General features: G+C 70.2%; 41 protein-coding genes, 1 tRNA gene and 1 pseudogene. 25 read left to right on the top strand and 18 right to left on the bottom strand.

Going from position 1 to position 44,759, the window contains the following annotated elements; all coding sequences use genetic code 11:
* Positions 1-364 precede the first annotated feature (364 nt).
* The 5 genes from GZ998_RS06880 to GZ998_RS06860 all read left to right on the top strand — a co-directional run bounded on the left by GZ998_RS06880 (position 365) and on the right by GZ998_RS06860 (position 3,698).
* Positions 365-1,027, top strand: a complete 663-nt coding sequence (locus GZ998_RS06880; RefSeq protein WP_162679059.1) for a DUF417 family protein — start codon at positions 365-367, stop codon at positions 1,025-1,027.
* Positions 1,028-1,164: 137 nt separating this feature from the next.
* The gene (locus tag GZ998_RS06875; protein ID WP_162679058.1) at positions 1,165-1,635 is read left to right on the top strand and encodes a transcriptional accessory protein; all 471 of its coding nucleotides are present in this window, start codon (positions 1,165-1,167) and stop codon (positions 1,633-1,635) included.
* Positions 1,636-1,738: 103 nt separating this feature from the next.
* Positions 1,739-2,536, top strand: coding sequence for an HAD-IIB family hydrolase (locus tag GZ998_RS06870; protein ID WP_162679057.1), 798 nt, complete (start codon positions 1,739-1,741; stop codon positions 2,534-2,536).
* Positions 2,533-3,027: a hypothetical protein gene (locus GZ998_RS06865; protein WP_202616214.1), complete on the top strand. Its 495-nt coding sequence runs from the start codon at positions 2,533-2,535 to the stop codon at positions 3,025-3,027. The genes GZ998_RS06870 and GZ998_RS06865 overlap by 4 nt, the downstream gene beginning before the upstream one ends.
* Positions 3,027-3,698 carry an HAD family phosphatase gene (locus tag GZ998_RS06860; RefSeq protein WP_161925085.1) on the top strand — a complete coding sequence of 224 codons (672 nt, stop codon included), beginning with the start codon at positions 3,027-3,029 and terminating at the stop codon, positions 3,696-3,698. The genes GZ998_RS06865 and GZ998_RS06860 overlap by 1 nt, the downstream gene beginning before the upstream one ends.
* Positions 3,699-3,728: 30 nt before the next feature.
* Here the strand turns inward: GZ998_RS06860 and GZ998_RS06855 are convergent, their stop codons facing one another.
* From GZ998_RS06855 to GZ998_RS06845, 3 genes are all read right to left on the bottom strand, one after another.
* Positions 3,729-4,178, bottom strand: coding sequence for an N-acetyltransferase (locus GZ998_RS06855; protein ID WP_161925084.1), 450 nt, complete (start codon positions 4,176-4,178; stop codon positions 3,729-3,731).
* A 96-nt stretch (positions 4,179-4,274) separates the two neighbouring features.
* Positions 4,275-5,729, bottom strand: a complete 1,455-nt coding sequence (locus tag GZ998_RS06850; protein ID WP_219109423.1) for a serpin family protein — start codon at positions 5,727-5,729, stop codon at positions 4,275-4,277.
* A 106-nt stretch (positions 5,730-5,835) separates the two neighbouring features.
* The gene (locus GZ998_RS06845; RefSeq protein WP_219109422.1) at positions 5,836-7,122 is read right to left on the bottom strand and encodes a methyltransferase domain-containing protein; all 1,287 of its coding nucleotides are present in this window, start codon (positions 7,120-7,122) and stop codon (positions 5,836-5,838) included.
* Between the two features lie 197 nt (positions 7,123-7,319).
* Between GZ998_RS06845 and ispF the strand changes: the two genes are divergently transcribed.
* From ispF to GZ998_RS13095, 7 genes are all read left to right on the top strand, one after another.
* Positions 7,320-7,922: a 2-C-methyl-D-erythritol 2,4-cyclodiphosphate synthase gene (gene ispF, locus GZ998_RS06840; protein ID WP_161925081.1), complete on the top strand. Its 603-nt coding sequence runs from the start codon at positions 7,320-7,322 to the stop codon at positions 7,920-7,922.
* 83 nt (positions 7,923-8,005) lie between these two features.
* Positions 8,006-9,541: a cysteine--tRNA ligase gene (gene cysS, locus GZ998_RS06835; protein WP_219109421.1), complete on the top strand. Its 1,536-nt coding sequence runs from the start codon at positions 8,006-8,008 to the stop codon at positions 9,539-9,541.
* 97 nt (positions 9,542-9,638) lie between these two features.
* A complete protein-coding gene (rlmB, locus tag GZ998_RS06830; RefSeq protein ID WP_161925079.1) occupies positions 9,639-10,634 on the top strand; it encodes a 23S rRNA (guanosine(2251)-2'-O)-methyltransferase RlmB in 996 nt (331 codons plus the stop codon).
* A gap of 153 nt (positions 10,635-10,787) precedes the next feature.
* Positions 10,788-12,029, top strand: coding sequence for a hypothetical protein (locus tag GZ998_RS06825; protein WP_219109420.1), 1,242 nt, complete (start codon positions 10,788-10,790; stop codon positions 12,027-12,029).
* A 149-nt stretch (positions 12,030-12,178) separates the two neighbouring features.
* Positions 12,179-12,541, top strand: coding sequence for a hypothetical protein (locus tag GZ998_RS06820; RefSeq protein ID WP_219109419.1), 363 nt, complete (start codon positions 12,179-12,181; stop codon positions 12,539-12,541).
* A 14-nt stretch (positions 12,542-12,555) separates the two neighbouring features.
* Positions 12,556-12,765: a hypothetical protein gene (locus GZ998_RS06815; RefSeq protein WP_219109418.1), complete on the top strand. Its 210-nt coding sequence runs from the start codon at positions 12,556-12,558 to the stop codon at positions 12,763-12,765.
* Positions 12,766-13,149: 384 nt separating this feature from the next.
* On the top strand, positions 13,150-13,281 hold the full coding sequence (locus tag GZ998_RS13095) for a hypothetical protein (protein WP_257505426.1): 132 nt from the start codon (positions 13,150-13,152) through the stop codon (positions 13,279-13,281).
* A gap of 235 nt (positions 13,282-13,516) precedes the next feature.
* Here GZ998_RS13095 and GZ998_RS06810 read toward each other — a convergent pair whose 3' ends face one another.
* The 3 genes from GZ998_RS06810 to GZ998_RS06800 form a co-directional block, all read right to left on the bottom strand.
* Entirely contained in the window at positions 13,517-14,086 is a 570-nt protein-coding gene (locus GZ998_RS06810; protein WP_219109417.1) for a hypothetical protein, read from the bottom strand.
* Between the two features lie 64 nt (positions 14,087-14,150).
* Complete coding sequence (locus GZ998_RS06805; protein WP_161925074.1) at positions 14,151-15,524, bottom strand: DUF4032 domain-containing protein; 1,374 nt, start codon at positions 15,522-15,524, stop codon at positions 14,151-14,153.
* A 261-nt stretch (positions 15,525-15,785) separates the two neighbouring features.
* Positions 15,786-16,913, bottom strand: coding sequence for an ABC transporter ATP-binding protein (locus GZ998_RS06800; protein WP_161925073.1), 1,128 nt, complete (start codon positions 16,911-16,913; stop codon positions 15,786-15,788).
* A gap of 226 nt (positions 16,914-17,139) precedes the next feature.
* On the opposite strand from GZ998_RS06800, the gene GZ998_RS06795 reads away from it, so the two are divergent.
* From GZ998_RS06795 to GZ998_RS06780, 4 genes are all read left to right on the top strand, one after another.
* Positions 17,140-19,134, top strand: coding sequence for a serine/threonine-protein kinase (locus GZ998_RS06795; protein WP_219109416.1), 1,995 nt, complete (start codon positions 17,140-17,142; stop codon positions 19,132-19,134).
* Positions 19,135-19,331: 197 nt separating this feature from the next.
* On the top strand, positions 19,332-20,174 hold the full coding sequence (locus GZ998_RS13090; RefSeq protein WP_219109415.1) for a thioredoxin domain-containing protein: 843 nt from the start codon (positions 19,332-19,334) through the stop codon (positions 20,172-20,174).
* Positions 20,175-20,281: 107 nt separating this feature from the next.
* Positions 20,282-20,357 (top strand) — tRNA-Thr (locus GZ998_RS06785).
* 129 nt (positions 20,358-20,486) lie between these two features.
* The gene (locus tag GZ998_RS06780; RefSeq protein WP_161925010.1) at positions 20,487-21,260 is read left to right on the top strand and encodes a Rossmann-like domain-containing protein; all 774 of its coding nucleotides are present in this window, start codon (positions 20,487-20,489) and stop codon (positions 21,258-21,260) included.
* A 17-nt stretch (positions 21,261-21,277) separates the two neighbouring features.
* Here GZ998_RS06780 and GZ998_RS06775 read toward each other — a convergent pair whose 3' ends face one another.
* Positions 21,278-21,955 (bottom strand): uracil-DNA glycosylase, encoded by a 678-nt coding sequence (locus GZ998_RS06775; protein WP_162679047.1) that lies wholly within the window; start codon positions 21,953-21,955, stop codon positions 21,278-21,280.
* 85 nt (positions 21,956-22,040) lie between these two features.
* Between GZ998_RS06775 and GZ998_RS06770 the strand changes: the two genes are divergently transcribed.
* From GZ998_RS06770 to GZ998_RS06760, 3 genes are all read left to right on the top strand, one after another.
* Positions 22,041-22,643, top strand: a complete 603-nt coding sequence (locus tag GZ998_RS06770; protein ID WP_162679046.1) for a LytR C-terminal domain-containing protein — start codon at positions 22,041-22,043, stop codon at positions 22,641-22,643.
* Positions 22,644-22,984: 341 nt separating this feature from the next.
* Positions 22,985-24,610, top strand: coding sequence for a chaperonin GroEL (groL, locus tag GZ998_RS06765; protein WP_219109414.1), 1,626 nt, complete (start codon positions 22,985-22,987; stop codon positions 24,608-24,610).
* Between the two features lie 230 nt (positions 24,611-24,840).
* Entirely contained in the window at positions 24,841-25,230 is a 390-nt protein-coding gene (locus tag GZ998_RS06760) for a hypothetical protein (RefSeq protein ID WP_219109413.1), read from the top strand.
* Positions 25,231-25,379: 149 nt separating this feature from the next.
* On the opposite strand, the gene GZ998_RS06755 is transcribed toward GZ998_RS06760, so the two are convergent.
* The gene (locus tag GZ998_RS06755) at positions 25,380-25,685 is read right to left on the bottom strand and encodes a WXG100 family type VII secretion target (RefSeq protein WP_161925006.1); all 306 of its coding nucleotides are present in this window, start codon (positions 25,683-25,685) and stop codon (positions 25,380-25,382) included.
* Between the two features lie 839 nt (positions 25,686-26,524).
* Here GZ998_RS06755 and GZ998_RS13085 point away from each other — a divergent pair.
* Positions 26,525-26,950: an endonuclease domain-containing protein gene (locus GZ998_RS13085; protein ID WP_257505419.1), complete on the top strand. Its 426-nt coding sequence runs from the start codon at positions 26,525-26,527 to the stop codon at positions 26,948-26,950.
* A 133-nt stretch (positions 26,951-27,083) separates the two neighbouring features.
* Here the strand turns inward: GZ998_RS13085 and GZ998_RS06745 are convergent, their stop codons facing one another.
* From GZ998_RS06745 to GZ998_RS06730, 4 genes are all read right to left on the bottom strand, one after another.
* Positions 27,084-28,367: a hypothetical protein gene (locus GZ998_RS06745; protein WP_374939178.1), complete on the bottom strand. Its 1,284-nt coding sequence runs from the start codon at positions 28,365-28,367 to the stop codon at positions 27,084-27,086.
* Positions 28,368-28,555: 188 nt separating this feature from the next.
* A complete protein-coding gene (locus tag GZ998_RS06740) occupies positions 28,556-30,130 on the bottom strand; it encodes a sensor histidine kinase (RefSeq protein WP_374939179.1) in 1,575 nt (524 codons plus the stop codon).
* Between the two features lie 62 nt (positions 30,131-30,192).
* Positions 30,193-30,939: a response regulator transcription factor gene (locus GZ998_RS06735; RefSeq protein ID WP_161924999.1), complete on the bottom strand. Its 747-nt coding sequence runs from the start codon at positions 30,937-30,939 to the stop codon at positions 30,193-30,195.
* A 254-nt stretch (positions 30,940-31,193) separates the two neighbouring features.
* On the bottom strand, positions 31,194-31,787 hold the full coding sequence (locus tag GZ998_RS06730; protein WP_161924998.1) for an NYN domain-containing protein: 594 nt from the start codon (positions 31,785-31,787) through the stop codon (positions 31,194-31,196).
* A 138-nt stretch (positions 31,788-31,925) separates the two neighbouring features.
* Between GZ998_RS06730 and GZ998_RS06725 the strand changes: the two genes are divergently transcribed.
* Both GZ998_RS06725 and cydC read left to right on the top strand, forming a co-directional pair.
* A complete protein-coding gene (locus GZ998_RS06725) occupies positions 31,926-33,761 on the top strand; it encodes an ABC transporter ATP-binding protein (RefSeq protein WP_219109412.1) in 1,836 nt (611 codons plus the stop codon).
* Complete coding sequence (cydC, locus tag GZ998_RS06720; RefSeq protein WP_162679040.1) at positions 33,758-35,599, top strand: thiol reductant ABC exporter subunit CydC; 1,842 nt, start codon at positions 33,758-33,760, stop codon at positions 35,597-35,599. Before GZ998_RS06725 ends, cydC begins: the two co-directional genes overlap by 4 nt.
* A gap of 19 nt (positions 35,600-35,618) precedes the next feature.
* On the opposite strand, the gene GZ998_RS06715 is transcribed toward cydC, so the two are convergent.
* Positions 35,619-36,536, bottom strand: coding sequence for a cation diffusion facilitator family transporter (locus tag GZ998_RS06715; RefSeq protein ID WP_161924995.1), 918 nt, complete (start codon positions 36,534-36,536; stop codon positions 35,619-35,621).
* A gap of 75 nt (positions 36,537-36,611) precedes the next feature.
* On the bottom strand, positions 36,612-36,926 hold the full coding sequence (locus GZ998_RS06710; RefSeq protein ID WP_161924994.1) for a YtxH domain-containing protein: 315 nt from the start codon (positions 36,924-36,926) through the stop codon (positions 36,612-36,614).
* Between the two features lie 183 nt (positions 36,927-37,109).
* Here GZ998_RS06710 and GZ998_RS06705 point away from each other — a divergent pair, with 183 nt between their 5' ends.
* On the top strand, positions 37,110-37,976 hold the full coding sequence (locus GZ998_RS06705) for a VIT family protein (RefSeq protein WP_219109411.1): 867 nt from the start codon (positions 37,110-37,112) through the stop codon (positions 37,974-37,976).
* A gap of 32 nt (positions 37,977-38,008) precedes the next feature.
* On the opposite strand, the gene GZ998_RS06700 is transcribed toward GZ998_RS06705, so the two are convergent.
* The 4 genes from GZ998_RS06700 to GZ998_RS06685 form a co-directional block, all read right to left on the bottom strand.
* Positions 38,009-39,148: an App1 family protein gene (locus tag GZ998_RS06700; protein WP_161924992.1), complete on the bottom strand. Its 1,140-nt coding sequence runs from the start codon at positions 39,146-39,148 to the stop codon at positions 38,009-38,011.
* A 9-nt stretch (positions 39,149-39,157) separates the two neighbouring features.
* Positions 39,158-40,507: a glycosyltransferase 87 family protein gene (locus tag GZ998_RS06695; RefSeq protein WP_219109410.1), complete on the bottom strand. Its 1,350-nt coding sequence runs from the start codon at positions 40,505-40,507 to the stop codon at positions 39,158-39,160.
* Between the two features lie 39 nt (positions 40,508-40,546).
* The gene (locus GZ998_RS06690) at positions 40,547-41,911 is read right to left on the bottom strand and encodes an MFS transporter (RefSeq protein ID WP_161924990.1); all 1,365 of its coding nucleotides are present in this window, start codon (positions 41,909-41,911) and stop codon (positions 40,547-40,549) included.
* 63 nt (positions 41,912-41,974) lie between these two features.
* Positions 41,975-43,285 carry a hypothetical protein gene (locus GZ998_RS06685; protein ID WP_219109409.1) on the bottom strand — a complete coding sequence of 437 codons (1,311 nt, stop codon included), beginning with the start codon at positions 43,283-43,285 and terminating at the stop codon, positions 41,975-41,977.
* Between the two features lie 163 nt (positions 43,286-43,448).
* Between GZ998_RS06685 and GZ998_RS06680 the strand changes: the two genes are divergently transcribed.
* Together GZ998_RS06680 and GZ998_RS06675 are read left to right on the top strand one after the other, a co-directional pair.
* On the top strand, positions 43,449-44,297 hold the full coding sequence (locus tag GZ998_RS06680) for a PP2C family serine/threonine-protein phosphatase (RefSeq protein WP_162679035.1): 849 nt from the start codon (positions 43,449-43,451) through the stop codon (positions 44,295-44,297).
* A pseudogene (locus tag GZ998_RS06675) lies at positions 44,294-44,759 on the top strand (hypothetical protein); the annotation flags it as partial. The gene GZ998_RS06680 and the pseudogene GZ998_RS06675, both read left to right, overlap by 4 nt.

Genomic DNA, 44,759 nt, shown 5'->3' with positions numbered 1-44,759 from the left:
GTCGAGGTCGGTCGAAGTTGCACACTTCGGCCGACCTCGACGTCTTGTGCGTGACGGGGTGGGGCGGTGCTGAGTCCCGGTGCCGGGGTTGCTCCGGTCTGATAGCGCTGCTGGACTACGCCACCGGCCGGGACGGACCGTCGCCCGGGCCCGCGAGGGCCTGAGGCTGGCCGAGCGCCGCTGCCGCCACCCTGTGCCTGCATGACAAGGGGGAATATGGTGGCGTAGACCACAGCGGTGCGACGTCGCGCATATTGCGTCATCGTGTGCGGCACCTTAGCCTTAGGTCCGCCTAAGGACGCGGATGCTCACAAGTAGGCCCGTGTCTTTCGTGAGACAATTCGACGACAGAAAGAGTTGCGCCATGACTGCTGGAACTGCCGCCGGTACCGGTCTTATCGAATCCTTTGCGCGACGTGTCACCGCCCTGGACCGCTTGGCTATGACGCTGCTTCGCGTCGGCGTCATCATCGTCTTTGTGTGGATCGGCGCATTGAAGTGGTTCAAGTACGAGGCGGACGGAATCATCCCGTTCGTCGCTAACTCTCCCTTCATGCGGTGGATGATCGGTGACCCCGACGGCTACAAGGCCCACATGAACGCCGAGGGCGTGCTCAATGCGACCAACCGTGCCTGGCACGAGGCCAACGCGACCTACCCGGTGGCCATCTTCGTCGGTGTCACGATCGTCGGCATCGGCCTGCTGCTGGCGGCGCACTGGATACGCCCCGAGCTGGGGATGCTTGGCGCGCTGGGGGTCATTGGATTCTCCTTCATCACGTTGTCGTTCCTGGTTACCACGCCGGAGACATGGGTGTCCGCACCTGCTGAGGGGGTGGCCGACGCCGACCTCGGCTTCCCCTACCTGTCGGCGCGCGGGCGCCTGGTGGTCAAGGACTGCATCCAGATGGGGGCCGGCTTCGTGCTCCTGGTCGACTCGGCCCGGGCCACCCTCAGGCGTCGTGAGGCCAGTAGGGCCCGGGCGGAGTCGGATGATGTCCGGCTCCGGGACGAGGTCGCGGCCTGACACGCACGCCCGCGCAAACGCACCGGAAGCCATTGACGCGCTGGAAACTGGCAAGTGACTTTGGTGACTGTGCCCTGATTTCAGTTGGGTCGCGTGACCGAGTTGTAAGTGGTTGGTGATCCGATTACCGTGGCGGCGTGATTGTTTGGACTGGTGGTGGTGTCCTGGCGCTGCTGTTCTGGGGTCTTGGTGTGGGAGCCGGTTCCGCGGTGGCCTCGGCCCTGGGAGGCAGTGACTCGACCCAGACGATGTGCATCGGGATCGCTTGCCTGTTCTTCGGCTTCGCTAGCTACTTGGTGGGTAAGTGGTTCAATATCACCCGGCCCAGTCGGCAGGCGGAACAGCGCCTTGCCGACTACCAGCAGGAGTTGTTGGGTCGGGTGCAGGCCGGCGCCTTCCAAGCCGCACCGGGCGTGCCGGCTCCGCGCAGCGTAGAGGAGGCCCAGCAGCAGGTTGGCTCCCTGGTGGAACGGGAGCGCGCCCGCCTCCAGCGTGGCCTGCGCAACCGTCACACCATGTTCTGGATTCCGATGCAGTACTGGGGCATGCTCCAGGTCATCGGCGGCGGCGTAATGATCGTGGTGGCGATTACTCGCGTCGCCTCCTGAAACGAGGATTCAAGCAGCTTCTGCTGCCGGTGTTTCTACGCGCTTTGGGGGTGCAGTCAGTAAGCTGTAACCCAGCACATACCTCGGCCCGGCAGGAGAAGCAGTGCGCCAACTCATCGCTACCGACCTGGACGGCACGGTCCTGTTTGACCGGCGCGTCAGCTCCGCGGACCTGGACGCCATGCAGCGCTGGCGGGATGCCGGCAACCTGCTGGTGGTGGACACCGGCAAGTCCGTCTTCGCGACCCGTCACACCCTGACGCCCCTGGGCCTGGAGTTCGACTACGCCGTCACCTTCACTGGCGCCGTCCTGATCGACGGCGAATACCGGGTCCTGTCCGCCCGCTACCTGCCCGACGGCGTCGCGCACGAGATTGCCAGCTTCCTGCAGGGCATCGACGGGCTCACCGTCTTCGGCACCACCATGGAGGCCGACCACATCCTGTCCGATACCTACCATGAGACCTCCCCGATCCTGGAGATCTTCCGGCCCATGGCGGTGGAGGAGATGCCGGGTCACCGGTTCATCGGCGTGCCCATGCGGGTACGCGACGACGCCGTGCGGGAGCGCATCGTCGCCGACCTCACCGCCCGCTGGCCGGATCAGATCGAGGTGGTCCGCAATCAGGAGTTCCTCGACGTCATCCCCGCCGGTGCCACCAAGGGTGCCGGCCTGAGCGACCTGGTTGACTCACTCACCAGCGCCGACGGGCCGCTGGCCGGCGAGCGGATCGAGACCTGGAGCGTCGGCGATTCCTGGAACGACATCTCCATGCACGCGGTTGCCGACCACGCCATCTGCCTGCCCTGGTCCCCGCCCGACGTCGTCGCCGCCTGCGAGCGCTCGGTGGGCTCCATGGCCGAGCTCATCGACGAGCTGCTTGAGGGGGCAGCGCGATGAGCGGCGTCGGCGGGCGGGTACGCGACTGGTTCAACGGGGGAGACCCGGACGGGCGGGCCAAGCTCCGCGCCTGGGCGCGTGGCCACGACGGCCGCTCCGAGGGCTACACCTACGGCATGATGGGGCCCGCCATCGGGCTATCCGTCCTGGCAGCCCTGCTTTACGGACCGACTCAGGGCTACGGCAGCATTGTGGCGCTGGTGCTGGCGATCTTCCTGCTGCTGGGCAGACAGATGATCGAGCGGCAGGTCGCACGGGACGCATCCGATCTACGTGAGGCGGAGCGCCAGTACGGGCGTACCCGCAATCCCGAGTACCTGGAGTTCACCCGGCTGCGCGCCGGCGGCCTGCTGGAGGACAACAAGATGCTCACCGCGGACACGCGCGCCTGGCTGACTAGGCGCATCGAGTGGGCGCAGGCTGAGCAGGACAAGCGGGCCAAGCGGGATCGACGCAAGGGCCGCGGTCGGCGCAGCTCTGGAGGCGAGTAGTGAACCACGTCGGCCGCTACGTGCGCGGCGTCCTGTGGGACATGGATGGCACGCTCATCAACTCTCAGCACTTCTGGGATGACGCCTTCCGCCGCCGCTGCGAGGCCGCCGGCGGTACCGTCACCGAAGCGCAGGTGGCCGCCCTGGAGGGAGCCTCGATTCGCCGTACTCGTGAGCTGATTGCTGCTACTGGGGCGGCTTCCGATCCTGACGACCCGGCGGCCGAGGCGATTTTCGCCGCCATGGCTGCCGACGTGGAGGCCGCCGTCAAGGCCTCCCCGCCGCTGGTCCCGGGTGCCCGGGAGATCACCCAGACGCTGCTAGAGGTCGGGTTGGCGCAGGTGATCGTCACCCAGTCCCCGCGCCCCATCGTCGAGGCGGTCGCCCACGCGCTCGGGGACGTGTTCGCCGGCCTGATAACTGGCGACGACGGCCTGCCCGGCAAGCCCGACCAGGCGCCCTACGCCGCCGGCATGCGCCTGCTGGGGCTGAGCGCGGACCAGTGCGTCGTCGTCGAGGACTCCGCCACCGGCGCCGCCTCTGCCCGCGCCAACGACCTGCGGGTGATCCAGATCGGCGGGCACAAGCACTTCCCGGCCGATCCCGGGCTCGTCGTCGTCCCGGACCTGAAGGCCGTCACGCCGCACCTGCTGCTGTGGGCCGAGCCCTGAGCGCCGCCGCGCCCCGGACCGACCGCGGGGTCACTCCCCGGAGAAGCGGTACACGTTCGTCTCGCGCAGCTTGAAACCGGCCCGGCGGTACAGGCGGTTGGCCGCCTCCCGGGAGGGACGCGAGGTGAGGTCGACGGTGCGGGCACCCAGTGACTGGGCGTACTCGACCGCCGCCTCCACCAGTGCCTGGCCGGCACCGTGGCCACGGGCATCGCCGTCGACGACGACGTCCTCCACCCAGGCGCGCAGACCGGTGGGGATGGTGAAGGTCGCCAGGGTCAGCATCCCCAGAATGGGGGTGGTGCCGTCTGCGAGCGGGGCGTCGGGGCGGAAGGCGAACAGGTACACGCCGGGCTGGTCGACCAGGGCCTCGCACTGCGCGGCGGTCAGGGCCGGGGCGCTGCGGGAGAGCTGGGGGATGAGGCGCTCCATTGCCTCGACCAGCTCGGGGGTGGACTGGGTGACGACGTCGACGCTCACGGGTACTCCTTACAGTCGTGGGAGGGGCTGCCGGGTAAGAGCGTAACCGTTCGGGTGGCCCTCGGGAGGCGCACGGCGGCGTGGTCCGGGTGGGAATTACCCGGTGGTCGCGGTCGGGTCCATGATGACGCCCTCGATCAGCACCAGGCCGGTCAACTGGTCGAGGATGCGGACCACGAACGGGTGGTCGACGATAAAGCTGACTGGGTTGTCTTCTTCGTCGGGTACGGCACTTTCGGTTATGGACACTTCGGTTAGGGCTCCAGCGACGGTGCCTTCTTCTTTGACCATGAGGCGGACCTGCTGGACCGCCTGGTCAACCTCCAGGTTCTCTCCGATGTGCTCCAGAGAGTCCAGTGTTATGCCCTGGGCCGTGAGGAAGGCGAGCAGATTCACGGGGCCGGGCGCTAGGTCGAAGGTGGGCAGGGCCAGCCGGACCTCGGCCATACGCTGCTGTCCATACGCGTTGGCGTCAAGCGCCGCCGAGGCCTCGGCCCAGGTGCCCTCGGGCAGGTCAGATGGGTTGGTGCCGACCTCGGGCAGGAACACGTCCATTACGGTGCGGCCGCTGCCCTCGGCGTACTGCAGGCGCACGGCCTGCCAGCCCTGGCCCTGCGCATAGGGGAGGCGGAGCTTGTCGCGCATGAGCCGGGCAGTGACTACCGTGCCGTCGGAAAGGGTGAAGTCCTCGTCGGCGGTGTCATTCGCGTCGAAGGGCCAGGCCCACCCGGCGGCGAATAGCAGGGCGTTTTGCAGGACGAGCCGCGTGTCCTCGGTGATCTCAATGCCGGAGGACCTGATCAGCCCGCCAGTGTGTCTCTGCGCCCACGCGTCAAGGGCCGCTTTGGCATCGCTTAGGGCGGCGTGCTCGGTGGTGGCGTCGTACCACTCGCGGGCGGCGTCCAGGTAGGCCTGGTCCACCGCCGGGTTGTCCCCGACCAGCAGCACCCGGTTGGCGATGTGCAGCAACGGAATCTCCGGGATCGCTTTGGGGTTGTAGTTCTCCAGCTGTGCCTCAGTGGGCTCGTAGATCAGCAGGCTGTTCTGCAGCGCCGACCAGGTCTGGTCACGGGCGTCATCCGCAGCGGCGCCCGAGCCATCGGCCGATGATGCCACTCCGAGCAGCTCCTCCACACCGTCGGCGGGAGCGTCGGAGCCCGCGTACAGCAGGGCTATGGTCAGGGCGGTTCCGACCGGGCAGGTCAAGGCGTTGGCCGCGGGGTTCTCACCCAGGCGGAAGCGCAATAGGGATTCGCTCAGGGCGGCGCAGGCGGCCGCGGCCTCCGCTGCCACGGGGGCGTCCTCCAGCGAGATCTCGCGGTGGACGGCGTCGGTGTCGTAGGCCTGTGCCCGCGCGGAGCCGCCGAACACTCCGCACCCGCCGAGGGCCACCAGCGCGGCGATGGCGGGCGGGAGCGCCAGCGCCCGGCGGCGGGACAGGCCGCGAGTCCCGCGTCTCCGGGGCAGACTGCCCGGGGCCGTGGGGGCCGCGGGGCAGGTAGACGCGGAGGGAGTGGATGAAGAGGGACCGGGTGCGCCGTTGCTCGCCATGCGTCGAGGCTAGGTGACGTGGCGGCGCCGATCTATGGGCCGTCGTGCCCAGAACCGCCATATCAACCGGTCTCGATGCGTCACTAGTGCCGGTTTGGGTGTGTCACTAGTGCCGGTTTGGGTGTGTCATTCGGTCTCGGCGGAGGTCTACTAGGACCTCGGCGTGGTCGGTGTGGGGGAACATGTCGAACAGGCGCGCCCGCCCCGCCCGCAGCGACGGCATTCGCTCCAGGTCGCTCGCCAGGCTGACGGGGTTGCACGAGGAGTACAGCACCCGCTCCACCCCCGAGGCCTCGATGCGCGCGGCCAGCTCCGCGCCAATGCCACGCCGCGGCGGGTTGACCACCAGCAGGTCCGGCACGGCCCCGGCCCCCGGGTCCAGCACGGAGGCGTCGCCCGCCTCAATGCGCACGGCGCCCTCCGGCAGCCGCATGAGTCGGGCCGCGGCTCGGGCGCCGTCGATCGCCGACGCCGACACCTCCACGCCCAGCACGCGCCGGCCCGGCCCGGCCAGCGTCAGGGCGAATCCGCCGACGCCGCAGAACAGGTCCCACACCAGACGCTCCCTTCCCACCGCCGCGCCGGGTGCGGCATCGGCCCAGTCGCGGGCGGTCGCATACAACTGCTCGGCGATGGCGGTGTTGGTCTGGAAGAAGGAGCGCGTGGGCACGAACAGCGGTAGCTCCCGCATGCGCCTGCGGGCCATGCCCTCCTGGACGCCCCCTACTGCGGCGCCGGGCGGCTCCGGCAGCTGTAGCCGCATGAGCAGGCGGTCCTCCTCGGTGAGCACGATCTCCTCCGGGCCCTCAATGATCGCCTGGTGCACCGGCTGAATGTTGGCGCTGAGCACCGCCAGCGTCGGCAGCCGCCGCTGCAGGTCGGGCAGGGCGGCTCGCAGGGCGGCGACGTGGCGGCGGCTGCGTAGCACGAAGCGCACCATCAGGTCCCCGTCCGGGGAGGCCGTCACCAGCAAGTACTTGAGCTCACCGCGCCTGGCTGAGACGTCGTAGGGCGTCAACCCGAGCTCCGTGATTGTGTGCGCGAGCACCGGCAGCGCAGCCGCGACCTGGGGCACGTGCAGGGGGCAGGAGCGCAGGTCGACGCCGCGTCCGCCCGGCCCGAGGATGCCCAGCAGCGGCTCCGCCGCCGTCCCGGAGACCACCATCTTGGCCTTGTTGCGGAATCGTTCCGGCGCGCTCGCCGCCGGCTCCTCCCACGCCCGCGGCGGCACGGGGTTCGCGCCGTCGGCCAGTAGCCGGGTGACACGCGCCTGCTTGCGTGCCAGCTGTGCGGTCAGCGGTGCTGACAGGTGCGGGCAGGACCGGCAGGTGCCGACGTCGTGCAGCGCGCACAGCGACGCCGCCATCCCCGGTGCGGTGGGGAGGTCGCTCATGTGCGTGCCTGCGCAAACCACAGGTGGCATTGTCTGATCCCGGCCCGCCCCCGCGTCAAGGCGGCTGGCAGGCGCAGCCGCTCAGGGTGCCTGGACGGCCCTGAATGGCGTCACGGCATACGTGATCCGGCGATCCGACGCGCGGGGGAACAGGAGGATGCATGGGTAACGGGCGGGTATACGGCAGACTGTCGCGCATGAGTGATGAACCTGAGACCGATGCCAGCACGCAGCGCACTGCCCGCCACTCCGCCGGCACCGCCACATTCACCGAGGCCGATGCTGCCGCCTATCGCGCGCAGATCGCCCAGTGGACGCCCCGCACGGGCATCGGCACCGATGTACACGCCTTCGCCGACGCCGATTCCGGCACCGAGCTGAACCTGGCGTGCCTGAACTGGCCGGACGAGGTTGGCCTGGAGGGGCACTCCGACGGTGACGTGGTGGCCCACGCCTGCTGCGACGCCCTGCTGTCTGCCGCTGGTCTGGGCGATCTCGGCACCAACTTCGGCACCGACGACCCCCAGTGGAAGGACGCCGCCGGGGCGGCGCTGCTGACCGAGACCGCGGGGCGGGTGCGTGAAGCCGGATTCGAGATCGGGAATGTCGCCGTCCAGCTGATCGGCGCGCGCCCCCGCGTGGCCGACCGGCTTCAGGAGGCGACCGCGGCGTTGAGCGAGGCCGTCGGCGCTAATGTCGCCTTCTCCGCAACCACGACCGACGGCCTGGGCTTCCTCGGCCGTAAGGAGGGTCTGGCGGCCGTCGCCACCGCCCTGGTCTGGCCGGTGCCGCAGCCGTGACAGTAGCCGCCCGGGCGGTGCCGCAGCCGTGGCGGTTGCCGCCCGGGCGGTGCCGGGCTTGCCGCACCCGCTAGGCTGCGGGGGTGAGCACCTCCGTGAATGATGCGCGTCCCGCGCTGAACCTGCGCCTGTATGACACGGCGGCCCGCGCTGTTGTGCCCCTGGCGCCAACTGTCACCCCCGGCACGGTGACGATCTACCTGTGTGGTGCCACGGTCCAGGGCTCCCCGCACATCGGCCACATGCGCAGCGCCATCGCCTTCGACGTGCTGCGCCGCTGGCTGACCCGCTGCGGGCAGGACGTCGTACTGATCCGCAACGTAACCGACATCGATGACAAGATTCTGACCAAGTCCGCGGCGGCCGACCCGCCGGTGCCCTGGTGGGCGTGGGCGCAGCGCTATGAGCGCGAGTTCGACGCGGCCTACCGCGCCCTCGGCGTGCAGGCCCCCACCTACGAGCCGAGGGCCACCGGTCACATCCCGGCGATGATCGACCTGGTGCGCAGGCTGCTGGAGGCCGGGCACGCCTACACCGGCGAGTCGGGCAACGTCTACTTCGACGTGCGCTCCCTGCCGGATTACGGCTCGCTGACCAACCAGAACGTGGACGACCTGGCCACCACCGAGGACGACTCGCAGCTCGACGCCGAGGTGGAGGCGGACAAGCACGACCCGCGTGACTTCGCCCTGTGGAAGGCTGCCAAGCCGAGCGAGCCCGCGGACGCCTCCTGGGACGCGCCCTGGGGCAGGGGCCGTCCCGGCTGGCACCTGGAGTGCTCGGCCATGGCCCGGCGCTACCTCGGGGAGTCCTTCGACATTCACGGCGGCGGCATCGACCTGCGCTTCCCGCACCATGAGAACGAGCAGGCCCAGTCCCACGGCGCGGGCTGGGGCTTCGCCCGCCACTGGGTGCACAACGCCTGGGTGACCATTAAGGGCGAGAAGATGAGCAAGTCCCTGGGCAACTCGCTGGTGGTCTCCGAGCTGCTGAGGTCCTACGACCCGGCGGTGCTGCGCCTGGCGCTGGGGACCGTCCACCACCGCTCCACCGTGGAGTTCTCCGCGGAGACCCTGGCCGACGCCGCCTCCCTGTGGGAGCGGCTGTCCGGGGCGGTTCTACGGGCGCTTGAGGTCACTGCGCCGGCCGACGGCGGCACTAGCCCGGTTGATGCTGGTGCCGCGGTGCTCAGGGCCCGGTCCCTGCCTGCGCAGTACGTCGGCGCCATGGACGATGACCTGAACCTCGCGGGCGCGATGGCGGTGGTTCACGCCACCCTCAAGCGGCTCAACACCGCCCTGGCCGCCCCCGTCACTGACACCGACGCCGTCGCGGCGGCCGCCCTGGATCTACGCGCCCAGCTGGATGTGCTTGGCCTCGACCCGCTCGCGGAACCGTGGCGCGCTCGGGTGATCGGCGCGGGGAGCGGTGCGGACGACGCCGCCATGCGTGCCCTGGACCGACTGGTCACGGGGCTGCTGGAGCAGCGCGCCCAGGCCCGCGCCGCCAAGGACTGGGCGCGGGCGGACGCGCTGCGTGAGGAGCTGGCCGCCGCCGGGGTCGTCGTCGAGGACGGCGCCGCGGGCTCGGGCGGCGGGGCCCGCTGGCACCTGGCCTGAGACCCCGTGCCCGGCCGACCGAAGCCGTATAGCAGGACACTTGTAACCGCGACCAAGCGGGACCAACGGACGCTAACCGAGGAACAGGATCTACACGATGCCAGGAAACGACCAGCGGCACGGCGCAATGCGCAAGTCGAGCAAGAAGAAGGGCCCGCTCAAGGGCTCCGGCGGGGTGCGCCGTCGGGGGCTGGAGGGACGGGGGCCCACGCCCAAGGCGGAGGACCGGGTCGGCCACCCCAAGGCGCGTGCGAAGGCCATTGCCGAGTCCCGCGCGGCCCAGCCCACCCACGCTGGGCGCCTGGAGGAGGCCAGGCGCCGCTTCGGGGTGCCGGCGGGCCACGAGATCGTCTGTGGCCGTAACGCAGTTGCGGAGGCGGCCCGTGCGCGTGTGCCCATCACCCGCGTGTTCATGGCCTCCTCCGCGCAGGACGACGACCGCCTGAACGCCGTGGTGCGCCGGGCGGCCCTCGTGGGGGCGCCCGTGGTGGAGGCCACCAGGCTCGACCTGGAGGCACTCACCGAGGGTGCCGTTCACCAGGGCATTGCCATTGAGGTACCCGCCTACGACTACGTCCTGGCCCGCGACCTGCTGGACCGCGCTCGCGAGGCCGGGCACACGCCGCTGCTGGTGGCGCTCGACCAGGTCACCGACCCGCACAACCTCGGCGCCGTGCTGCGCTCAGCCGGGGCCTTCGGTGCCGACGGCGTGATCATTCCGGAGCGCCGCTCGGCGGGCGTGAGTGCCGCCGCCTGGAAGGTTTCCGCGGGTGCCGCCGCGCGGGTGCCGGTGGCCCGGGAGACGAATCTTGTGCGGGCCCTGCAGGCGCTGAAGAAGGAGGGGTGCTTCGTCGTCGGCCTGGATGGGCGGGCGGATACGCCGGTGGAGGAGTTGAACCTGGCGGACTCCCCGCTGGTCGTGGTCACGGGCGCGGAGGGCAGTGGGCTGTCGCGGCTTGTGCGTGATACCTGCGACCTGCTGGTCTCCATTCCGATTGCCGGAACGGTGGAGTCCCTTAATGCCGCCGTCGCCACGGGCATCGCACTGTACGAGGTGGACCGGCTGCGTCGCCTGGCGGGTGCGGCCCGGTAGGCGACGGCAGCCGCGCTGCTGCTCGCGTATCGGGATCAGCGCGGCGCACGGGGCTGACCGGGAGGCTCTATGCTGACACAATGGTCGTGTACCCGCCCGTCGTGCGGACGGGTCGGCGGACAACGGTCGTCACCATCCGACTAGGAGGCCTCTATGGCTCAGGACCACGCACAGCGCTGGAACCGCACCGAGGGTGTGCTAGTCGTGCCCGGAACCCAGCCGGACGCGGTTGCCGCGCGCCTTGAGGCGGATCGCGTCGTCGCCCGCCTCGAGTGGTACCCGGCTACGCCCCACCTGCTGTCCCTAACCCTGCTGGCAGACGCCGACGGGCGCGTGGCGGTCACCCCGCCGTCGCGCGGCGGCGCGATCGCCGGGATCCGCATCAGTGAGCTGGTGGAGTCCCTAGCCCGCGAGTTCTCCGGTGATGTCACCATCGGGCCGGCCTCCTTCAACGCCCTGCCGGACGGTGTGGCGCTGCCGAGTGTGTCGGAGCAGACACCGGATGCCTCCCGCACCGTGGTTGTCTCCCCGCTCAGCGCCTACATGGTGCCGCTGCAGGCAACCCTGCTGGAGCGTCCGCTTGCGGTTGTCTCCTTGCCCGCCCTGGACCGGCGCGTCGTCATGTACGCCGGGGAGGGCAATGAGCTGGGCACCTTCGGCTGGGATGAGGAGTCCCTGCCGGCCCTGGTAATGAGCGTGGACACGCGTGATATCGCGGTGCGCGCCGTGGTCACCGGGGAGAGTGAGGATGACGCCGTCTTCTCCTGGGGCATGAGCTCGAAGTACGTGTGGGGCGGCGTGGCCACCCCGGGGCCGGCGCTGCGGCACCTGGTGGATGAGCTGCTGAAGGACTCCACCGACGTGTCACTGGTTGCCCAGACCGTGCCTGGCGCAGACGCGCAGGCCGTGGCCGAGGCCTTCTCCACCCCTGGGCTGGATGGCTTGGTGGCACTGGTGGACGCGCTCGGTATGCCCGACTGGGTGGCCTCGGTGCTGACTGGCCGGCTGGCGCCCGCAGAGGCGCCCGGGGCGGTGGTGCATGAGCCGCGCGGGTTGTCCAATGCCGTGGGGCGCTCGGTCGGGCTGATGCTGCAGGACCCTTCCGCGCCGGGTTCGGTGTTCTGGCAGACCTACATTGATACCGTCACTGAGCGGCCTTGGATCATGCGCGCCGGCGCACTACTGGAAGCGGGGATCGGCGGGGTGCTGATTGGGGCGGCGGTGCGCCGTCGCGGTCGCACCGGGTTGACGTCCCGCGGGATGCTGGGCACGGGAGTGGTGCTGCTGGTGGACGCCGTGGCCGAGGTCTCGCTTGCGTCTTGGACCCGGCATCGTGAGTTGCGGCGCCGCGCGGATGAGGAGATGGCGCTGGTGGCCGAGGAGCTCGGGGCCTGAGGCGGTCTGGCAGCTGTACGCTGCAAAACGCCCTGACACGGGCGCCCGTAACTGACGACTCGTTGCTTCCCTTGGCAGGCGCTTGGGAATTGCTGCCGCGCTCACAGGCGTGTTGGGGCCATCGCGCCCTAATCCTTTAGGAGGAACGCATGCATCGCAGTGCGGTGATGTCAACTGCGGTATCTCTTGCTCTCGTATTTTTGCCGTTGCATTCGGCCGCGAGTGCTGCGGACTCGTCAACCGACAGTCAACTGAATTCTGCACAGGACTGCATTCTTGCGGCGTCGAACGAAAACGCTCCGGGAGAAGAACTTCTAAGTGTCGAGTCCACCGGTGATTCGGCTGTCTGCATTGATGACGATGTCAGTACTTCTTTGCCGCTGGATCCCGGCGGCGCATTTCAGCTGACCGCTGGCGATGACCAACTGTCGATCAGATTACCAAATGAGAGTCAAATCGACGCACCAAATATAGTGGTTACGGCAACAAGGACTTTAATTTGCAAACCGTAAACCACTCGTCGCTATTGACACTCGAGATCGGCGTGCTCGGGCACCGCGAGGGCACAGCGGCCGGGGCGGCCAACCGTTCTGACGACGTAGCCTACGGTGCCCTGATCGGCGAGGCGGCGATCAGGGGTCTGAACCTGGTGCCTCCGGCCGACTGTGTGGGCCTGGCTATTGAGGAGGGCCGGGTGGGACCTGCCTCGCGGCGCAGCCGACGACTTCGTCGATGACGGCGCCGTCGGCTGGTTCCAGGTGGGGGTGTCGCGGGAGCTGACGCCCGCCACCATCAGCCTGATCTGCGAGTGCGCCTACGCCGCCTGCCGGGACGCCGGACCGTTCACGTTTCAGGGGCTGGCGCTGAGACTGCCCTCGGAGCGGGTCACCTACGACCATTCCCTCGCCACTCATATTGCGGAGCGACTGCCGGTGCGCGGTGAGGTCTCATCGCGTTCGGTGGTTATCGCCGTGGAGGTGCGTGACGGCAGTCCCGGTGAGGTAGCGCGTGCCGTATTCGAAACCGCCGACGGCCTGCTGTCGCTGGTCGCCGGTGCCGCGGGTTGGGAGGCGCACCACGAGGCGGTGCGCCGCGCGTATCCGCGGGGGCGAGCGCGTGCATGCGCGTGCCCTACTGGTCGCACACCATGGCGGCTTTTCTGGGCGCGCTGGTGCTGGCGGCCGACGACGCCCGAGTGCTCACCGGTGTGCGCGTGCAGCTGGGAGGCTGTTGCGGGGCACCAAGGCCGTGATTCGGCAGAAGCCTTATGGAGCCCTCGGTACAGTGTCAAAATCGATGACAAACGCCTTGCCGACACCCAGGGGTGAGCTCACGGGTTGTTGGAATTGCGCCGTTTCATGCAGCGCGGATCGCGGGCTGAGCGTCGTTTGTCATCAATCTGGACACTTGGCGCTACTCACCGGCCGCGTGGTGGCGCACCTGGTCGAGAAGGGCGGCTTGCAACGTGATCCGCGACGGCGCGCTGGCTACGCGCCATCCCGACGCCGACGGCCGCGACGCCGCGCCTCCCCGCTGATGGCGCGCCACTGCTTAGGATGCAGCGGGTGATCGGTGGGCAGGGCCTTCCAGGTGTTCCAGCTGGATGGCTTGGCCGGCCCCGCCAGCAGCAGGCCCGCTGCGTGCAGGGGCTCGGTCAAGCCCTCCATAACGTCAATGGTGAAGTGCTTGGGACGGTTCCACGGCGTTCCGGAATTGCGGGAGAAGTGCCAGCAGATGAGTTCGCTGGCCGCGCGGTCGCGCAGCGGGCGGGCCAGCACCGCCAGGCGCACGCGCCCGTGCTGGCGGCGTACCCAGGGGAGAATGAGCGCGAACGGAAATGCCTCGGCAAGGTACTCCGCCAAAAAGCTTCCGGCCTCACTGCCCTCGCGCAGGACCACGCCGGTCCACGGCCCTCGTGCGGCCAGCACGGAGTCCAGGTCCCAGGTCTCCAGGGAGAAGCCCCGCGGCCTCAGCTGATCAATGACGAAGCGCACTGCGTCCCGCGGCGGCGCCGCCACCTCGAAGCGGCGCATGGGCTGAGTCTCTAGCCATCCCATGGTCAGGGTCCTTGATGCCAATAGTGCCGACGATGCTGCGCGCTCGTCGATGGTTTCTGGGGCGCTACTCGCCCTTGAACTTCATGCCGGCGGTGAAGCCCATGGGGTTGAGCTCGAAGGCGGCGGCGGTGGCCTCGTCGAGGGCGGCGAACTCCTCGTCGTCGGCGGGCACGGGCTCGTCGTCGCTGAAGATGGCCTCCATCTCCTGGGTGTCGCCCAGCGACAGGTACGCCTGCTCGTCCGGGCGCTGCGGCAGAACCGTGTTGACGTAGTCCGCCACGGCCTCCTCGGTGGTGACATCGCGCCTGCTCTGCTCGGACATGTACCAGCGGTGCTCGAGCACCTCGTGGAAGATCTCCGCCGGCTCCAGCTTGCGCCGTAGTTCCATCGGGACGGCGGAGATAGTGGGTTCGAACACCTCCGACAACCAGGCGTGCGCCACCTGCTCCACAGGCTCATCCTTACGGCCGGTGACCGTACGGAAGGTCTCCAGGTCGTTGAGCATCCGCTGACCCTGGCGCTCCTGTACATCCAGACCGGTCAGACGCATGATCCGGCGGTGGTAGTAGCCGGCGTCCACAACCTTCGGCTGAATGACCATGCGCGTGCCGGAGCCGTCCGCCTCGGTCTTCATGGTCAGCTCGCCGACGTCGAATCCCAACTTGTTCAGCTTCTCAATGCGTGAGCGCACTCGCCACCGCTCACCCAGGTCAAAGGCCTCCTCCGCAGTCAGCACGTCCCACAGCTCCGTGTACCGGCTGACGATCCGGTCACCCACCTCAATGGTGTCCACGCTGGGCTCCAGCAGGGCGCCGGCCTGCAAGTCCATGAGCTCGCCGATGATGTTTGTGCGGGCGATATCGATGTCGTACAACCGCTTGCCCTCGGTCAGGCCCTCGGTGTGCAGCTCACCGGTCTCGGCGTCCACCAGATAGGCGGCAAACGCGCCCGCATCACGGCGGAACAGCGTGTTGGACAAGGACACGTCCCCCCAGTAGAAGCCCAGTAGGTGCAGCCGCACCAGCAGTACGGCGAGGGCGTCAATCAGGCGGGTGGCGGTCTCCGGGCGCATGTACTGGCTGAACAGCGCCCGGTAGGGCAGCGAGTAGGACAGGTGCTCGGTGACCAGCACCGAGTTGAGGATGGAGCCGTCCAGGCCCTTGCGTCCGGTGATGACCGCCGTCGGCGTCACGCAGGGCGCCCCGAGCCTGACCAGGTCCCGCAGCAGCTCGTACTCGCGGTAAGCGACCTCCTCGCCGATCTCCTTGACGGCGATGACCCGCTCGGACAGGTTCACGAAACGCACAATGTGGCGCGACAGCCCCCGCGGGAGGGCGGCAAGCACGTCGGTCGGCCACTCCTCCAATGGGATTTCCCACGGGAGATCAAGCAGCGCCGGGTCAATCGTGGCCGCAGTGATCTGCATGGACTGGGGCATGAGCGCATTCTCTCAGGTCCGCCGTGGAGCGCTCCGCGACGGCGCCGGGTCGTTGCAGGCGAGGCCGCTCGCCTTGTGGTCATCGGATCATGGCGAACGATACATGTGGTTTCGTTGAAAACCGCCCCGTCAGGGAAGGCAGGCGGGTCGGACGGTGCCGGAGCGGTTGGACCCCGCCCCTCGCGCGGAGGAACGGGGCCCAACCGGTTGGTCTTCCCGCGCCTGCGGACGCGAACGCAACCCGCAGGCGGCCGGGCCGGCTCAGGCGGGCAGACGCTTGCCGGTGGAGGCGGAGAAGATGTGCTCCTCGCCCGGCTTGATGCGCACGTACACCGTCTCACCGGGCTCCGGCGCGGTACGCGGAGGCACGCGGACGATGATCTGGCTGGAGTCCTCGCCGGAACCGAGCTTGTCCTCCGAGCCCTCGGCGCCGACCAGCTCGCCGTAGATGTAGGCGTCGCTGCCCAGCTCCTCAACGAAGGACAGGCGCACCGGGATGGAGTGCTGGTCCTCAGCGGAGACAACCTCGAGGGACTCGGGGCGGAAGCCGATGACGACCTTGTTGTTGTCCTCCGGGACGAGGGCGTCGAGCGTGGCCCGGGACAGCGGGACGCGCGCGGCGCCGATGGAGGCAACGCCGTCGCTGACCGTGAACCGGCCCAGGTTCATGGCGGGAGAGCCGATGAAGCCCGCCACGAAGTCGTTGGCCGGCTTGTCGTACATCTCGCGCGGAGTGCCGACCTGCTGGAGCACGCCGTCCTTGAGGACCGCGATGCGGTCACCCATGGTCAGCGCCTCTGTCTGGTCGTGGGTGACGTAGACGGTGGTGACGCCGAGCGAGCGCTGCAGGGACGCGATCTGCGTACGCGTCTGCACGCGCAGCTTGGCGTCCAGGTTGGACAGCGGCTCGTCCATCAGGAAGACCTTGGGCTTGCGCACGATGGCGCGGCCCATGGCCACACGCTGGCGCTGACCACCGGACAGTGCCTTCGGCTTGCGGTCCAGGTACTCGGTCAGGCCGAGGATCTTGGCGGCCTCCTTGACGCGCCGGTCGATCTCATCCTTGGGAGTACCGGCGATCTTGAGGGCGAAGCCCATGTTGTCGTGCACAGACATGTGCGGGTACAGGGCGTAGTTCTGGAAGACCATGGCGATGTCACGGTCCTTGGGCTGGACGTCGGTCACGTCGCGGTCGCCGATGAGGATGCGGCCGGAGTTGACGTCCTCGAGCCCTGCGAGCATGCGCAGGGAGGTCGACTTTCCGCAGCCCGAGGGGCCTACGAGAACCAGGAACTCGCCGTCGGCGATCTCAAGGTTCAGGCTGTCCACCGACGGGGTGTCGTTCCCCGGGTAGATACGGGTGGCATGATCAAAAGTGACAGTTGCCATAAGGGGTATCCCTTCACCGGCAGGTACGTGCCGGACGATCCGTGGTGAAAGGTGCCGATGCGTGTCCGCATTGACACGGGCCGGGAGCGGTTTGCCCCCGGGCAGGACCAACTCTGTCACACGACGGCGCACTCCAGGTAGCCCGCGGCAGCTCAGAAAACTCTGAAAGGGCTGTGAATCCCCTCACGTCCGCGGTGGTTGTGGCGGCTGCCGGTACTGTGGCGCCATGACGCACAGCCCCGACAGCGCAACGCCCGCCTCCCTGGCAGGACTGCGCGCGGGAGCCGACGTCGGCGGTTACCGGCTCCTGCGCCGCCTGGGTGCGGGCGGCATGGGAGTGGTCTGGGAGGCCGTTGACGCAGACGGTCGGCACGTGGCCATGAAGATCCTCCACCCGCAGATCGCGGCCGACCCGATGGCCCGCAAGCGGCTGGACCGTGAGGCCGCCGTGCTCGCCCGGGTCAAGGACTCCCGCGTGGCCCGCATCCTCGACATTGAGACCGGCGACGGCGCGGATGGCGCCGGCGTCACCTTCGTCATCACCGAGCTCGTGGACGGGCCCACCCTGCAAAGCGAAGTCGACCACGAGGGCGTCTACCGGCTGGACACCGACATCCGTGACCTGTCCGATCTCGCGCACGGCCTGGTCGACTCCTTGTCCGCCGTGCACGCCGCCGGCGTGATTCACCGCGACCTGAAGCCCTCCAACGTGATGCTCGGGATGCAGGGGCCGGTGCTGATCGACTTCGGTATCGCGCAGGTGGCCGACGACGTCCGCCTCACCCAGACCGGTCAGGTTACCGGCACTCCCGGCTTCATCCCGCCCGAGATGCTCGACGGCGGTGAGCCCACCCCGGACGTGGACTGGTACGCCTGCGCGGGTGTGATCCTGTTCGCCATCACGGGCCGCTCGCCCTTCGGCGCCGGCCCGTGGCAGGCGGTGTTCCGCCGGGTCTACGCCGGCACCCCGGAGCTGGGGGACCTGGAGGAGACGCACCCCGCCCTCGCCCGTGCCTTCAAGCTGGCGCTGGCGCCCGACGTCGCCGACCGCCTGTCCGTGCCGGAGCTGCTGGAGGTTCTTGATGAGATCGCCGACGGCGGCACCGGGGAGAACGCCTTGTCGCGGGCGGTGCCGGATACGGCGGTGGACGAGTCGGACACCACGACCGGAACCTACGGGGCCGTAGCGGGCCCGGGGTACGGCGCGCCGGTCAGGCCCGTCAGTCCCTCGCTCCCCAGCAGCCCGACGGGCGCCGCAGCGGTGACCGCCGCGAGCTCAGAGAGCTCAGCCGGCACGGCCTCCGGGTACGGGGTGGTGTCCTCCGCCCCTCCAGGCGCATATGGATTCCTCTCCGCCCCGGCATCGCAGCCCGACACCGCCGGCGTGGAGGCCTCCGCCTCCGCGGCGGGGGCTGTGCGCCCTGCCCCGCACGCCGTCGCAGTCACCTCCGGCCCGGTGGACCGGGCGGTGCCGCCGTCGTACACGCCGGGCACCGGTGCGGTGCCCGTCCGGCAAGAGGCGGACTCGGGCGCGGTAGCGGTAAGGCCGCCCCAGGTGCAGCCGAGCCCGCCGCAGGTGCAGCCGAGCCCGCAGCCGGGGGCCGTCCCCGAATGGGCGCTCGAGCCCAGGCGGCACCGGTCGGTCGCAGCCGTCTTCTTCCTGATGCTGGTGGCGTTGTCGCTGCCCATTCCGGGGTGGATTGGGCTGGCGTTCTCCCTGCTGGTCGTGATTGCCGGCACCGTGGGGCGGGCGGATGACGCCCGTCGGTGGCGCCGTCTGAGGAACGGCTACGTGTCCGGCACCGACAACTCGCGCATGTGGGCGTCAATGCCGTGGTACCTGGTGCGGTCCCTGGCGGCGGCCGCAGCGTCCTGCGCCGTTGGTGCGCTGGTGGCCGTAGTGATCTTCTCCGTCACCGGCAACGCACTCGGATTCGGCCCGGCGGACAGCGCCACCGTGCTGGCCTCGTGGAGCGACTACCACCGGGTGGGCTTCTGCCTGGTGCCCGCCAGTGCCGCATACATGCTGGTGTCCTGGTTCATTCCCTGGGGGGCGCCTACCCGCCGGGGCGGCGCGCGCATGATCGACGTGCTGCTCAGCAGTCGCTCGAATCGGCTGATCGGCGCCGCGGTATTCGCGGCGATCGCCCTGGGCGTGGTGCTCCTGTTCGTCATGGGGGCGGTGCCGCTCGCCCGCATGACGCCCTTCGACTTCATCTAGCCCTCCATCTGGTTATCGGGTCTTCCTTCTGGTTCCCCTGTGCCGGGGTGCTGCGGGTGCGCCTGTCGGTGGCGTGAGGCAGGCCGCAGCCCCAGGGACGTGCCTTTCCGCCTGCTCCAAGGCACAATGCTTAAGCTGGTCGGCGCCGCAGGCTTCGCGGCGGCACCGCACCGAAGGATTCAGTCGAGGAGTTATTCGTGGCCTCTAATCAGCCCCGTCCCACCAAGGCCGAGCGTCGAGAGGCGGCCCGCGCCAAGGCGCGGGCACTGCGTGAAGAGCAGGAGCGCCGGGAGCGCCGCGCCCGGATCACGCGCCGCAGCTTCCTGGGCGTAGGCGGGCTGGCCGTAGCCGGAACCGTGGCCGCGGTAGTGATCGCCGGGCGCGATGAGGAAGCCCTGGGTGGGAAGATCGTGACGGACCTTGCCAGCGGTGACGGAATTCCGGCAACCATCCGTGCCGACGGGTCACTCGTCTTCGGTTCCGACCTCCAGCCCGGCACCACCACGGACGGCGCCCAGAACCTGCACATCTACTTCGACTACTCCTGCCACCACTGTGCCAACTTCGAGGAACTCCACAAGACGGAGATCGAGACGCTACTGGGTGACGGCACGATCAACCTGGTGCTGCACACTTCGCGGTCCCTCGGGAACAGCTGGAGTGACATGGTGTGCAATGCCATGGGCGTGGTCCTGGATCAGGAGCCGACCTCCGCGTTCGCCTTCCACCATGCGGTCATGACTCGATTCTCAGAGATCTACGCCCGCGGGGACTTCTCGGCCATCAACGCCGAGTCGGTCACGCAGGCTGCGACAGAGGCGGGCGTCGGCGATGCCGTCGTCGAGCAGATCGCCTCCGCCATCACGGCGAACACCTATGGCGCCTGGCTCGACCTGTGTGACAAGACCTTCGCGGAGGCCGCGATCACCGGCACGCCGACAGTCGCCCTGGGAAGCGAGAAGCTTGAGCTGACCGATATCGCCACGGAGACCGGCATCACCGACCGCATCCGGGGAGGCTCCGGTTCCTCCGCGCAGTAGCCGCAGTAGTTACTGCCGTCCCGGCAATGCCCGCGCAGGGTCGTGTCCGGTGCCGTGCGGAGCAGTTGTGGGCGTTCCGGGCGGGACCGGGTAAGCTCACCCCGCATGCCGCGTTAGCTCAGTTGGTAGAGCAGCTGTCTTGTAAACAGCAGGTCGTCGGTTCGAGTCCGACACGCGGCTCCATGTTTTTCCGCGCAGTGGGCCGCCTGCTGAGACCCGCCTGCCGAACCGGAACGCGCGGCGATAAGGTGAGCCTTGCCTGAATACGGCTCGGCTTGCGGCCGGGCCCCGTCGACCTTAAGGAGAACCGCGGTGGCCAGCCCCTGGGAAGTCTATGAGGCCCTTATCGATGACCTCCCCGACGGCGTAACCGTCGCGGCATCCCGCCGCGGCCCGCGTTGGACCCGCGTGCTCAACTCCGCCGACGGGCTGGGCTCCGCCTGGTCGCTGAAGGCGGTATCGCGTCCGGCCGCCTCCGCCGACATCCCCGACGTCGGTCGGCCCCTGCGCGACGTCGCCGCCCTGGCCAGGAGCTGGAACCTCGCCGAGGCGAGTGTCGGGCTGGCCGCCATCAACTCCTGGTACTCGCGCCCCGAGGTCGCCGCCTCTCACGGCTTCGTTCCCACCGGTGACGGACTCACCTGGGGGCAGGTATTCGACCCGTATCAAGACGCCGTCGCCGGCCTGAAAGTGGCGGTCATCGGTCACTTCCCCTTCGCCCGCCGCGTGCTGTGGCGGGCGGGCGAACTGTGGACGCTGGAACGCGATCCCCGGCCCGGCGACTACCCGGACACCGCCTGCGAGTACCTGCTGCCACAGGCCGACTACGTGTTCATCTCCTCCTCAAGCCTGGTCAACAAGACCATGCCGCGGCTGGTCGACCTGGCGGTTGGCGGCGGGGCACATACGGTGCTCGTGGGCCCCTCCACCCCCATGCATCCGCTGTTCCTGGACCTAGGGGTCGCCACCGTCACGGGATTCGTGCCGGCGGCTGAGGTCCGCTCCGCCGCCGACCTGGAGGAGCTGGCCGCGTCCGGTGAGATCGGGCCCGGTGTGCGCATGCACCTGCACGCCGTCGGGGAGTGACCGGCGGCCCGCGGGGCTCAGGGCAGGCGCCAGTCGACCGGCGTCGCCCCCATGCGTTCCAGCTCTGCGTTGGCCCTGGAGAAGGGGTGGGAGCCGAAGAAGCCGCGAGAGGCACTCAGCGGTGAGGGGTGCGGAGAGGCGATGATCGGCGTCGCCCCCAGCATGGGGGACAGGGACTGGGCCGGGCGTCCCCACAGGATCGCCACCAGCGGCCGCTGCCGCGCCACCAGTGCCTCAATCGCGCGCTGCGTAACCGTCTCCCAGCCCCAGCCCCGGTGCGACGCCGGCGCGCCCGGCCGCACGGTGAGCACCCGGTTGAGCAGCATCACCCCCTGAAGCGACCACGGGGTCAGGTCGCCGGAGGTGGGGCGCGCGACGCCCAGGTCACTGACCAGCTCGGTGTAGATGTTCTCCAGGCTGCGGGGCGGGCGCACGCCCGGCTGCACCGAGAAGCTCAGCCCCATCGGGTGGCCCGGCGTGGGGTAGGGGTCCTGGCCGACGATCAGCACCTTGACATCGTCAAGCGGGTAGGTGAAGGCGCGCAGCACGTCAGTTCCCGCGGGCAGGTAGCCGCGGCCGGCCGCGACTTCCTCGCGCAGCCGGGCGCCGATCTCGTGGATCGCCGGCTCCACGGGGGCCAGGGCCTGGGCCCAGGAGGGGTGGATGAGCTCGGACAGTGGCTTCGGTTCGGTCACACCCAGAGCCTAATCGGCGGGCCCGGGCTCGGGGTGTCGGCGCGCATCTGCCGCTTTAGCGGCGTCCTGCCGGTATCCTCACCGTGTGAGCCGCTACGACTACCCCGACGACGAGTTCGACGCCGACGACGACGGTCCGGTGCCCGTCGGGGTGCATCGCGCCCAAGTTCCCGCCTGGCGCAGCTGGATCCCGCTGCTGGCCATCCTCATCATCGTGCCGCTGCTGGCCTGGGGCGTGGTCGGTCTGCTGGGCAGGCACGCGACCGGGGGAAGGGAGTCCACGGCCGCGGCCTCGGGCGGCGCTGCGACGGCGCAGGCGTCTGCCGACGGGCAGCGGGGCGCCCCGGAGGCCAGCGCCGAGGCCAGTTCGGAGGCGAGCGCCGAGGCCACTGGCAGCACCGATTTCACCACGGGGATAACGGTGCACAACGGCACCGACACCACTGGGCTGGCCACCCGCACCGGTGACAAGCTGGGCAATGTCGGCTTCACCTCTGTGACGGTGTCCCAGGGTGTCTACACCATGGAAGAGCCGACTGTTACGACCATTTACTATGCCTCCGCCGAGCTGGCGGCCACTGCCCAAGCGGTCGCCGACGCGCTCGGGTCGGGTGAAGTGGTGGAGTCCGCCGAGGAGGCCCAGTCCAACCCGATCGTGGTCGTGCTGCGCAGCGACTACCAGGAGTGACCCTCCCCGCCGCGACCGGCAAAACTGACCCGCCGAGTTCGGTAGATATGGCTGCTGAGACCGGCACAAGTGACACGCCGAGACCGGCACTTGTGACGTACGGAGAGCTCTTTCACACCCCGTTTCGGGCCGACGGCGAACCTGAGCGCCTTGCACTCAAGGGTCGAGAGTGCCAGCATTGCGGTTAGCACTCGGACCCGGAGAGTGACAAAGCCGCTCCCCGGATCCGGTGAACGACCCAGGCCGGAAGGTGAGGGTCGGCGTCGGGCGGGACGTGAACGTCCGGCGCCGTCCCGTCCGTCGCGGGCACCCGTCGGCCACCACCCAATACAGGAGCAGCAATGCCCAAGATCATCGCCTTCGACGAGGAGGCCCGCCGCGGAATGGAGCGGGGCCTGAACACCCTCGCCGACACCGTCAAGGTCACCCTCGGCCCCAAGGGCCGCAACGTCGTCCTCGACAAGAAGTGGGGCGCCCCGACCATCACCAACGACGGCGTGACCATCGCCAAGGAGATCGAGCTCGAGGACCCCTACGAGAAGATCGGCGCCGAGCTGGTCAAGGAGGTCGCCAAGAAGACCGACGACGTCGCCGGTGACGGCACCACCACCGCCACCGTCCTGGCCCAGGCGCTCGTGCGCGAGGGCCTGCGCAACGTGGCCGCCGGCGCCAACCCCATCGCCGTGCGCCGCGGCATCGACAAGGCCGTAGCCGCCGTCGTCGAGCGCCTGCTGGCCGACTCCAAGGAGGTCGAGACCCAGGACGAGATCGCGGCGACCGCCTCGATCTCCGCCGCCGACGAGCAGATCGGCGCCATGATCGCCGAGGCCCTGGAGAAGGTCGGCCACGACGGCGTCATCACCGTGGAGGAGTCCAACACCTTCGGCCTTGAGCTCGAGGTCACCGAGGGTATGCGCTTCGACAAGGGCTACATCTCCCCCTACTTCGTCACCGACGCCGACCGTCAGGAGGCCGTCCTGGAGGACGCCTACGTCCTGCTGGTCGAGTCCAAGATCTCCAACGTCAAGGACCTGCTGCCCCTGCTGGAGAAGGTCATGCAGTCCGGCAAGCCGCTGGCGATCGTCGCCGAGGACGTCGAGGCCGAGGCCCTGGCCACCCTGGTGGTCAACCGCATCCGCGGCACCTTCAAGTCCGTGGCCGTCAAGGCCCCCGGCTTCGGCGACCGCCGCAAGGCGATGCTGCAGGACATGGCCATCCTCACCGGCGGCACCGTCATCTCCGAGACCGTGGGTCTGAAGCTGGAGAACGCCACCCTGGAGGACCTGGGCCAGGCCCGCAAGGTGGTCGTCACCAAGGACGAGACCACGATCGTCGACGGCGCCGGGGACAAGGACGCCATTGACGCCCGCGTCGCTCAGATCCGCAACGAGATCGAGAACTCCGACTCCGAGTACGACCGCGAGAAGCTGTCCGAGCGCCTGGCCAAGCTAGCCGGTGGTGTGGCCGTCCTGAAGTCCGGTGCCGCCACCGAGGTGGAGCTCAAGGAGCGCAAGCACCGCATCGAGGACGCCGTGCGCAACGCCAAGGCCGCCGTCGAGGAGGGCATCGTCGCCGGTGGTGGCGTCTCGCTGCTGCAGGCCGCCACTGCCCTGGACGCCCTGGAGCTGTCCGACGACGAGGCCACCGGCGCCGCGATCGTGCGCGTCGCCCTGGAGGCCCCGCTCAAGCAGATCGCCGTTAACGCCGGCCTTGAGGGCGGCGTTGTGGCCGAGCGCGTGCGCAACCTGCCTACCGGTGAGGGCCTGAACGCCGCGACCGGCGAGTACACCAACCTGCTGGCCGCCGGCATCGCCGACCCGGTCAAGGTCACCCGCTCCGCGCTGCAGAATGCGGCGTCCATCGCGGGCCTGTTCCTGACCACCGAGGCCGTCGTCGCCGACAAGCCGGAGCCCCCGGCCCCGGCCGCCGCTGCGGGCGCCAGTGACGAGATGGGTGGCATGTACTGATCGGTCACCCGGTCGGTTCGGCCGACGCAGTTCGCCGGTAGGCGCGCCCCGCGCGGCTGCCTGGCGGGCCCCGGCCCCATCACGAAGACGGCGGGCCGTCTCTTGCAAGCGCAGGAGGCGGCCCGCCTGTCGTTTGCGCGAAGCCGTGCCACTCAGGCGTTCAGTGACGGGTCGATGGCGGCTCCCAGCTCACCCTTGCCGACGACATCGACGCGGTATTGGATGGGCGTATGAGTCGGACGGATGCCAACGCCCTTGCCGGGCGAGTACTCGCGGAGGTGCCGCCCTTCCTGCTGGTAGGGCTTGGAGGGCTCCTGCGGGTCTCGGGCGGTCCCCTGTGGGCGGCGAGTCTGCTGGTCGGCGGCGGAGTGCTGTGGCAGGTGCTGGCGCTCGCTCGCATCGGTGGCGCGGGTGACGCCGATGGGGCCCGGATCAACAACCTGGGGCGCCTGGCGGTGATCGGGCTGCTGCTCCTGCTCGGCAACTGGGGCGCCTTCACCGGTGGACTTGGGTTGTTGGCTTTGTTCCTGGGGGTGTGCGTGGCCCTGCGATGCGGGCGCTACCCCGACGGTCCGCAGCCCGTGCGCCGCCGCGAGTTCAATCCCCTGCGTGGTGTGTAGGCCCGCGTCGCCCGGACACGTCCGGCCGTACCTGCTGACGTGCCTCCGCGAAGCCGCTAGACAGGACCCCGGTCCCATCACGACGACGGCGGCGGGCCGCCCTCCCGCTTGCGGGGGAGGGGGCCACCCGCCGTCGTCGGGCGCGCCGCTCAGGCGGGCGGGGTCTGGTAGGTGAAGCGACCGGAGTTGGCAGTCTCGGCGTCGTCGTAGGAGGTGGCGGACTGGTCCAGGGCCTGGCTGATCGAATCCAGGCTCGCCTGCACCTGCAGGGCGGTGACGTGCCAGTCGGCGGCGCACGCGGCCATGGAGTCGGAGGCGCCGCCTGTCCAGGAGGACTGGAGCAGCGCGATGTCGCCCTTCATCCCGTCCACCTCGGTCTGGATGGTGGAGATGCGGGTGCGGGCGCGTGTGGCCGTGTCGGTGACGGCCTGGGTGTCAACGGCGAAGACGGGCATAGTGGGAGCCTTTCGGTGAGATGGTCCGGAGTCCCTGTGGCTCGGACATGTGGGCGGTGCCGCGGCCGCGGCGCCTGAAATCACCGTAGGGATTGAGTCGAGACGTCCGCATCCACCGCCGTCGAGCCCTGTGGATTCACCCTGCAGGAACCGTGCCTGTGGACGCCGGTGAGCTTAAGGGGTGGAGTGTCGCAGATCGGCACAAACGCGCCATGGGCGCCGATCCGCTTCGCCAAAGCGTTGGAATGACGCGGATGCGGAATCGGGGCAGGCGAGTCGCCGCGTCGTTTGTGCCGATCTCGGACAGGTCGCCGGTTTCCACAGATGTGGTTCGAACGGGGTGAATCCACAGAGCTCAGCGAAGGCGTTGGCGTCGCGGCGCTTGCCCGGGGCAGCCTCAGGACATGCGACCCTGCGACGACGACATCCTGACGCGTGTGCGTTCCTGTCACGGCGCGGTTCGGCTGCGGGACCTTGGCTTGGACCGCACAGAGTACCGACACGTCCAGAGACTCATTGAGCAGCGCCTGCTGTTCGCCCATGGCCATGGGGTGGTGAGTCTGCCCGGTGTGGTAAGGGATCTGATCCTGGCCCGTATCCACGGCGGGGTTGTCACCTGCCTGCATGCCGCTAAGCATTACGGCTACCCTTGCCCGCGTCTTTGGAAGCCGGTGCACCTGGCAGTCCCCCACAGCACGGGTCGGAGCCCGATCCGGGGGGAGGTGCTGCATGTTGAGAGTTCCCTCGAACTGCCGCCCCTGACCCAGTTTCCGGTGGCTCCGGTGCCTCTTATGCTCGCCCGCTATCTGCGCTGCGACCCTGGCTGTGAGGGCCCACTCATGGCCTGTGACGCCGCGCTGCACCAAGGACACACCAGCGTGGACGCCATTGCGACGTTGCTGCGTGGACCGGGCTCCCGGCGGGCCCGCCGTCGTCTGGCCATGGCCAGCCCGAGGGCGCGCTCCCCGCTGGAGACGCTGGCCCGTTTGCAGTTGCACGACGGCGGTATTCGTTTTGAAGACGGCGTGGACATACCCCGTGTGGGAGAAGTCGACCTACTGGTCGACGACTGGCTAGTCCTCGAGCTGGACGGATACACCTACCATGAGAACGAGTTTCAGTTCGCCCGCGACCGTACTCGTGATCGCGAACTGGTTAGGCAGGGCTACCGTGTTGTTCGCTTCACCCGCCAAGATGTGGAGCTAGGTCGGGTGGGGGCGGAGATCCGCCAACTTCTCGCGGCTCAAAGCCGACCGAGCAGATGAAAGTGTCCGAGATCGGCACGAACGCGCCGTGGGCGCCGATCCACACGGCGTGAAACGTTGGAATGACGCGGATGCGGAATCGGGGCAGGCGAGTCGCCGCGTCGTTTGTGCCGATCTCAGACAGTAGGCGGCCTCAGTCGGCCGACGAGCCGACGATCGGCTCGGTGATGGCGGCGAACTCGCCTGTGCGCGCCTCCCGCAGGGCCTTGGCCTCCTCGCACTTGGCGCGTAGCTTCTCGGCGAGCTTGGCGCGCTCCGCCTCCGCCGCGCTGGCGCGATCCGTGGGGCCCTCCTCGCCCGGACGTGGCTTGGACAACAGCTGGTCCAGCTCATCGGCGCACGACTCCAGGGACGTCGTGTGCGCATCGTCGGAGTCCTCCACCGTACGGGAGCGGCGTGCGCGCGCAGCCTCGGTGGGTGTCGGTGCGGACACGGGGGAGGTCCGTATCGCCGACGGGACGGCGTGTCGCACCTCGTCCTCCTCACCCGCGGCCTCCAGGCCACCGATCCAGGGATCCGTTTCCCTGTGAGCAGGCGGTTGCTGGGCGCCGTCAGCACCAGCGGGGGATTCCCCCGGCGCGGTGGCTCCCGTGCCCGCCGGCTCCGAAGGTGCGCCGACGACGGCGCCCTGCTCGGCAGCTGCTGCGCCGTCCGCCCCGGCCTCGGGGGCAGCAGGCTGTGCGGCCCGGCAGCAAGAGCACTCGGCGGCATCGGCCTGGGGCAAGCGCGCCAGCTTGTCCTCCAAGTGCTGCTTCTCCGCCTCCAGGTTCTCGCGCGCAGGCAGTTCCCAACGGGCGCCGAGCGGGGAGGAGAACAGTGACTCGCGGTCCAGCAGCCGGGTAATGATCGCCAGGCGCGCCCGCAGGTAGTCCTCCAGGGGGATGTGCGCGTACTCCTGGCGCACACCCATCCGGTAGCTCTTGTACTGCTGCGGCTCTACCGCAAGCGCCCCTAGATCGGCATCGTTGAGGGCCTGGGCGTCAATGTCGTTACTCGCCAGGTTGTGGCGCTTGAGGTTCAGGATCAGCGCGCACACACGGTCCACCGTCTTGTCGGGCACGCCGAGCGACTGCAGGCTCTTGGCCGCGTAGGCGGCGGAGGCGACCTCGTCCTCGCCGCCGTTGCGTCGGTAGGTGGATTCGCTGGCGGTGGAGAAGACGCAGCCGTGGTACCAGGTTGCCAGGCGCATCACGTCGGGGTTGTGGGACTCATCGGCAAGCTCATCGACGCGCGCCAGCATGTTGATGACGTGCTTGAGATTGTGGAAGTGCCGGTCCGGGGTCGTCCAGCGGGAGACGAGCTCCTCTCCGGCAGAGCGAATCTGCTCCACCGGTGCCGTGGCGCCGACCGCTTTGGTACAGCGGACGAAAGCGGGAAGCAGCCACTGGGGGGCGTCAACCACGTCCATAGGGCTCATGAGAAAGCCTCCGAGATGAGATGAAACGGAGCCATCGTAGGACTACTGGCGGCGAACTTGAAGCCCACGGGGTGTTCTACCCACCACCTTTCGCGGCTACGCGCATGCCAGGGAGGTCGCCGCGCGACCGAACTCGGCACGTAACGTCTACCGAACTCGGCATGTAACGTCTAGCGATCTCGGCGGGATTACTGGGCGTCGGGTGTGGGGGTGGCCTTGTCCACCGGGGTCACGAGGGCGGGCAGCTCGATGTGTACGGTGGCGCCGCCCCCCGGCGTCTGGTCCATCCGCACGGTGCCGCGGTGGCGGGCGATGATGGCCGCCACAATCGACAGTCCCAGCCCAGAGCCTCCGGTCTTGCGGTTGCGGGAGGTATCGGCCCGGTAGAAGCGCTGGAAGACCTTCTTCGCGTCGGCCGGGGCGACGCCCGGCCCGTGGTCGCGCACCTCGACTACAACGCTCGGCGCCCCCGGCGCGCCTGCGCCCGCGGGGTGCGGCACGGTGCCGACGGCGATCTCCACCGGCGTGCCCTCAGGCGTGTGCCGGGTGACGTTGCCCAGCAGGTTAGTCAGTACCTGGGACAGGCGGTCCCGGTCGCCCAGCACCATGGCGGGCTCGACCTCGTTGTCGGCGCCAGCGGCGTCGCCTAGCGGAATGAGGGCGCAGTCGCGGTCCGGGGCCAGCACCATCATGTCCGTCAGCGCCCCGGCGGCGATCTGGGTCAGGTCCACGGGGGCCATGCTCATCTCCCGGCCCTCATCCATCCGGGCCAGCTGCAGCAGGTCGTCCACCAGCCGACCCATGCGGGATGCCTCCGACTCGATCCGGCCCATCACCTCCGCGGTCCGCTCCGGCGGCACCCCGCCCATGCGGTACAGCTCGCCGTAGCCGCGAATGGCGGACAGGGGCGTACGCAGCTCGTGCGAGGCGTCGGAGACGAAGCGGGTCATGCGCTCCTGGGCGACTACCTGGACGTCGAAGGCCTGCTCGTTCTGCTGCAGCATGGTGTTCAGTGCCCGCTGCAAGGAGCCGACCTCCGTAGTCGGCGGCTCGGTCACGGGAACACGTGCGGACAGGTCGCCGCTGGCGATCTGCCCGGCCACGCCCTCGATCTGCCGCAGCGTGCGGAACGAGCGGCGCACCAGGTAGGTGGCGGCCATGGCTCCCAGCAGAATCAGCGAGACGTCGGTCAGGGCCACCGCCAGTCTGGTCTGCTCAACCGTCTCCATGACGTCGCTCAGCGGTAGGGCGATCGCAACCACGCCGACGTGCTCCCCGGAGGTGCGGTCATCGATCGGCAGGATGATGACCCGCCACGGGTGGTTCAGCTGGTTCGACTCGACGGTGAACAGCCTGGGGTCGGAGGCCTGCGCGACGGCGTCGTCCACCGACAGTATTCCGATCGCTGGGACCCCGTACTTGTTGGCGGTGTCCGAGGAGACCATTTGGCCGGTCTTGCCATCCAGGTACTGTGCCTCCACATAGTAGGTGGACGGCATGGAGGAGCTGGCGTCGGAGCTGTTGATGCGGCTGGAGCTGAGTGCGGTCAGCCCCTGGGTGCCGATGGCCTGCGCGGTGTTGCGCAGCTGGGCGTCCACCTGGCCGACCAGGTGGTTCTCAAGCAGCGAGGTTACTGACAGCGACGACGCGAACAGCCCGACGGTCAGCAGGCCGGTGGTGAGCAGCGCCAGGCGGGTGCGCAGCGGCTGGGTGCGCCAAGCCCGCTTGCAGGCGGTCAGCAGGTGCCAGCGGCCGCGTTTAATCGGCCGGTACTGGCGTCCCCGGGGTGGGCGGCGCACCGTGTTCCTCACGGTGGCGCGCACGCTCAGCTCGCCTTGGGTTCGCGCAGCATGTAGCCGACGCCGCGGCGCGTCTGGATCAGCGGGGCAACCGGGTTCCCGTCGGCGCCGGAGATCTGGTCCACCTTGCGGCGCAGGTAGGAGATGTAGGACTCGACGATGGCGGCGTCACCGTTCCAGTCGTACTCCCACACGTGGTCCAGGATTTGCGACTTGGACACCACGCGGCCGGCGTTGAGCATCAGGTAGCGCAGCAGCTTGAACTCGGTGGGGGACAGGTCCACCTCGACGCCGGCCCGGTGCACCTCGTGGGCGTCCTCATCCAGGACCAGGTCGGCCACCCGCACCATGCCGTCGTCCTCGCCCTCCAGGGCGCGGGTGCGGCGCAGGATGGCGCGGATGCGGGCCACGACCTCCTCCAGGCCGAAGGGCTTGGTGACGTAGTCGTCGCCGCCTACGGTCAGGCCCTGCACCTTGTCCGCCATGTCGTCGCGGGCGGTCAGAAACAGGATCGGGATGGTCACGTCGCGCTCGCGCAGGCGCCGGGCGACCGTGAACCCGTCCATGTCCGGCAGCATGACGTCCAGCACGATCAGGTCGGGGTCGGCGTCCTCGGCGCCGCGCAGAGCGCCGTTCCCGTCCGCTGCCGTAAGTACCTCGAAGCCGGCGAAGCGCAGCGATGATGCGAGCAGGTCGCGGATATTCGGCTCGTCGTCCACCACGAGGAGGCGAGCTTCATAAGACGTCTGCTGAGAATCGTGGGTTCGGTCCATGCCGCCACTGTGCACGGCGAGTCTGGGAGTCTGCTGAGCCCTGGGTGGGAGTGGGGAATGTATTTCTCCGGGAGCTCGCCGGCGCCGCGGGGGCGGGCCGGTGTGGGGGACGGTGCGGCCGGCGCGGCGAGACCGGGCGAGCCGTTGCCGCGGGGGCGGGCCGGTGCGGCGGGACGGGGTAACGCCCCCGCCCCGCCTGCCGCCAACGGTGGCGGTTGGCCAGGGGTGCCCGATGCCGACGCAGTCGCCGGGCCTCAGATGAACTTGAGCGGGTCGAACTCGGTCAGCGGGATGATGCGGACGCGCGGCAGGGCGATGGTGAAGGCGTCCACGTCGGTCTCCAGGTCGTACACGGTCAGCCCGCGCGACTCCAGTGAGGCGAACTGGGCGTTGAGGAACTCCCGGAAGCACAGCACGTCGACCTGGGCGCCGGCATCCAGGAGGCGCTCGACCTGGGGGATGTAGTCGCCGTCGTGCGAGCCGAGCAGGACGTGAATCGCCTCGCCCTCCTCGACCCGCTTCGCCAGTGCCTCCAGGGTCCGCTGAATACCGATGTCGACGACCTTCTCCTCCTGGCTGCCGGAGCCGGCCAGGGGGATCGGGCGGTAGTCCATCGCAAGCAGGGCCTGGACGAAGCCCATGGGCATGTGCCCGGAGGTGGCATTGAGGAAGAACAGGGCGCGGGTCTCGGATCCGTCGGCCTTCTCATCGGCGAGATCGTCGCAGAAGGACAGCACGCGGTCCCACCGGGGCCGTTCGTCGGGATCGGGACGGCGTCCGAGCACGCTCATACCGAGAGTGGCGTCAATGTTCTCCCCGTCGACGAGGAGATAGGTGGGTGTGGTCATGGTGTCATGCTAACGGGACGTACCCATGCACTCGCCGGGCGAGTTGTGAACCGCATGCTAGCAAGTATTCATGTAAGCGGGGCGGGTTGCCGTACCCGGGGTGGGTGCAGGCTGCAAAAATTAGGTAATCATAAGTGCATGAGACAGACGCAGCAGCCTGCCGATGGCCCGGCGGGCGCCGGTGGGGCCCGGCCGACGACGGCGGTTGCACCCAAGCCCGTACTCGGCTCTCGCGCGGGCGCCCGTGCGGGCGCGGCTGCGGCAGTGCTGACTGCCGCAGCCGCGTTGGCGCAGGGGTGGGCGCTGATCTCCCTCTCCCGCGCCCTGGCCGGCCTGACGGCCGCGGTGGTGCCGGCCGTGGTCGGAGTAGGTGCGGACCAAGTGCCCGGTGCGTGGCGGCATCACCTCGCCGTTGCGGCTGTGGCAGCACTCGTGTGCGCCCTGTGCGAAGCCGCCGTGCACGGCATCGCCCAGATCAGCGCGGCCAGTCAGGAAGGTGTGCTGCGCCGCCAGGTGCTCGCCCACCTGTTCGAGCTGGGACCGGCCCACGCCTCCGCGCGCTCCGGTGCCACCGTCACCCTGCTGACCGACGGCGCCGAACGCGTGGCCGCCTACAGGCAGACCTTCCTCGTGCCCACCATCGCCGCGATCGTCTCACCGCTGCTGGTGCTGGGACTCGTAGGCGCGGTGGTGGACCCGCTCTCGGCGGCGGTGCTGGCCGTCGCCTTCGTAGCCGTCCCCGCGCTGATCATCTTCCTGCACCGGCGGCTGCGCCGCTCCTCGGCCGCCTCACGCGTCCAGCGCATGCGGCTGAGCGCCGAGTACCTCGATGCGATTCAGGGGCTGACCACCCTGGTACTGGCCCGTGCCGCAGCGCGTCGCGCCACTGACCTGGAGGCCTTCGGTGAGGCCAATCGCCGCGCGGTGATGCGACTGCTGGCGGGAAATCAGCTGGTCATCCTCATTACCGACGGCTTGTTCTCCCTGTTCCTGGTCACCGCCTCCGCCGTGCTCGCCCTGGCTCGTCTGGGCTCCGGGGCAATCGGCCTTGATGGCGCCATCGCCCTGGTACTCATCGCCTTCGTCCTGCTGCAGCCCTTGGGGCGGGTAGGCGGATTCTTCTACGTCGGCATGGGTGGCATGGCCAACCAGCGGGCGCTGCGCCGCGTCCTGGCCCGACGCCGGGAGGAGGGCCCCGCAGGTCCGGTGGCTGCTAAGGAGCCGGGTGACACGGCGCTGGTGTCACTGCGCGGTGTCACCGCGGCCTGGCCGGCCCGCCCCGCCGGACCTGGCCGGCCCGGGCACCCCGGTGGTCATCCCGGGCACCCCCGTGCCGGCGATCCGGCAGGCCCGCGTCGGGCTGCGCCCGTGGTCGTGCTACGCGACGTCAACCTGGACGTCGCCCCCGGCGAGCACCTGGCGGTCGCAGGACCCTCCGGCGCCGGCAAGTCCACCCTCATGGCCCTGATCGCGGGAGACCTGTTGCCCGTGGCAGGCTGGGTGCACGTGGCCGGTACCGCCTCCACCGCGTCCACTCAGCACGCCGTGCGCGCCGCCAGCGCAGTGGTCAGCCAGACCACCTGGTTGTTCACCGGCACCATCGCTGACAACCTGCGCCTGGCCGATCCCACCGCCACGGAGGAACGCATGTGGCAGGCACTGGCCGCCGCCAACCTGGCCGATGAGATTCACGCCCTGCCGGAGGGCCTGCACGCCGATGTCGGTGAGCACGGCTCGCGGCTGTCCGGCGGCCAGGCGCAGCGCTTGTCACTGGCCCGCGCCTTCCTTGCCGACCGGCCCCTGCTGCTGCTGGACGAGCCCACCAGCCAGGTGGACCTCGACAGTGAGGCCGCCATCATCGACGCCATTGCCCGCCTGTCCGCGGGCCGCACCGTAATCACCGTCTCCCACCGCGCCGGGGCGCTGTCCGCGTCCGAGCGGGTGGTCACGATCAGCGGGGGTGTCCTGCGATGAATCTGGCACGCGAGCCACGACCGGCCGGTAGCAGCCGCAGTGCGGCACCAGCAGGGCGGTCCACAGGCGCCGCCGACGCCGCCCCCGCCAAGGCGCGCAGGCCCCTGATCCGTTGGCTACTGGAGGTCACCCGCCCGGTCCTGCCGCCGCTGCTGGGCTCGGCCGCCTGCCGGGTGGCGGACCACCTGCTGGGAGTGGCCCTGTTCGCCCTGGCCGCCCACGCCGTCGTGGCTGGAGCCCTCAGTCTCGCCGCCGGAGGCCCCGCCCCGTCCGTCTGGCCGGTGGTGGGCGCCATGGCCGCCATTTCGGTACTGAAGGCGGCGCTTCGCTACGGGGAGCAGTTCCTCGGGCACACGGTTGCCTTCACCTCCCTGGAGCTGCTGCGCGCCGAGCTGTTCCGCGCCCTCGCCCGCCGTGCCCCGCGCGTGATGAGCACCGCCCGTTCCGGTGACCTGCTGGCCCGGTCCACCAAGGATGTGGACCGTGTCGAGGTGTTCTTCGCCCACACCTTCGCTCCCGCCGTCAGCGCCGCAGTTGTGCCCGTGACCGTGCTGGTGGTCATCGGGGTGAAGACCACCTGGGCGGTTGCCGCCGCTGCCGCCGCCACCTTGGCGGCGGCGATCGTGGTGGTCCCGCTCCTCGGGCACCGCGCAGCCACGCGCAGCGCCCGGCACACCGTGGCGGCCCGGGCGGAACTGACCCAGCATGTCACCGACTCCGTGCAGGGTCTGCCCGAGGTGGTCGGCTACGGCCGCGCCGCCGAGCGCCTGGAGCGCACGCGGGACCTGGACGACGCCGTGGCGGCCGCCGCCCGCCCGGCGGCCCTACTGGGGGCACTGCGCCGCGGCGGGGTGCAGCTGCTGGTGCTGGCGGGACCGATTGCCGTGGTTGCGGCCGGAGCTGGCCCGGTGCTGTCCGGGGCGGTGGGGCCCGCAGCGCTGGCAGCCGCGGCGGCGGCCGTTTTGCGCCTGGGCGAGACCGTGCGCGGGGTGGAGGAACTGGCGGGCTCGCTCGCCACCGCGCTCGCGGCCGCCGAGAGGGTGCATCAGGTGGCCACCGCGCCCACTGAGCTGCCCGACGGCGCCTCCGCGCTGCCGGCCGGCCCGCTTGACGTCACCTGGGAGCACGTCGACTACACCTACCCGGGGGCGTCGCGCCCGTCGCTGCGCGGGGTGAGCGGACGCGCCGAGGCGGGGAGGTGGACCTGCCTGGTGGGGGCGTCCGGCTCCGGCAAGACGACGCTGGCGCGGCTGGTGCTGCGCTTCGATGACCCGGCCGGCGGGCGGGTGACCGTGGGCGGGGTGGATGTGCGTGCGGCGGCGGCCGAGAATCTGCGTGCGCGAGTCGCCCTGGTCAGCCAGCAGGCGCACCTGTTCCGCCTGAGCGTGACCGACAACGTGCGCCTGGCCCGCCCGGAAGCCACCCGGGAGCAGGTGGCGGAGGCCTGCCGACTCGCCGGCGTGCACGCCGAGGTGGCGGCCATGCCCGACGGCTACAGCACTTTGCTCGGGGAACGGGGCGCCTCCGTGTCCGGGGGGCAGCGGCAGCGCTTCGCCCTGGCGCGCGCACTGCTCGCCGAGCCCGATGTGCTGGTACTGGACGAGTTCACCAGCCATCTTGACCCCGAGCTGGATGCCCGCGTGCGCGACGCCGTGCGCGCGTGGGCGGCCCGCCGCGGCACCACCGTGGTGGAGGTGACTCACCGGCTGCACCGGATTGAGCAGGCGGACCACGTCATCGTCGTCGACGGCGGGCGCGTGGTGCAGTCCGGCCCCCCGGCGCAGCTGCTGGCGCAGGCCGGCGGGCCGCTCGCCAGGCTGCGTGCCCGGCAGGAGTGAAGGCGCGCGGGCCGTGCCGCTAGACGTCCTCCACGTCGGCGTAGGAAAGCGGATCCTCAATCGGTTCCAGGTGGGCCGATACCCGCAGGCTCGGATCGGCGGCAACCAGCTCGTCGATCAGCGACTCGGTGTAGTCGTGCCCCCGCTTGACGGTCCATGTGCCCGGCACCAGCACGTGCAGGTGGGCGAAGCGGCGGCTGCCGGCCTCCCGCACGCGCACCGCGTGGAAGTCCACAACCCCCTCGCGGCGGCGCTCGTCCAGGACCGCGTTGATGCGCTCCAGCGCCTCCCGGTCCGGGGCCACGTCCATGAGGCCGCCCACCGAGTCGCGGATCAGCTGGAATCCGGTCCACATGATGTTCAGACCCGCCCCCAGGGCGACGACGGCGTCTAGCACGGGGGAGTGGAATACGGCTACGAGCCCCACCCCGGCCAGGACGGCCGCGGAGGTGACCACGTCGGTCAGCAGGTGCTTGGCGTCGGCTACCAGCGCGGCCGAGTGCTCGGCCCGGCCCCGGCGCAGCAGCACCCACGCCACGATCCCGTTCACCAGGGAGGCACCCACCGAGATCACTAGGCCCAGGCTCAGGCGCTCCGGCATGACCGGGGTGATGATGCGCTCAACCGCGGAGAAGATGATGAAGGCGGCGGCCACGAAGATCATGATCCCCTCGCACACCGAGGAGAAGTACTCCGCCTTGGAATGGCCGAACTGGTGGTCGGCGTCGGCCGGGCGGATCGCGATCTTCAGCACGATCACCGCCACTAGCGCGGCCACCAGGTTGACCAGTGACTCGGCCGCGTCGGACAGCAGCCCGACCGAGCCTGTCAGCCACCAGGCCAGCGCCTTCAGGGTGATGGTGGCCAGGGCCGCGCCCACGGAGAGCCAGGCGTAGCCGGACAGGTCCTTGGGCGGGGCGTAGCGCGGAGAGGGCACCCCCAGAGTATGGCCGCAGCGGCCGACCCGGCAAAAGCCGCGTCAGCTCCCGGTCCGCGCGAGGCGACCTGGCGGTCAGCCGGGCTGGTCGACCGGGCGGACCTCGGCGTCGTCGACGGTGACCGAGGGGGCCGGGGCGGCCTGCGGGCCCGGCGTGCCGAACAGGCGTTCCTTGACGGCGTCGGCGACCTTGTCGGTGACGGCCTCACCCTGCTCACGCACGAAGCTGGAGGCGCGCGTGGATGCGGTGGCTACCTTGTCGCGCACGAAGGGCTGGTCCACCAGCCTGGTGGCCGAGGCCTTGATGCGCTCGTACTGCGCCCGGCCCGCGCGCGTCCCGAGGACGTAGCCGGCACCGAGTCCGATGATGAAGGGGAGCTTGCTAGCCATGGGTTCCTCCTGCTCGGGGGTGCCGCCCGGCGCGGCCCCTGCCCGCAACCCTACCGGCATCCACCTGGGGCAAGGCTGGGCGTAGGCCCGGTGAAGGTCGATGCCGGCGCTCCCGCTGAAGCGGGATGATAGGTAAACCTATCTTTGCTATACAGATGAATTAATCCGATTTACCTTCGAAGCATGAGCCTGCAGCACAGCGCCTGCCCATCCCGCGCGCACCGCCTCATCGACCCGGGCGAGCTGGGCGCGGGTTCTGGAGTCGCGGGGCAGGCCACCGACCACTCGGCGCCGGAGGCCTGCCCGACGGCGCTGTGGCTCACCGCCCGCCCGCAGCGGTCCCGGCCTGTGCCCGGCGGCTCCGACACCGCATCGTCTCTGGCTTCACGCCTTAACTGGCTGCGTGCCGGGGTCCTGGGCGCCAACGACGGCATCGTCAGCGTGGCGGGACTGGTAATTGGTGTCGCCGCCGCCGCGCCCACGGACACGGGCGCCATATTGGCCGCCGGGGTGGCCGGGGTGCTGGCCGGCGCCGTATCCATGGCGGCGGGCGAGTACGTGTCTGTATCCACCCAGTCGGACACCGAGCGCGCCTACGTGGCCCGCACCCGCAGCCAGCTGGCCGCCGACCCGGCCTCCGGCGTGGACTCCCTCGCGGCGCACTACCGCGGCAAGGGCCTGACGCAGGAGACCGCGCGGCGAGTGGCCCGGGAGCTGACGGTGTACGACGCCGTGGGGGCGCACCTGGAGGCGGAGCTGGGCCTGCGCGAGGACGACTACACCAACCCCTGGCACGCTGCGCTGTCCAGCGCGGTCGCCTTCGTGATCGGCTCCATGCTGCCGATGCTCGCCATTTTGCTGCTGCCCGTGGGTATCAAGATTCCCCTGACTTTCGCCTCCGTGCTGGTGGGGCTGGCGATTACCGGGGTGGTGTCCGCGCGCCTGGGCGCCGCCCCGATCCGGCCGGCGGTGACTCGCAACGTCCTGGGCGGCGCCATCGCGATGACTGTCACCTGGGGTATCGGCCACCTGATCGGCGTCGCCGTCTGATGCGCGCCGCCGCTCGCGGCGCCGCACGGCTGCTACGCGGTGAACAGCTCCGGCGGCAGGGCGTGTGCCAGCTCGAAGCCGTCCATCCCCGCCGCCACCGGCACGCCGGACTCGGCCAGGGCCTGCGCCTCCGGTGCCAGACCCGCCGGATGGGTCAGTTGCGTGCCGGCGAGCACCTGCTCGGTGGGTGACAGCCGCCGGATCGCCACCGCGGCCACACGATCGGAGTGCTCGCGCGCAGCCTCGCCGTAGATCAGCGGGTCATGCTGGCCGTCGTCGCCGACCAGCAGCCACTTCACCTCCGGCAGGTCAATCATGAGCCGACGCAGCCCGGTGCGCTTGTGCTCGATTCCGCTGCGGAACAGGCCGGTGTTCGTGGGCCCCCAGTCCGTCATCAGCATCGGGCCCTCGGGGAAGCCGTTGCGCTCGAAGAAGGAGCGGTAGGTCGGCACCACGTTCCACGCGCCCGTGGACAGGTAGATCACCGGCGCACCCGGGTGCGCCTGGCGCACCCGCGTGAGCAGTTGCGCCATGCCCGGCACGCTCTCACGGGAGGAGGTGTGCTTGACCAGCTGGTTCCAGGCGGCCACGAACATGCGGGGCACATGTGAGACCATGACGGTGTCGTCGATGTCGCACACGATGCCCAGCCGTGGCCCGGGAGCCACCACGAGCACCCGGGTGGTGACCGCCCGCGTGCCCGCCGCCTCCAGGGTCGCCTCGTGCCAGCCGGAGCTCAGGCCGTGTCCGCGCACGACGACGTCGACATACCCCTCACGGTCCGCGCGGGTGCGCACGCTCACCCCGCCGAGCCTGACAGTGACCGGCAGGTGCGGCACGGGCACGTCAATGAACATGCGCCAGCCGCGCTGCGCCTCAAGCAGGTTCTCGGCCGCCAGCTTGCGGGCCGCCTGCGGCGTCGTGGGCAGCTCCTCGGGGAGTCTTTGGAACAGTGGCCCCTCGCTGGGGGCGTTCGGCGGGCGCATGACCATGCGGGCCAGAACCCGCGCCATGTCCCGTGGCGGGGCGCCGTCCTGGTGCGCAGCCGGTGCCGCCGACCCGTAGCCGGTGTAGGGGATCACCCGCGGCCGCCAGCCGCGGCGCTTGAGCACGGGGATCGAGTCGCGGTGGAACTGGTCCTCGGCGGCGCGGACGAGGTCGGAAAACGGCACGGGGACATCCTATGGGCGATCATCGCGCCCCGGCGGCTCCGGGCGCGGGAGCCGGTGGGGAGTCCTCCCCGTCCCCCGCCCCTCACCGAGGTCGGTAGACGTTACGTGCTGAGTTCGGTCGATATGGCGTCCGGCCACGCGCCACATCACGACTCCTGTGGCCAGCGCCCACCACGTGTAGGACGAGCCCACCACCGTCGCCCAGAAGGGCCAGTCCTGTTCCACGTGATTCTGCTCGGGGAACCACCACTGCATCGCCAGCCCGAACACGGCCGCGCCGGCGGCCGCCACCTGCAGCAGCGCCGCGGAGTCCCATGCCAGGCCCGCCGCAACCAGTCCCATGAGGGCGGGCAGGCACCATACCCAGTGGTGCGACCACGATATTGGGGAGATCAGTAGTCCCAGCGTCATTGCCACCACGGTCTGCAGCACCAGGACGACGCCGTCGGCCGGCGGACCACCGGGGGCGCGCCGGGAGCCTGCGGCAGCGGTTGCGCGCAGGCGATTCAGCCGCACCAGCAGCAACCAGGCCAGGACGACGCCGACCGCGGCCAGTCCCGCCCAGACCGCGTCCCAGGCCGCGGGCGGCAGCCAGCGGGCCACCAGCCCCTTGAGGTTCTGGTTGCCGGAGTAGTCCGTGAGGCCGGCGCGGGAGGAGTCCCACATGGCGGAGAAGAAGAACCGGGCGGACTCATCGGGCGAGGCCGCCCAGCTCAGCGCCGTCACCGCCAGGGCGGAGCCGACCATGGTGGCTGCGGCCCGCCACTCGCGCCGGGCCGCGAGGACCAGTACCGCGATCGCCGGGGTCAGCTTGAATGCCGCCGCCAGTCCGGCGGACACGCCGCGCAGCCGCGAGCTGCTGGGAACCACCAGCAGGTCGAGAGCCACCAGCGCCATGAGCACGGCATTGACCTGCCCGTACTCCATGGTCTTGGGCACCGGCTCCAGTAGCAGCACGGCGGCCAGTGCCAGCCACGGGGCCGCGCCCCGGGTGATGCGGCCAGGTACTCCCAGGGCGTGCAGCACCGCCCAGGCGGTCACTGCGGTAGCAACCGGTGTTGCGGCAACCAGGGCCACCTGGGTCGCCCGGTCCGGCCACCAGGTCAGGGGAGTCATGGCCCAGGCGGCGAAGGGCGGGTAGGTGAAGGGCCACAGCTGCTGATCGGGGTTGGCGTACCAGTCGTACAGGCTGCCGCCGGCGTGCCACTGCGCGACCGCGTGATGGTAGATCCAGGCGTCGAGCTTGAAGGCACCCGCGCCGTCCTTGCCCCAAAGGGTCGGATAGACGGACAGGGCGAGTGCGGCCCAGCCAAGCAGGGCGGTGGCCGGCGATGCGAGCGCGCGTTTGAGGGACTCCACGCCGGCAGTCTATGGGTGGGGGTGGCGCGGGTAATCCGCTTACGCCCCGCCGACGCCGACCGTATCCGTGCCGACTGGCTCCGCGCCGTCGTGCAGGCTGCGGTGGGGGCGGGCTTGCCGCAGCACGCGCAATCCGCACAGGCACATGCCGACGGCGAGCCAGCCCATGGCGGCAACCAGCAGGTAGCCGCCATGGCTGCCGGCTGCATCGACCGCGTAGCCACCGAACATGGAGCCCAGTGAAATGCCGATGTTCATCGCGGTGCCGACCCACGCCAGCCCCTCGGTGAGCTGCGACGGCGCCACCGACACCTGGGTAATCGAGTTACCGGTGGTGACTGTTGGGGCGATCGCCATGCCGGTCAGTGCCATGAGCACCCCCAGCACCACCAGGTTGGGGGCGAGCACAAGGGTCGAGGCCCCCAGGGCCAGCGCCGTCGTGCCCAGCAGGAACTGCTGCCACAACGGCCGGTGCCAGGGGCGCGACCCGTAGACGAGCGCGGCCGTGAACGACCCTACGCCCCAAGCCGCCAGCACCGTCCCGGCGGCCGACTTCATGCCCAGCTCCGTGGCGAAGGCAACAGCGGCGACGTCGTTGGCGCCGAACATGGCACCGGACGCCAGGAACACGGCGATCACGGCCACGACGGCGCCGTGCCGCAGCACTGGCCGCGTCTGGGCGCGGCGCTGATCCCGCACCGGTGCAGCAGGCTCGCCCGGCTCCGTGGCGGGCTTGCGTCCGCCCGGCCGCGGTCCCGGCCGCTGGCTCGCTTCTGCAGCTGTGCTGGCTGGCACGCGCCGATGCGGCGTCGGCTCCGTGGCGCGCTGGCTGAAGAACCACAGGCCACCGCCCACTTGCAGCGCGACGGCGGCGATCCACCCACTAGTGGCCGGCAGCGGCGGGGAGGTGCACAGCACCGTGGCCAGCACCGGACCGATGATGAAGGCGACCTCGTCGAAGGCGGCCTCCAGGGAGAAGGCCGTGTGCACCTGCTCCGGGGTGTCCAGGATGTAAGTCCAGCGCGAGCGCACCAGGGAGCCGAAGGAGCCCGCCAGCAGCCCGGCCAGCGCCGAGAGCACAAGCAGCACCCCGAGCGGGGCGCGCAGCTGCGTGGCCGCTGCCAGCCCGATGAGCGCTGCGGCTGAGCCGAGCGTGGCCGGCAGCATGACGCGGGACTGCCCCCGGGCGTCGACGAGCCGGGCCAGTACGGGGGCGCCAACGGCCACGGCGACCACGTTCACGGCGGAGACCGTGCCCGCCGTCGAGTAGCTGCCGTAAAGCTCCTGGATCGCCAGGATGGTGGAGATGCCCACCATGGACATGGGGAAGCGGGCTATCAGGCCCGCGGCCGAGAAGCCGAGAGCACCGGGCCGGCGCAGGATGGTGGCGTAGCTGCTGGACATTCAGTTCTGCTGGTTACGGACGGGCCCACCGGGGCGGGCATGGGCGGTGCGGGCGCGCCGGGGTCAGCGGTTGGCGGCCTCGGAGTTGGAGCGTGAGAGCCGGAAGCCCTTGCCGGACACCTGGCTCCAGCACTCGATCCCGGACTCATTGGAGGTGCAGGCGAAGGAGTCGTTCTTCGCCGACGCGCCATAGTTCAGGGAGGCGCCGGCGGAGGAGAAGGCGAGTCCGCAGCTGCCCTGCGCCTCACCCTCGGTGGTCACGCTCACCGTGAAGGCCTGGTCACTGGAGTTGTTGCAGGAGGCGTCGGCGGGTACGAAGTCGTGCTCATCGACCGTGCAGGAGACCGCGTCCTCGCCCAGTACGCAACTGATGTTCCCCGACGGCGTGGTGAAGGCGCTCATCTCTAGCGCGCCGTCCGGCGCGGGGGCGACCAGGTTCTGGGTGGAGGTTGGGCTGGGGGTCGACGACGGCGTCGAGCCGGCCTGCGCCGGTGCGGTCGCGGGCGCCTGCGTGGCCACGGCCTGGGCCGGTGCGGTAGCGGGGTCGGAGCTGCTGGCGCCGTGGTCAGAGCTCAGGTACCACACGATCAGGGCAACCACGAGCACGAGGGCGATGCCGCCCAGGATCCACAGCCAGAGGTTGCTGCGGCGGGGCTGCGCCTCGACCTCGGGGGTGCCGACGCCGAATACCCCCTGGCTGCCGGCGGCAGCCTGGGTGCCCGTGGCCTGGGGGCCGGCCTGCTGGTAGGCGCTCGGCTGCTGGTAGGCCGTCTGCTGCGGGGGCTGCTGGTAGGCGGCCTGCTGCGGCTGCTGGTAGGCCGTCTGCTGCGGGGGCTGCTGGTAGGCGGCCTGCTGCGGCTGCTGGTAGCCGTAGGCGGCGGTGGGGGCGGTCGGAGTGGCCGCTGCGGCCTGCCTGCCCTCCATGATCGGGCGCCGCTCGGGAGCGGCTGGGCGCGCCACCTCGGCCTGGGAGATGGCCTGCGTGGGCGCCACCGGATCGACGACCTGCCCCTGGCCGCCCAGGCCGCCGGTGGGCAGGGCCTGCGTCAGGCCCGCGGAGTCGTCTGCGGGCAGCTGACCGGTGGCTCCGCCCTGGGCTGGTGCCGAGTCGGCCGCGGCCGCCCGGGCGGCCGCCTGTGCCTGCTCCACGCTGATCGCCTGAGTTGCAGCCGCAGCGTTGCGGCGCGCCAGGGCGGCGTCGACGGCGGGGTCCCCCAAAGCGGCGAGCCACTCCAGCAGCGCCGGGTAGGTGCGGGGATTCTCCGCAATGTAGGGGCGTAGGCCGGGGTAGTTGTTCGCGAGCTCGTGCAGGGTCTTGAGTTCCGCATTGGGGTCACTCGCCCGTGCGACGAGATCGTCCTGAGGCTGAGGCATGCTGGATCCTTTGTAACTGCGTGGGCCCGGTCCGGGCGGGTTTTCGCGGACCGCCGGCGGGTACCGGCAGTTAAGAGCCTACCTGAGAGCACGCTGTAGTGGCCCGGCCGGTATCGTCGGAGCAACGAAAGCCCGTCCCGCCCCGCACCTTTAGGAGACGCCGATGCGTGAGGACACCGAACCGGCCGCAGGATCCGAGCCCGCTGGCCGGACCGGCCCCAGCGCTTCCACGACCCCCGCGCTCGTGGCACCGCAGTCGCCGGCGGAGCCGTCCCCGCAGGCGGCGACGGTGGCCGGCGCGGCGACCGACATCGGCCGCCTGCGCAGCGTCAATGAGGACGGCTACCTGGCGCTCGCCCCCGCCTTCATCGTGGTGGACGGGATGGGCGGTCACGCCTCCGGCCGCGCCGCCGCCCGGGCGGCGCTCAGTGCGCTGGTGCCATTGGCCGGCAGCCGGGTGATTGACCAGGCGCAGGTGGTCGACGCCGTCGTTGCGGCCGGCGAGGCGGTTTCGGCGATTCCCTCCCAGGCCGCCAACCCTCCCGGTGCCACCATCGCCGGAGCTGTGCTCGCCGACCTGCCGGAGGGCCGCACGTGGATCGTGTTCAACATTGGTGACTCGCGCGTCTACCTGCTGCGCGAGGACCTGCTGTCCCAGCTGTCCCACGACCACTCTCAGGTACAGGACCTGGTGGATGCCGGCCAGCTCACGCGCGCGCAGGCGCACCGGGATTCGCGGCGCAACGTGGTCACCCGGGCGCTGGGCGCCGGACTGGACCAGGCCGCCTACCCCGAGGTCCGCCTGGTGCCGGCGCGTCTGGGCGACCGCATCCTGGTGTGCTCGGACGGCCTGAGCGACGAATTGGATGACGGCGAGCTGGCCACTGTGCTCGGTTCTGGGCTGGGGCCGCAGCGCACCGCGGAGATGGCGGTTGCCGCCGCGCTTGAGGCCGGCGGGCATGACAACGTCACTGCGCTCGTGGTGGACCTGCCGGAGCGGGAGACGTCGTGACAGACGCCGTGAAAGACGCCCCGAGCGACACCCCGAGCGACACCGATACCGGGGCCCTGGATGCGGCGCGTCCCGGCGTGCCGGTCGGGGCTGGCGGGCTGACGGACGAGATCGTCAGTGGTCGGTTCGGCACAGCGGTCCTGCGGGCGCCGGTGCCCGCAGGTGTGCGTGAGCAGGTGCTCGCCGCCCTGGGCGGGACGGCGGCTGCTGTCGGCCCGGCCGTGGAGGAGCCCGGAGCCGCCTATGCCGCCACCGCCGACGAGCCGGACGACTCGGGCCGGGGCGAGCCGACCGCGGAGCGCCCCGACGGCACCGGCCTGGTTGAGACCGGGGTGTGGATTGATCCGGATTATGCGCCCGCGCCGCCCCAAACCGGCGTGTGGATGGATACCGCCGACGAGGCCCCAGAGGAAGCGCCCCCGCCTGCCGGGGCCGAGCCCGAGCCCGGCTCCGGCAGGCGCC

Source organism: Actinomyces sp. 594 (assembly GCF_019325145.1).
Taxonomy (GTDB): domain Bacteria; phylum Actinomycetota; class Actinomycetes; order Actinomycetales; family Actinomycetaceae; genus Actinomyces.
Note: the sequence above shows the minus strand (reverse complement) of the source record. Positions and strands in the feature narration are given on the sequence as shown.

Bases quoted from the DNA above. Each gene is read 5' to 3' on its own strand.
- GZ998_RS06730 (WP_161924998.1), bottom strand. From the start codon at position 31,787: ATGACCACACCCACCTATCTCCTCGTCGACGGGGAGAACATTGACGCC.
- ispF (WP_161925081.1), top strand. From the start codon at position 7,320: ATGAGTGATGAACCTGAGACCGATGCCAGCACGCAGCGCACTGCCCGC.
- GZ998_RS06735 (WP_161924999.1), bottom strand. From the start codon at position 30,939: ATGGACCGAACCCACGATTCTCAGCAGACGTCTTATGAAGCTCGCCTC.
- GZ998_RS06760 (WP_219109413.1), top strand. From the start codon at position 24,841: ATGAGTCGGACGGATGCCAACGCCCTTGCCGGGCGAGTACTCGCGGAG.
- GZ998_RS06690 (WP_161924990.1), bottom strand. From the start codon at position 41,911: ATGTCCAGCAGCTACGCCACCATCCTGCGCCGGCCCGGTGCTCTCGGC.
- groL (WP_219109414.1), top strand. From the start codon at position 22,985: ATGCCCAAGATCATCGCCTTCGACGAGGAGGCCCGCCGCGGAATGGAG.
- GZ998_RS06745 (WP_374939178.1), bottom strand. From the start codon at position 28,367: ATGAGCCCTATGGACGTGGTTGACGCCCCCCAGTGGCTGCTTCCCGCT.
- GZ998_RS06865 (WP_202616214.1), top strand. From the start codon at position 2,533: ATGAGCGGCGTCGGCGGGCGGGTACGCGACTGGTTCAACGGGGGAGAC.
- GZ998_RS06755 (WP_161925006.1), bottom strand. From the start codon at position 25,685: ATGCCCGTCTTCGCCGTTGACACCCAGGCCGTCACCGACACGGCCACA.
- cydC (WP_162679040.1), top strand. From the start codon at position 33,758: ATGAATCTGGCACGCGAGCCACGACCGGCCGGTAGCAGCCGCAGTGCG.
- GZ998_RS06685 (WP_219109409.1), bottom strand. From the start codon at position 43,285: ATGCCTCAGCCTCAGGACGATCTCGTCGCACGGGCGAGTGACCCCAAT.
- GZ998_RS06845 (WP_219109422.1), bottom strand. From the start codon at position 7,122: ATGAGCGACCTCCCCACCGCACCGGGGATGGCGGCGTCGCTGTGCGCG.
- GZ998_RS13085 (WP_257505419.1), top strand. From the start codon at position 26,525: ATGGCCTGTGACGCCGCGCTGCACCAAGGACACACCAGCGTGGACGCC.
- rlmB (WP_161925079.1), top strand. From the start codon at position 9,639: ATGCCAGGAAACGACCAGCGGCACGGCGCAATGCGCAAGTCGAGCAAG.
- GZ998_RS13095 (WP_257505426.1), top strand. From the start codon at position 13,150: ATGCGCGTGCCCTACTGGTCGCACACCATGGCGGCTTTTCTGGGCGCG.
- GZ998_RS06820 (WP_219109419.1), top strand. From the start codon at position 12,179: ATGCATCGCAGTGCGGTGATGTCAACTGCGGTATCTCTTGCTCTCGTA.
- GZ998_RS06705 (WP_219109411.1), top strand. From the start codon at position 37,110: ATGAGCCTGCAGCACAGCGCCTGCCCATCCCGCGCGCACCGCCTCATC.
- GZ998_RS06805 (WP_161925074.1), bottom strand. From the start codon at position 15,524: ATGCCCCAGTCCATGCAGATCACTGCGGCCACGATTGACCCGGCGCTG.
- GZ998_RS06825 (WP_219109420.1), top strand. From the start codon at position 10,788: ATGGCTCAGGACCACGCACAGCGCTGGAACCGCACCGAGGGTGTGCTA.
- GZ998_RS06800 (WP_161925073.1), bottom strand. From the start codon at position 16,913: ATGGCAACTGTCACTTTTGATCATGCCACCCGTATCTACCCGGGGAAC.
- GZ998_RS06795 (WP_219109416.1), top strand. From the start codon at position 17,140: ATGACGCACAGCCCCGACAGCGCAACGCCCGCCTCCCTGGCAGGACTG.
- GZ998_RS06725 (WP_219109412.1), top strand. From the start codon at position 31,926: ATGAGACAGACGCAGCAGCCTGCCGATGGCCCGGCGGGCGCCGGTGGG.
- GZ998_RS06880 (WP_162679059.1), top strand. From the start codon at position 365: ATGACTGCTGGAACTGCCGCCGGTACCGGTCTTATCGAATCCTTTGCG.
- GZ998_RS06810 (WP_219109417.1), bottom strand. From the start codon at position 14,086: ATGGGATGGCTAGAGACTCAGCCCATGCGCCGCTTCGAGGTGGCGGCG.
- GZ998_RS06680 (WP_162679035.1), top strand. From the start codon at position 43,449: ATGCGTGAGGACACCGAACCGGCCGCAGGATCCGAGCCCGCTGGCCGG.
- GZ998_RS06850 (WP_219109423.1), bottom strand. From the start codon at position 5,729: ATGGCGAGCAACGGCGCACCCGGTCCCTCTTCATCCACTCCCTCCGCG.
- GZ998_RS06710 (WP_161924994.1), bottom strand. From the start codon at position 36,926: ATGGCTAGCAAGCTCCCCTTCATCATCGGACTCGGTGCCGGCTACGTC.